This window comes from Halocatena marina (assembly GCF_023276375.1).
In the GTDB taxonomy this organism is placed as follows: Archaea; Halobacteriota; Halobacteria; order Halobacteriales; family Haloarculaceae; genus Halocatena; species Halocatena marina.
Genome location: NZ_JALLPK010000001.1, coordinates 2871954 through 2929624 on the forward strand (window position 1 = coordinate 2871954; position 57671 = coordinate 2929624).

General features: G+C 54.3%; 54 protein-coding genes and 3 pseudogenes (2 of these 57 cut by a window edge). 32 read left to right on the forward strand and 25 right to left on the reverse strand.

The window, feature by feature from the left end; all coding sequences use genetic code 11:
* The 3 genes in view from MW898_RS13430 to MW898_RS13440 are tightly spaced (at most 30 nt apart) and all read left to right on the forward strand, a layout consistent with a single transcriptional unit that may run on beyond the window.
* A protein-coding gene (locus MW898_RS13430) for a DEAD/DEAH box helicase (protein WP_248908164.1) crosses the window boundary here: on the forward strand, positions 1–3032 show its 3' portion. The gene continues 2500 nt to the left of window position 1, outside the view; only the last 3032 of its 5532 coding nucleotides appear in the window; the start codon falls outside the window, past its left edge; it ends in the stop codon at positions 3030–3032.
* A gap of 30 nt (positions 3033–3062) precedes the next feature.
* Positions 3063–8519, forward strand: a complete 5457-nt coding sequence (locus tag MW898_RS13435) for a DEAD/DEAH box helicase (protein ID WP_248908165.1) — start codon at positions 3063–3065, stop codon at positions 8517–8519.
* Positions 8512–10485 (forward strand): phospholipase D-like domain-containing protein, encoded by a 1974-nt coding sequence (locus tag MW898_RS13440; RefSeq protein WP_248908166.1) that lies wholly within the window; start codon positions 8512–8514, stop codon positions 10483–10485. Before MW898_RS13435 ends, MW898_RS13440 begins: the two co-directional genes overlap by 8 nt.
* A gap of 774 nt (positions 10486–11259) precedes the next feature.
* On the opposite strand, the gene MW898_RS13445 is transcribed toward MW898_RS13440, so the two are convergent.
* The 6 genes from MW898_RS13445 to MW898_RS13470 form a co-directional block, all read right to left on the reverse strand.
* Positions 11260–12312 carry a PIN domain-containing protein gene (locus MW898_RS13445; protein ID WP_248908167.1) on the reverse strand — a complete coding sequence of 351 codons (1053 nt, stop codon included), beginning with the start codon at positions 12310–12312 and terminating at the stop codon, positions 11260–11262.
* The gene (locus MW898_RS13450) at positions 12312–12650 is read right to left on the reverse strand and encodes a hypothetical protein (protein ID WP_248908168.1); all 339 of its coding nucleotides are present in this window, start codon (positions 12648–12650) and stop codon (positions 12312–12314) included. Before MW898_RS13450 ends, MW898_RS13445 begins: the two co-directional genes overlap by 1 nt.
* Before the next feature lie 753 nt (positions 12651–13403).
* Positions 13404–14567, reverse strand: a complete 1164-nt coding sequence (locus MW898_RS13455) for a BREX system ATP-binding domain-containing protein (RefSeq protein WP_248908169.1) — start codon at positions 14565–14567, stop codon at positions 13404–13406.
* Positions 14567–15463, reverse strand: coding sequence for a hypothetical protein (locus MW898_RS13460; protein ID WP_248908170.1), 897 nt, complete (start codon positions 15461–15463; stop codon positions 14567–14569). Before MW898_RS13460 ends, MW898_RS13455 begins: the two co-directional genes overlap by 1 nt.
* A complete protein-coding gene (locus MW898_RS13465) occupies positions 15460–16494 on the reverse strand; it encodes a tRNA-guanine transglycosylase (RefSeq protein WP_248908171.1) in 1035 nt (344 codons plus the stop codon). Before MW898_RS13465 ends, MW898_RS13460 begins: the two co-directional genes overlap by 4 nt.
* 122 nt (positions 16495–16616) lie before the next feature.
* Entirely contained in the window at positions 16617–19520 is a 2904-nt protein-coding gene (locus tag MW898_RS13470) for a DUF6884 domain-containing protein (RefSeq protein ID WP_248908172.1), read from the reverse strand.
* Between the two features lie 133 nt (positions 19521–19653).
* Here MW898_RS13470 and MW898_RS13475 point away from each other — a divergent pair, with 133 nt between their 5' ends.
* The 5 genes and pseudogenes from MW898_RS13475 to MW898_RS13495 form a co-directional block, all read left to right on the forward strand.
* Entirely contained in the window at positions 19654–20109 is a 456-nt protein-coding gene (locus tag MW898_RS13475; RefSeq protein WP_248908173.1) for a 6-pyruvoyl trahydropterin synthase family protein, read from the forward strand.
* A 1-nt stretch (position 20110) separates the two neighbouring features.
* Positions 20111–20881: a 7-carboxy-7-deazaguanine synthase QueE gene (locus tag MW898_RS13480; protein ID WP_248908174.1), complete on the forward strand. Its 771-nt coding sequence runs from the start codon at positions 20111–20113 to the stop codon at positions 20879–20881.
* 1 nt (position 20882) lies between these two features.
* Positions 20883–21497 carry a GTP cyclohydrolase I gene (gene folE / locus MW898_RS13485; protein WP_248908175.1) on the forward strand — a complete coding sequence of 205 codons (615 nt, stop codon included), beginning with the start codon at positions 20883–20885 and terminating at the stop codon, positions 21495–21497.
* Positions 21494–22186 (forward strand): 7-cyano-7-deazaguanine synthase QueC, encoded by a 693-nt coding sequence (gene queC / locus MW898_RS13490; protein ID WP_248908176.1) that lies wholly within the window; start codon positions 21494–21496, stop codon positions 22184–22186. The genes folE and queC overlap by 4 nt, the downstream gene beginning before the upstream one ends.
* 82 nt (positions 22187–22268) lie before the next feature.
* A pseudogene (locus tag MW898_RS13495) lies at positions 22269–22382 on the forward strand (IS6 family transposase); the annotation flags it as partial.
* A 63-nt stretch (positions 22383–22445) separates the two neighbouring features.
* On the opposite strand, the pseudogene MW898_RS13500 reads toward MW898_RS13495, so the two are convergent.
* Positions 22446–22628: pseudogene (locus MW898_RS13500) on the reverse strand (VOC family protein); the annotation flags it as partial.
* 479 nt (positions 22629–23107) lie between these two features.
* On the opposite strand from MW898_RS13500, the gene MW898_RS13505 reads away from it, so the two are divergent.
* Entirely contained in the window at positions 23108–23593 is a 486-nt protein-coding gene (locus tag MW898_RS13505) for a putative phosphothreonine lyase domain-containing protein (protein WP_248908177.1), read from the forward strand.
* Between the two features lie 41 nt (positions 23594–23634).
* Entirely contained in the window at positions 23635–24102 is a 468-nt protein-coding gene (locus tag MW898_RS13510) for a GNAT family N-acetyltransferase (RefSeq protein WP_248908178.1), read from the forward strand.
* Between the two features lie 122 nt (positions 24103–24224).
* On the opposite strand, the gene MW898_RS13515 is transcribed toward MW898_RS13510, so the two are convergent.
* Positions 24225–24986 carry a class I SAM-dependent methyltransferase gene (locus tag MW898_RS13515; RefSeq protein WP_248908179.1) on the reverse strand — a complete coding sequence of 254 codons (762 nt, stop codon included), beginning with the start codon at positions 24984–24986 and terminating at the stop codon, positions 24225–24227.
* Between the two features lie 255 nt (positions 24987–25241).
* Between MW898_RS13515 and MW898_RS13520 the strand changes: the two genes are divergently transcribed.
* Both MW898_RS13520 and MW898_RS13525 read left to right on the forward strand, forming a co-directional pair.
* Positions 25242–26084, forward strand: coding sequence for a nucleotidyltransferase domain-containing protein (locus MW898_RS13520; protein ID WP_248908180.1), 843 nt, complete (start codon positions 25242–25244; stop codon positions 26082–26084).
* 181 nt (positions 26085–26265) lie between these two features.
* Positions 26266–27201, forward strand: a complete 936-nt coding sequence (locus MW898_RS13525) for a phosphotransferase enzyme family protein (protein WP_248908181.1) — start codon at positions 26266–26268, stop codon at positions 27199–27201.
* A 125-nt stretch (positions 27202–27326) separates the two neighbouring features.
* Here MW898_RS13525 and MW898_RS13530 read toward each other — a convergent pair whose 3' ends face one another.
* Together MW898_RS13530 and MW898_RS13535 are read right to left on the reverse strand one after the other, a co-directional pair.
* Entirely contained in the window at positions 27327–27818 is a 492-nt protein-coding gene (locus tag MW898_RS13530; RefSeq protein WP_248908182.1) for a type II toxin-antitoxin system VapC family toxin, read from the reverse strand.
* On the reverse strand, positions 27811–28167 hold the full coding sequence (locus MW898_RS13535; RefSeq protein WP_248908183.1) for a helix-turn-helix domain-containing protein: 357 nt from the start codon (positions 28165–28167) through the stop codon (positions 27811–27813). The genes MW898_RS13530 and MW898_RS13535 overlap by 8 nt, the downstream gene beginning before the upstream one ends.
* A 179-nt stretch (positions 28168–28346) precedes the next feature.
* Here MW898_RS13535 and MW898_RS13540 point away from each other — a divergent pair, with 179 nt between their 5' ends.
* Together MW898_RS13540 and MW898_RS13545 are read left to right on the forward strand one after the other, a co-directional pair.
* Entirely contained in the window at positions 28347–28592 is a 246-nt protein-coding gene (locus MW898_RS13540; protein WP_248908184.1) for a hypothetical protein, read from the forward strand.
* Positions 28589–28774, forward strand: coding sequence for a hypothetical protein (locus MW898_RS13545; RefSeq protein ID WP_248908185.1), 186 nt, complete (start codon positions 28589–28591; stop codon positions 28772–28774). Before MW898_RS13540 ends, MW898_RS13545 begins: the two co-directional genes overlap by 4 nt.
* Before the next feature lie 42 nt (positions 28775–28816).
* On the opposite strand, the gene MW898_RS13550 is transcribed toward MW898_RS13545, so the two are convergent.
* Positions 28817–29596 carry a helix-turn-helix transcriptional regulator gene (locus tag MW898_RS13550; protein WP_248908186.1) on the reverse strand — a complete coding sequence of 260 codons (780 nt, stop codon included), beginning with the start codon at positions 29594–29596 and terminating at the stop codon, positions 28817–28819.
* Between the two features lie 408 nt (positions 29597–30004).
* On the opposite strand from MW898_RS13550, the gene MW898_RS13555 reads away from it, so the two are divergent.
* The 3 genes from MW898_RS13555 to MW898_RS13565 are packed head-to-tail and all read left to right on the forward strand — an operon-like array spanning position 30005 to position 30554.
* On the forward strand, positions 30005–30232 hold the full coding sequence (locus MW898_RS13555) for a hypothetical protein (protein ID WP_248908187.1): 228 nt from the start codon (positions 30005–30007) through the stop codon (positions 30230–30232).
* Positions 30229–30387, forward strand: a complete 159-nt coding sequence (locus MW898_RS13560) for a hypothetical protein (RefSeq protein ID WP_248908188.1) — start codon at positions 30229–30231, stop codon at positions 30385–30387. The genes MW898_RS13555 and MW898_RS13560 overlap by 4 nt, the downstream gene beginning before the upstream one ends.
* Positions 30384–30554, forward strand: coding sequence for a hypothetical protein (locus MW898_RS13565; RefSeq protein WP_248908189.1), 171 nt, complete (start codon positions 30384–30386; stop codon positions 30552–30554). Before MW898_RS13560 ends, MW898_RS13565 begins: the two co-directional genes overlap by 4 nt.
* Position 30555: 1 nt before the next feature.
* Here the strand turns inward: MW898_RS13565 and MW898_RS13570 are convergent, their stop codons facing one another.
* Complete coding sequence (locus MW898_RS13570) at positions 30556–31797, reverse strand: tyrosine-type recombinase/integrase (protein WP_248908190.1); 1242 nt, start codon at positions 31795–31797, stop codon at positions 30556–30558.
* A gap of 529 nt (positions 31798–32326) precedes the next feature.
* Here MW898_RS13570 and MW898_RS13575 point away from each other — a divergent pair.
* The 5 genes from MW898_RS13575 to MW898_RS13595 all read left to right on the forward strand — a co-directional run bounded on the left by MW898_RS13575 (position 32327) and on the right by MW898_RS13595 (position 38071).
* Positions 32327–32833, forward strand: coding sequence for a hypothetical protein (locus tag MW898_RS13575; protein WP_248908191.1), 507 nt, complete (start codon positions 32327–32329; stop codon positions 32831–32833).
* 591 nt (positions 32834–33424) lie between these two features.
* Positions 33425–34486: an isocitrate lyase gene (gene aceA, locus MW898_RS13580; RefSeq protein ID WP_248908192.1), complete on the forward strand. Its 1062-nt coding sequence runs from the start codon at positions 33425–33427 to the stop codon at positions 34484–34486.
* 82 nt (positions 34487–34568) lie between these two features.
* Complete coding sequence (locus MW898_RS13585; RefSeq protein WP_248908193.1) at positions 34569–35483, forward strand: HpcH/HpaI aldolase/citrate lyase family protein; 915 nt, start codon at positions 34569–34571, stop codon at positions 35481–35483.
* A gap of 410 nt (positions 35484–35893) precedes the next feature.
* Positions 35894–37582 carry an ammonium transporter gene (locus MW898_RS13590; protein WP_248908194.1) on the forward strand — a complete coding sequence of 563 codons (1689 nt, stop codon included), beginning with the start codon at positions 35894–35896 and terminating at the stop codon, positions 37580–37582.
* 21 nt (positions 37583–37603) lie between these two features.
* Positions 37604–38071, forward strand: a complete 468-nt coding sequence (locus MW898_RS13595; RefSeq protein ID WP_248908195.1) for an Lrp/AsnC family transcriptional regulator — start codon at positions 37604–37606, stop codon at positions 38069–38071.
* On the opposite strand, the pseudogene MW898_RS13600 reads toward MW898_RS13595, so the two are convergent.
* A pseudogene (locus tag MW898_RS13600) lies at positions 38051–38793 on the reverse strand (ferredoxin-like domain-containing protein); the annotation flags it as partial. The gene MW898_RS13595 and the pseudogene MW898_RS13600 sit on opposite strands and share 21 nt — an antisense overlap.
* Before the next feature lie 106 nt (positions 38794–38899).
* Here MW898_RS13600 and MW898_RS13605 point away from each other — a divergent pair.
* Positions 38900–39427, forward strand: coding sequence for a pyruvoyl-dependent arginine decarboxylase (locus MW898_RS13605; protein ID WP_248908196.1), 528 nt, complete (start codon positions 38900–38902; stop codon positions 39425–39427).
* Positions 39428–39468: 41 nt separating this feature from the next.
* Complete coding sequence (locus MW898_RS13610) at positions 39469–39804, forward strand: DUF5811 family protein (protein WP_248908197.1); 336 nt, start codon at positions 39469–39471, stop codon at positions 39802–39804.
* A 99-nt stretch (positions 39805–39903) separates the two neighbouring features.
* Here the strand turns inward: MW898_RS13610 and MW898_RS13615 are convergent, their stop codons facing one another.
* Together MW898_RS13615 and infB are read right to left on the reverse strand one after the other, a co-directional pair.
* A complete protein-coding gene (locus MW898_RS13615; protein WP_248908198.1) occupies positions 39904–40095 on the reverse strand; it encodes a DUF8015 family protein in 192 nt (63 codons plus the stop codon).
* Between the two features lie 70 nt (positions 40096–40165).
* On the reverse strand, positions 40166–41980 hold the full coding sequence (gene infB, locus MW898_RS13620; protein ID WP_248908199.1) for a translation initiation factor IF-2: 1815 nt from the start codon (positions 41978–41980) through the stop codon (positions 40166–40168).
* Positions 41981–42124: 144 nt separating this feature from the next.
* Between infB and MW898_RS13625 the strand changes: the two genes are divergently transcribed.
* Complete coding sequence (locus MW898_RS13625; RefSeq protein WP_248908200.1) at positions 42125–42364, forward strand: PRC-barrel domain-containing protein; 240 nt, start codon at positions 42125–42127, stop codon at positions 42362–42364.
* Positions 42365–42820 carry an NOB1 family endonuclease gene (locus MW898_RS13630; protein WP_248908201.1) on the forward strand — a complete coding sequence of 152 codons (456 nt, stop codon included), beginning with the start codon at positions 42365–42367 and terminating at the stop codon, positions 42818–42820.
* A gap of 185 nt (positions 42821–43005) precedes the next feature.
* On the opposite strand, the gene MW898_RS13635 is transcribed toward MW898_RS13630, so the two are convergent.
* Complete coding sequence (locus MW898_RS13635; protein ID WP_248908202.1) at positions 43006–43764, reverse strand: CPBP family intramembrane glutamic endopeptidase; 759 nt, start codon at positions 43762–43764, stop codon at positions 43006–43008.
* Positions 43765–43972: 208 nt separating this feature from the next.
* Positions 43973–45265: a phosphoglucose isomerase-related protein gene (locus MW898_RS13640; protein ID WP_248908203.1), complete on the reverse strand. Its 1293-nt coding sequence runs from the start codon at positions 45263–45265 to the stop codon at positions 43973–43975.
* A 91-nt stretch (positions 45266–45356) separates the two neighbouring features.
* Here MW898_RS13640 and MW898_RS13645 point away from each other — a divergent pair, with 91 nt between their 5' ends.
* The 4 genes from MW898_RS13645 (at position 45357) to MW898_RS13660 (ending at position 49052) form a co-directional block, all read left to right on the forward strand.
* A complete protein-coding gene (locus MW898_RS13645; RefSeq protein ID WP_248908204.1) occupies positions 45357–45890 on the forward strand; it encodes a DUF8056 family protein in 534 nt (177 codons plus the stop codon).
* Between the two features lie 59 nt (positions 45891–45949).
* Positions 45950–46486 carry a DUF5812 family protein gene (locus MW898_RS13650; RefSeq protein ID WP_248908205.1) on the forward strand — a complete coding sequence of 179 codons (537 nt, stop codon included), beginning with the start codon at positions 45950–45952 and terminating at the stop codon, positions 46484–46486.
* A 71-nt stretch (positions 46487–46557) separates the two neighbouring features.
* Positions 46558–47439: a protein translocase subunit SecF gene (gene secF / locus MW898_RS13655; RefSeq protein WP_248908206.1), complete on the forward strand. Its 882-nt coding sequence runs from the start codon at positions 46558–46560 to the stop codon at positions 47437–47439.
* Positions 47436–49052 carry a preprotein translocase subunit SecD gene (locus tag MW898_RS13660; RefSeq protein ID WP_248908207.1) on the forward strand — a complete coding sequence of 539 codons (1617 nt, stop codon included), beginning with the start codon at positions 47436–47438 and terminating at the stop codon, positions 49050–49052. The genes secF and MW898_RS13660 overlap by 4 nt, the downstream gene beginning before the upstream one ends.
* On the opposite strand, the gene rnhB is transcribed toward MW898_RS13660, so the two are convergent.
* Both rnhB and MW898_RS13670 read right to left on the reverse strand, forming a co-directional pair.
* Positions 49049–49690: a ribonuclease HII gene (gene rnhB, locus MW898_RS13665; RefSeq protein WP_248908208.1), complete on the reverse strand. Its 642-nt coding sequence runs from the start codon at positions 49688–49690 to the stop codon at positions 49049–49051. The two genes, MW898_RS13660 and rnhB, sit on opposite strands and share 4 nt — an antisense overlap.
* Before the next feature lie 63 nt (positions 49691–49753).
* The gene (locus MW898_RS13670) at positions 49754–51043 is read right to left on the reverse strand and encodes a tRNA pseudouridine(54/55) synthase Pus10 (protein ID WP_248908209.1); all 1290 of its coding nucleotides are present in this window, start codon (positions 51041–51043) and stop codon (positions 49754–49756) included.
* Between the two features lie 638 nt (positions 51044–51681).
* Here MW898_RS13670 and MW898_RS13675 point away from each other — a divergent pair.
* A complete protein-coding gene (locus MW898_RS13675) occupies positions 51682–52338 on the forward strand; it encodes a potassium channel family protein (protein WP_248908210.1) in 657 nt (218 codons plus the stop codon).
* A 162-nt stretch (positions 52339–52500) separates the two neighbouring features.
* Here MW898_RS13675 and MW898_RS13680 read toward each other — a convergent pair whose 3' ends face one another.
* A complete protein-coding gene (locus MW898_RS13680; RefSeq protein ID WP_248908211.1) occupies positions 52501–52875 on the reverse strand; it encodes a MaoC/PaaZ C-terminal domain-containing protein in 375 nt (124 codons plus the stop codon).
* Positions 52876–53085: 210 nt separating this feature from the next.
* On the opposite strand from MW898_RS13680, the gene MW898_RS13685 reads away from it, so the two are divergent.
* Complete coding sequence (locus MW898_RS13685) at positions 53086–53544, forward strand: DUF7384 family protein (protein WP_248908212.1); 459 nt, start codon at positions 53086–53088, stop codon at positions 53542–53544.
* Positions 53545–53618: 74 nt separating this feature from the next.
* Here MW898_RS13685 and MW898_RS13690 read toward each other — a convergent pair whose 3' ends face one another.
* The 5 genes from MW898_RS13690 to MW898_RS13710 all read right to left on the reverse strand — a co-directional run.
* Complete coding sequence (locus MW898_RS13690; protein WP_248908213.1) at positions 53619–54269, reverse strand: non-canonical purine NTP pyrophosphatase; 651 nt, start codon at positions 54267–54269, stop codon at positions 53619–53621.
* A gap of 73 nt (positions 54270–54342) precedes the next feature.
* Complete coding sequence (locus MW898_RS13695) at positions 54343–54612, reverse strand: DUF5808 domain-containing protein (RefSeq protein ID WP_248908214.1); 270 nt, start codon at positions 54610–54612, stop codon at positions 54343–54345.
* Positions 54613–54715: 103 nt separating this feature from the next.
* Positions 54716–56284: a bifunctional N(6)-L-threonylcarbamoyladenine synthase/serine/threonine protein kinase gene (locus tag MW898_RS13700; RefSeq protein WP_248908215.1), complete on the reverse strand. Its 1569-nt coding sequence runs from the start codon at positions 56282–56284 to the stop codon at positions 54716–54718.
* Between the two features lie 22 nt (positions 56285–56306).
* A complete protein-coding gene (locus MW898_RS13705) occupies positions 56307–56630 on the reverse strand; it encodes a 30S ribosomal protein S24e (protein ID WP_248908216.1) in 324 nt (107 codons plus the stop codon).
* A gap of 270 nt (positions 56631–56900) precedes the next feature.
* Positions 56901–57671 carry the 3' portion of a M20 family metallo-hydrolase gene (locus MW898_RS13710; protein ID WP_248908217.1) on the reverse strand. Its footprint extends 468 nt past the window's final position, so the window shows 771 of its 1239 coding nt (coding positions 469–1239); its start codon lies beyond the right edge, outside the window; it ends in the stop codon at positions 56901–56903.

Consider the following 57671-nt stretch of genomic DNA (forward strand, 5'->3'; position numbering starts at 1 on the left):
GTCAGCAGGCGGCCAAACTCCTTTCGTTCGCGGATTCCCACCGCAACATGAAGGAACTCAGCCGGGATTTCTCGGAACCGGAGGCCGAGACACTGCTGGACCAGTTGCTGATCCGGGGCACCGCCGCCGGCGACGACGAAGATCCGTGGGTTCCGTTCAACGACGTTCTGGAGTATGCTGACGACACGATCGAGGATCTCAACGAAACGCTTGAACCGCCACAAGTGGCCCGGAGTGTCGAGTTCGACCTCAAGTCCCGATTGAAGAACCAGCCCCGTAAGCGGTGGGATGATGACGATGCTCTCCGAGACCGGCTTACCCGGCGTGCGCTCTCGCACGTTTACAGTCAGCGGATGGGCGAGCGCGACGATCCGCTGTCGGCGGTCGGCCTCCTCGACGTACGGTTCGCGTCCGGCTTGGACGCACTCTCTGCTGACGAGCGGGTAATCGTTCGGGAACTCGTCGATGGGGGCAACGGCTATCGCGTTGAGAACTTCGACGACCCGGGATCCGATCGTTATGCCGAAACAGTGGTCGAGAAACTCGTCGACCGGGATATCCTCGCTTACGGCCACTCCGATGAATACATCTCGTTCGATCCATCGGCGCTCTCGGTCACAGTCGCAGGCAGAGCCGACGGAATCGGGTTTGATCCCGACACCGAACGGTATTACACGACGCTCCAGCACCAGTTCGGACTGGATAGCGCGGCGACGGTACCGTCCGACGCCTCGCTCGTAGAGCGGGCCTCGCCGTCGCACCCCCGTTTCACCCAGCGCGCCCACCGGATCGGATATTCCGGAACTAGGATTCTCATCTCCGAGGAGTACCTAGGGACGACTGACAAGCGAAAGCGGCGGGAACTGGAGTTCCTCTTCCGTGAGGAAAACTACCCGCACCACCTCTCCTCAGGGCCGACGATGGAGCTTGGTGTCGACATCGGGGCGCTGGACGCTCTCTTGCTATATGGGACACCACCAAACATGAACGCTTACCTTCAACGGATCGGGCGGGCTGGCCGCAGCTCGCACTCGTCGATGGTCCACTCGGTAAGTCATCGCAATCCGATCGATTACTACTACTACGACAACCCCGACGAGCTCATCGACACCGACCCGACGCCTGTGCCCCTGAATGAACACAACGAGGAGGTCCTGCGCGTTTCGTTGTCCTGGGCCGTCTTCGACTACGTGGCAGCCCACTTCTCAATCCCTTGGGACGTCAGCCACCACGGCCGGGCCCGGTCGATCGACGGGGGAGATACCTACCACCGACGCAGCACCCGCGATCCGGTCGATCGCGAGGAAGCCAGCAAATTGACTCACGTCATGTCCCTGACGGCGAATACCTTGTCGCTGGGGGACGACGGCTCGAAACTGGCAGTCCTGGCCGAAGTCGTCGACGACTACAGATCTAACATCGGCGACCACCTCGCCGCCCTACTGGACTACCGGTACTGCGAGGACTGCGAGCGCCGGTACGTGGCAAACGCCGAGCGTTCTATTTGCGAGCGTGACGACTGTGGCGGTCGGATCCTGCATGCCGGTGCCCAGTTCGGACACCTTGTCGACGACGTCCTCGATCATTTCGAGGAGCGGTACATCACCCACTTCTCTGAGTACGAGCGGTCGCTAGAGGACGAACTGGCTAGCCTGCGCCGGCGTAATAGACAGCTCCGGAGCGAGCAGCAGCGTGCTGGCCCTAACGAACGTGGTCAGATCATGCGCGATCGGCGTGGTCTCCAGAACAGGATCAACATCCTCGGTGAGTACCTTTCTGATCTCGGGCATTCGAGTTATTTCGACTTCCTCCGGGAATCCAGAGAGTCAAAATACGACTTTTCGATGCGTAGCGTAGCGACGACAGCTGGACTGACGCTGGTCGACGAGGGGTATGACCGCCGGACGGTCGGCGATCAGGATAGTGGCCGGGCGATGCGAATGGCGCTCTCTGAACTCCACCCCGGCGCGGCGTACCTCGATGGTAGGGAAACTTACACTGTCGCTCGTGTCCGTTTCGACGAGAAGTCGGGATCGGACCTGCGAGAGGCGGTGAACGCGACCTCGGACGGCGAGAATCACTTGGCCGAGGAACTGGTCTGTCCCGCGTGTCACTCCACCTACGGTCACGCCGCAGTCGGTTGTGACTGCGAAGCCGACGTGCCACTGAAACGGCGACGACTCGCCGTGCTGGATTCGGTCGACGCCTACCACGACAATCTTCAGTTGACTTCGGAAGGCGACGAGACCCGATACCTGCACGACAACCCGAATCTGGGGGTTCAGAATACCTACACAGAACGTGAGACATCGATACTTGACTTTAGTCCCACCCGAACGTTCGAAGTCCGAACCGATGACCAAGAGCGACTCGGGACGTTGGAATATGGTGATTACTCAGTGCTCCTGCACACGGACGGCTACCGCACGAAGTACAAGTCTGGGGAAGTGGACGCCCGTGAGACACTATTCGAGGTGTGCGGTGAAGAGAACTGCCCCGGTGTCATCTACCGAGACAGCGACGACGAACGTCGGTGTAGCGCTGATTCCGAACACTTTCCGGACGGCCGTGGAGCGGACTCGGAGTTCGTCCGGTTGGGCTACCGCTACGACACGCAAGGGATCCGGATCGACCTGGATGACCGCGAGCTTTCACACACAATGGCACACGGCTTCCGAGTCGCACTCCAGTACCTCGGCGGCGTCACCATCCGCGAACTCGCCGAACACGTCGGTGAGGATCGGATCGATGTCTTTGAGTCACAAGAAGGCGGGTCCGACGTCGCCCGTCTTTTCTTCGAGCGGTCGGACGGAGATTTCCGGGCCTTCGACCGCGGCGTTGAACTTATGCGGAAGCAGTTCGGCTGCGACTGCGAGAACGGGTGTCCCTCGTGCCTTTACCAGTATGGGTGTGACGTCTGGAACGACCAGCGGTCGTTCGATCGGGACGGTCTCTGGGCGATTCTGAAGAGACATGGCCTCTCAATCCAACCGCTCGAGGAACGAACAGTAGAGGAACAGCTTACCGACTAACGACATCCCAAATATCCTACATTACCACCGATGGAATTTGACCCACTCGAACTCGCGGACACGATGCGAGAATCGTACGCAGAACACTACGCCAGCTCGCCCTCCCAGCGAGCCGTAAAGGAACTCATCTCCCGGTACCACGAAGGAGCGGGAGAGTCGCTTTCCGTCGACCTACCGGAGTTCATACGGACGGAGGGCCCCTATCTCCAAGCGCTCGATCTGGCTCGGATGAGCGACACGCCTTGGAAGACGTTCGCTGCCAATCACGGATTCCATGAGGACGTCACCCAGACGTTCACCGAAGCGGGCTTCCGATCACTGTTCGAGTTTCAGGAAGATGCAATCGAGGCGGTGATGGACGATCACCACACTCTCCTGACGGCTGGGACAGGTCGTGGCAAGACCGAAGGTTGGCTCATCCCGATTCTCCAGTTTATCTGTGAAGCAAAGGCCGACCAGCACGAGGCACATCCACCAGACAGCGTCAAATGCGTACTGACCTACCCGACCAAAGCACTTGCTCAAGACCAACTCAAGCGCCTGATCGACTACCTCTTCACGCTCAATCGTGATCGGTCACCCAACAAGAAAATCACGGTCGGTATCTACGATGGTGACACGAAACGCCGCGATCCGGATGAGCTGTCGTACCTCCAGACTACGTTCCAGTACTTCGACTGCCCCTGTGGCGAGTGTGACTCGTCGCTGACCGTCCGCCGGCGCTCGGACGACTCGTTTGTCGTCGAACCGTTGGCCGATCACGAGGATGACCTCGCCTTCGATTTCATCAAGGTCACCCGTGACGCTATCGTTGAGGCACCAGCGGACATCCTCTTGACCAATCCCGACACGATCAACTACCGGTTGTTCAACGTCAACGAACACGAAGAACAGCAGCGTTTCGTCGCCGAACCGAAATATTTTGTCTTCGACGAGATCCACGAGTACTCCGAACTGTTCGGATCATTCACCTCGGCGCTGATGCGACGGTACGTGCGGGAGCGTCAGGAACTCAACGGCTACGATAGCGAGGCCGAGGATGACCTCACGATCATCGGTGCGAGTGCGACTGTCGAAAACAAACTCGCTGTCTTCCAGCGCATCAACCCGTTCGTCGACCCCGATACCGCGGTCGTTGAGGAAGACAAACTCACGCTTGAGGCAGCCTTCCCCGAAACCATTCCGTCGGCGTTCACTGCGGAGGTACTGACCGACGACGACTTGATTGGGGGAAAGATCGATGTCGCACGGCAAGTTCTGGAGGCCGCTGCCGTGGATTCAGGTTCCAAAGAAGAAAGCGTCAGCGACGCCCTCTACGAACATCTTGTAGAAGAAAACGGTGGGCCCCTAGAGTTCGTTAGGGGCATCTACGCAACGTTACACGAGACACCGCTCCGACCGGACGAACTCCAGGAGCAATTGATCGAAACCTCGAATCTTACCGAGTCAGAGGCCGAGACGGTATTGGCGAATTTCATGACTATCGGCGAGGTCTCGGGTATCTTGGAACGCCGCGCCCATCTCTTCAGTTGGCCACTCGACGGCTATTACTCATGTCTCAACTGCGGTACAGTCTACGACACGCCACAGTCGTCTTGCACCGAGTGCGGCCACCACTTTGTCACCAAACTCTCGCTATGCAACCAGTGTGGCGAGGAATCCCTCGAATCTTGGTTCTGCCCGAACTGCGAGCGCCTCGTCCCCCACACCGTCACGTCCGAGGAGGGCCGGTTCGAATACTTCCAACGGAGAGAGTGCCAGTGTGAAACCATGAAGGGCGAGACCCCTGAGATGGTGCGGGTCTACTGGCGGCCATTCTACGAGTGCATTGACTGTGGTGAACGCCAGAAGATCGACCGTCAGCAGGAGTGTCCCTCGTGTGAGACGCCGATGGTTCTCGATGACGCCATGGAGAACCACGTCTGCTCGAATCCAGAGTGTAGCGAGACGGTGCTCGTTGAAGATGCTCGGGATCCGGCCTGCCACTCCTGTGATTCCACCGCCTTAGAACCCCTGGCGGACGAACACATCCAATACTGCACCGAGTGCGGGGAATATTACGAAGATCCGGAAGGCCAGGAGTGTACTGCCGCAGATTGCGACGGCGACCTGCAACCCAAGCGGTTCCTCGGATGGACCTGCAGCGATCCGGATTGTGGCGAGGTGTATTTCGGTCGTCCTCCGTCGAGTTGTGGTTGTGGTAAGCGTCGATTCGTTCGATCTTCACTGTTCGATGTTCGGATGGTAGATGAATGTCAGTCCTGCGAACAGACCTTCCTGCCGAACGGTGAGCACGACTGCGACTGTGAGGAACTCAACCTCGCCCGGCGAGCGAAGGGATACAGCAACTACCGGATGGTTGATGACAACGGCCGCCTGCGCGGGGCGAGCGACTTCCCCGGCGGACTCCCGTGCTACCACGAGGACCGGCGAGAAACCTACTCGAAGAGCGGACGGTATGACTCGATGCTCCGTGGTCCGGCTAACGCGGCCGTGACGACGGCGCGCTACCTGCTTCGCTCGCTGGCCGAGCGGGACGATTCGGCGACGTTCGGCGAATCGAAGATGCTCTCGTTCGCGGACAGTCAATCCGACATGAAGGAACTTGAGCGAAACTTCCGCGAACCTGAGGAGTCGTTCTTCTTCGACCAGTTGTTCGTCGATAGCGTCAGATCGACAGCCGACGGGACAGGGTGGACCTCACTCGCCGAAGTTGTTGACGCCGGTAGGAGCGACGCCGAGGCCTACGAAGCAGACCTGAAAGGTGAGACCGGGAAGGATCCGAAGATCTTCGAGAGACTGACTGGCTACGACCAGTCGGTCACCGAGTACCTGACCGAGGAACTCGTTTCACGGGTTCTCCCCGGAAAGTACAGCACGCGCTATCGCACCACTCAACTCACCAAGGAGGGCTTGATCGATGTCAAATTGAATGCAGACATCGAGAACCTCACGCCAGGAGAATGGAAGCTCCTATCCGAAAGCGTTGGGCAAAACCATCGGTACGAACCGAGCCTAATTGACGAGGTCGACAGTGGCCACGACCACCTAGAGTCTCTTATCGACCAGGGACTGCTGCGCCGCGTCGATGAGGATGGAAGCCGATACGTGCTGGTCGAGGAATCGGCGATCGAGTGTACGGTCGTCGACGACGAAACGCCGGTACACTACGTCCCCGGACGGGAGAAGTTCGTCACCTCGCTGCTGGCGGATCTCGGTGACGTTTCAGACGAAGCTGTGGCGTTCACCGCGACTCCCGAAGAACGTGCCGACTTTTCGCACTCGCACTTCTCGCTGACCGCTCAGCAGGTGGCAACGTCGGATCCGATGCTGTTGCTCGCTCGGGCGTACTACGGACAGACCGACCGGGACGAGCGGCGGAAGCTGGAGTACCAGTTCCGACAGGGTCGTTACCCCCACTTCCTCTCGTCTGGCCCGGCGATGGAACTCGGCGTCGACATCGGCGATCTCAACACGCTTCTACTGTATGGGACGCCACCGAACGCAAACTCTTACCTACAGCGAGTTGGACGAGCCGGACGGGCGTCCGGAAGCTCGCTGGTTCACTCGGTGAGCCAGCGTAACCCCATCGACTACTACTACCACGAACATCCCGAGGAACTCATATCCTCCGACCCGCAGCAAGTCCCGCTCAATGAGGTGAATCGGGAAGTGCTGCATCAATCGCTCACATGGGCGATCCTCGATTGGGCTGCGACGACTCGCTGGGTTCCGTGGCGTCGTGATCCCAGTGGCCTCGATGACTTCGTCGTCTGTCAGGATGATCCAACGCCCCGTACCGAACCGCCACCGAACGACGTACTCAGGTTCACCGAGTTACTTTCGACATCGAACTTCGAACTCCAGTTCGATGACGACGATGCTCCGCTCGAAGCGTTACGCACGCTGGTTGAAGAGAACAAAGATGAGGTCCGGGCGTGGTTACAGGACCTGCTTTCATTCGGCGTCTGTTCGGCTTGTGGGCGGAAACACGCTGACGGCTATGAAGGCACATGTCACCGGGACGGATGCAATGGGACCGTCGAATCGGTGGTGCAACGACACGGCGAGGCGATCGATGGGGCGCTGTGGGGTACTGAAGACCACCAGAGCTTCGAGGAATCTATCGTCGACCTGTATCACGTTCAACAGCGCGACATCGACAAGGACCTCGAAGAAATTGACCAGGAACTCGCTGATATTCGACGAGAAGAGCGGCGAACCCGTGACCGTGAACGGAAACGGGAACTCCGTGAGCGAAAGCAGCAGGTACGTCGCCGTGCCGACCAGTTGGACGACTACCTCTGGCGACTCGAAAAGATGGACTTCGGTCGATATCTGGACCGAGAAAGCCCGTCGGCGTTCGGTCTCCGTTCTGTCGGCGATTCCGTCGATTACCAACTCATTGGTGAGGAATTCGAGAGGATTAGCGATGGATCTCGTGCCAGGCGGATTGCGCTCTCGGAACTCCACCCCGGCGCAGCGTATTTGCACGACAGCGAGACGTACGTCGTCACCCGCATTTCTTGGGAACCCCGTGAAACGGAACGCATCAGCGAGCAGTTCGAAGATACCGCGATCTGTACGACATGCGGAAGTGAGTACGACACAGATACGGCCAACTGCGAGTCGTGCGGTACCCGGCTGAAACGACTCGTAACAGAGGTCCCAGAGCGGGTGACGGCCTACCGGTACGACCTCCCGATGAGTTTGACGCCAAACGCACGGCAACTTCGGCCGTCGAGCGTCTACCAGGCCGACGAGGAAATCCAGAGCACGTATGCCCCAGTCGAGACAGACGCTGGCGATTCGTTTGATCCCGAAGTGTCCTACGACATCATCGACGAAGACGGAGCCGTCCACGGACGGTTCGAATACGGTGACGTGACTCTCGTCGCTTCGACCAAGCAATACTGGGCCACCTACAAGAACGGTGGCTCTGATCCGTTGCCGAACGTCTTCGAAATGTGTGGTGTTAAAGGATGCAACGGTGTCATCGCGAGTGTCGGAAACTCTGCGTACTGCACGAGTAATGTCGAGCACGCGATTGAGGATAGCATCGCGGTACGACCCGCGACGAAGTTCTCAACCAAGGCCGCCCGCGTCCGATTCGATAGCGAGGAACTCGAACACGGCTTCTCACACGGGCTCAGGGTTGCACTCCAGTATATCGGGGGCGTCAGTGTCCGGCAGGTTCCCGAGTCGATTGAGGATGAGGGGACGTTGGTGTACGACTCGGACGAGGGGGGCAGCGGGATCACCGTCCTCCTTACCCAGGACGACGGCGCGAAGTTCGAACGCGCGACGCGAATCATGCGCGAGATGTTTTCGCCCGGCGAGTCGAAGTGCAACTGCGAGAACGGCTGTCCGCACTGCATCTACCAGTACGGTTGTGTCGAACAGAACGACCCCGACTCGTTCGATAAGGAGGAACTGCTCGAACTGCTAAGCCACGATCTGCACCTGGAAGTGAGAAGTGATGACTGATGGAGAACTCACTACCGTAGCCGAACGCCTGCGAACGAGATCCCCTAAGCGTCTCTGGGGACTCTCCCCGGAGAGTGTCTACACCGCACTTGCCGCAAGGTCAGCGAACGATTCTCTCACTGACCGGCTCTCGACACATGTTAGGGCCGAGATGCTTCGGACAAACGGTGAACGCGACCCGGAAGATGTTGCCAGGATCCACGACTGGATTCTGAAGGAGTTCGACCTCGTTAATAACGGCGAACCCACGCTGCTGGGTATGGTCATTCTTGCAGCCGAAGAGCCCCAACAGCTCGTGAGAGCGATTGCTGTGAACTGCCTTCGAATGGCTGAGGTGGTGCTTCGGTCCTGCAATGACATCGAGGAATCGCTCCCGCGACGAGAGTTCGATAGTCTCCTTGCCGACGACTGGGAAGAAACCGTCCTCGGGTCGTTGCTCGGATCACTGGGGTTCGTAACGAGCTATCCCGATAGCGTCGAACCGCACCACGAGCGAATCGAATCAGCACTGAACGCACAGGATGAGATCTCCGAGGACACAGCGATTGCAGAGGCCTACAGGCGGATTCTCCCTCAGCTCGTGGACGTTGAGGAAGAGCAGTGTCTCGAAGACATCGTGGAACAAGTGACGGGGGTCGCTCTGAGCGAGGACACGGAGGCGATGGAGATCGTTGCAGCGCTCGTCGACGCACCGACGGTATTTGTCGATCCCGACGAACTCGATGATGCGATCGATGGACAGCGTAAGAAATACGACCAGGAATTTCAGGTTCTCCGGCCGCTTCTCGCACCAACGAGTGAGTCCACTCTCAGGCGTGTTGATACGTCTAATTCGGTTGATGAGTCGGCAGTTGCAAACGTACAGGCTGACGATGGTAGCAAATTTCTCGTCAACGTCCTCGCCACGATTTCCGCTCACTCTGAGTTCGAAATGTTCGACGTTCAATTCCTCACCGACAGACTCTCGATGACGCCGTACGCAGTTTACCGGACCCTGTCGGCAATACCAGGCGTCAACTGTAAAGTACGTGATGAGGGAGTGATCGAGTTCGACTCGGTTCCATTGACGGTCGACGGAGACGACCTTCGAGAGGAATATACATCTCATCTCCTGACCCGATGTTCGAAAGTGCAACAACGGATCAATGCGCTGTCAGACGTTTCAGTGTCGACGTCTCCTGAACCAGTCGCTCTGAACAGGATCGTGGCTGAGGACTATGCTTCCCTTGACAACGGAGACGTCGCTCCGGCGTACTTCACCTATACGCTCGTAGATCCAGATGTTCTCGGTGAGAAGAAGATGGACGCCTATGTGGACGATTCCCGCGGACTGGGTCGGGAACGGGCTCAACTCCGCCGCTGGCACAAAAATCAACCGCCAGGATTGCGTTCGTATACGGCGATGACCGATCGACTGTTCAGCCTTGGACTGGAACGGGAGCTCGATAGCAAGATACTGCGGATCATGACCCCGTTCGATGACGATACCTTCAACGAGTACGTCTCTCAGATTCGGCGACTCCTCGAACAAGGCTTCGAACTGCGCTTACTCACGCGCCATACGAAGGAGGAATGGGAATGGCGACGCCTCCAGCGCAATCTCCTGAGCGAGATAAAGGATCATCGTAATCGTGTTACTGTTCACACCTACTCACGGTTCAAAGAGTATCAACGAGTCCGTCCCGAGATGGACTTCCAGAACCTCGGTGAATTCGGAATTCATGGGAAACTGCAGACGATCGGGCAGCCAGAAGAAGGGGCCGCGCTTCTCGGTTCGGCGAACTTCATGGAGAACAGTTACGACTGGAATCCAGAGTGTGGCGTTTACACTGAACGAACCCAATTCGTTGACGCCGCCATCGAATTTTTCGACATTGTCTGGAACGTTTCTGAAGCTGACGAGCTCTCAATCGAACGGTTACAGGAGATTCCAGACCGACAGTTAGTACCAACCTATTACAGTTAGCTTAGGAAATGTATTCGATTACCTGAATTGAGGCGTTAAGGCCCCTTCCTCAACGAGCGAGCGAGTAGGGTGGGGTAGTTCACTATTTCCACAGATGGCTCTCTTACAGTTTTCAGAAGGGAGGACTCGATTACCACCGATGGAGGATGGCAACTCCCAAGCCTCCCAGTTCGGACGACGAAATCGATCAGGATTCACCACGCATCCCACTACGTGGCGAGTCCGCCGTCCACTGTCGGCTAGGAGACCGAGGTACAAAGATATTCTCTGTTTATAACAGATCTGACTGTTCTCTATCAATATTTAGGCAAATGAAGAATACAGTACTCTACACCGATCGAATTCCAATAACCTGATCGCTTCTCAAATTGGCTTAACTCGACTGTGCCTATACGAGAAATCTATTGGCGAGTCCCTATTCATATGTTAGAATATAATAATATAATACATAAGTTGAATGACTTTCTTGAGAAGGCGCTTCCTACAGTCATCAAAGAAGAGATCCGTACAAACGAATGGGCTGATAGTCAAAGCACTATAGAATTTCGTGAGCACCTCGCAGACCTCACATTCGAACGGGAAGTCCCGGAAGGTGAGTATGATTTAGTCCTCTATGAAGAAATCAAGAGGCTTTTTTTAAGATTCAATGTCACCGCTATTTTGGGATTGCTCCGAGCGCATTCGTCGAGGCGTCACAGTATGCCGACCGTTATTTCGTCCGGAGCTCCCATTTTTCAATACGTCTGTAATTCCACGAATGAATTTATTCAATTTCTATTTATTCATTTCTTCTTTGAGTTCGACATATTGGCTAATGATAGATAAGGACCGTTCGAGATAGGGTTCGACGTTTGGACTCCGACATTCAAGTTTGAGTCGTTCATTTCGCCAATCTTGGCCCTCCTTCCCAGCCCAAATTCCATAAACAGATACTTTTGGTAGTTTGATGACGCCAAAGAGGATTGCGAGCATATAAATCATGTCCGCAAGTTCATCCCAGGAGGCTGTTGTTTTTCGTGGGAGTGTGTGAGGAAACTCGATATGTTGTGCTAATATTCGACATGACTGAGCTCGTTCAATAAAATTGCGGTCATTACTGAAGAGGATCACATCCTTACGCTCAGATTGTTGGTATTCTTCGTAGCCAGTGACAATTGCCTCATCTCCTTTCTCAGTCACTAACTCATCGGCATATTGGTGATCACGAATTTGACGATAATGTATCATACCAAGACGCCCTTGTCGATTCGCGCCGGAAGGTTGGTTGAACACTCGACTGAACGCAGATCCGAATGCCTTTTCCAGCGGACGGGTATTGCTGTGTTTGTAGTCCCAATCTAATTCATCACGGACGCCCGTAGCAAGAGCGAACCCGTTTACTGTCGGTTTGTAACCCCAATATCCTCGTTGACGGATACTGAGTACGTCAGCAATCCGCCACGGAAGCAAGTTTGTATCAAACCCGGCAAACACAGGTCTGTGTCCAGCATTCAGATCAGGCGTCCCGTGACGATCCAGAAATGTATTCACCTCCTCACGATTTACGAGTCCTAAAACACCCGCAGCAACGAAGCAATTTCGATACGCATGGACGCTTGGAAGATCATCCACGGCGGGAGATCCGTGTTCCCTGTCAACATCACCTCGATAAGTACTGTATTCATCATTTCTAGTTTTAAAATAGATTTCACTTTCAGTCGGATCAGTCAGTGAAAATTCAACCAATGGTCCAAAGTGGTCACTTGGATGTGTGATGAAAATCCTATTTAGACCTTCATTGTGAAGTGCATTCAGGAGTACCGAGAGTTGTCGACGCTTAATCTTCATCAAATCATCTCCTTAAAATCATAGAGAGTAGTGCTGGTTCGTGGAAGTTCGAAGAACAAGTGACCCCGCCGACGCAGGTTGAGATAAAGATAATAAACATGGTCAGCATCGTACCGCAGACCTGCCGCGAACGCAATTGCAGTCATGAATTTCCGTCCGGGAGTCACATCAACAGCGACCGCCGCGTCAGCTGCTTTTGTATCTTCAATTCCTCCCTTCACGTGCGCGTAAATCGCGTCGAAATCATCCTCGGAGTTCAGTGGCGAGATTTGGATATCTGGGTCGCTATGACCATATGATGTTAAGATTTCGGTGACAAGTGTCTCAACAACAGCCATTGTATCAGTTACCTTTGGTGTATTCAACATATAGACTCGGTCTGGAATATATCCTTCTTCACATGCAGCTAGTAACGGGTTGACCACTGATTCAACATTCGTACTTGCAGTGGTGACCCAAGCTCGATCCATGTATACTATCAGTATCAGGTCTGCAATCAAAATTTCGCCTTAAGTGAATTATTCAAATCTTGTTTAATATTATATGTTGTTGAATAGATCCGCTAATCCAAAAGATTGAGGTAAATGATTATGATGATTTATATCTAAATCTTGAACCACATCGAGTGAGATCTGACGTAAGGTTCGAAGATCGTCATAGACCGTTGACTGCGAAAACGTACTCGTCTCGCTGAGTATTAGTGTCAGTTATTCATCTCGTTTGAGAAGCTTCGAATAGTGGTATGCGAGGACTCACAACCGGCAGCGAACCCAATACCGAACTGAAATCACGATCTCTAACATCCAATGCTACTCGCATGTCAATACGACGGTTGAATAAAGGCTTGTTGAGAAAAGCGAGCTCACGTCGCGCAAATCACCGTACGGTCATTGACCACGATGAACGGCTGATCACCACTATGCCATGTTTATAACAGAAATTTAAATGTTACAATATATGAATCAAATCGCAGTAGATCGAGGATGCAGCAACTCGTGACGAACGAGTCATCCCTCACGTGGGTTTCATCGAAAAACACCTCCACCTTTTAGCATAAAAATTTTAGTTGGTGAAGGTCTTCTGGGTATAATCTACAAAATCAATAGTTCTCTGGTGAAATCGGCTGTGATATGGGATTGTTTTTCGTCCACTGCTGAGTCCAGTATCCTGCTACAGATGGAGAGCACTTGTCTAATGTTCCCCTGTGAACGCTGTAGTATGTGATCGAGACTCCCTTCAGTAAACGGTTGCACCGTATCGTCACTAGTATTGCCTGTCCGCTCGCGATCTAGATACTCATTTACCAGCTCATAGAGGTGCTCGCTGGTTAACGGACGAAGCGCTACTTCTCGGCCGATACGCTCGCTAAATGCATGGTACTCGCTCATTACGTCCTGCCAAACCTCTGGTGCGCAGCCGAATAGCATACACAGGCCTGAACTATTTTGGTCCATTAGATGGCGAATGCTGTTGAGCGTACCCTGTTCGTTCTTTGGCGAAAGGCGTGCAATACTCTCAAATTCATCGACAAAAACGAATACTCCGGTGTAGCCGAGAGCGAGCAACGTGTTCTTGAGCGCGGTGAATGCTCGCACACCCATCGTGTCGTCATCAAGTGCGCTATGGATCTCCATCTCTTTGCGCTGTTCGTATCTGATCCCCTCTGCGGTGAGCCACTGCCAGGCGTAGAGATTGGTATCCTCGTACACCATATGGATGATCGCACGCGCGAAATCAGCAAACTTCGTGATATTGCTCAACTGCCGAATCGCTTCTGGTACAATTTCGGAGAGTAGGACATCCCCCTCATCAATGAGCGACCGCATCGCTTCTGGACCTGTCGGATTGACATCAGTGACCTCGCGTGTAATCGATGCGAGGTACTCGTATGCCACGTTTTGAAGGCGGTTGAACCCGATATCATATACGAATTCGTGATAGATATCGAGGAATCCCTCCCCCGGTTGGGCGACGTAACCAACGACCACGTCTTCGCGGTCCCGCAGTAGTGATCGGGTATATTTGAGAGTATGGGACTTTCCATTGCCATATTTCCCAGTGATCACGAGATGTTTGGACTTTCCTGTTGAAAGGACCGATGAGACAGTCGAGCTGATCGATGTGGTAACGTGCTGTTGACCGCAGAAGATTTCCGGGTTCTCAGCTGGTACAGGGCTGTAGGGGAACGGATTTGCTTCGAGGTTGTACTGTGAGTAGTCGCGCTGCTCATCGGTGATAGTGAATCCATCGGACATTAGGTATCCTCCTGATCGAAGGTGATACCGCGGTCGTGAACCGCGAGATAATAGAATTGTTTACTAAACGATTCTACACCGGCCATCACTTGCTGACTCGACTGGAATGTCGAGACCAATTCCCCGTCGTCAGCAAGTTCGATTCGCTTGATTCCGAGCGTGGCATCCTTAGCCGCTGTATCTATCGGAGCCCCTGATAATTCGAGTTTCCCGACATTCTGTTGGCAGAGCGCCACCAATGCATGATCGAACCCACTACGTGGACATCGCGTTCGCTCACATACTTCTTCACGGAGACGGGGGATTGACAGGTACCGCTGCCGTAGACTAACTCCCGCAGTTTGCTCCAAGTCGTCGTATACACTGAGCAGTACGTAGGCGAAGTTGCTCGGAACATCGGCTTGTAGCGATAGATAGTAATTCCCGGTGAAGGCGTTGCGCTGAACGTGACCTAATCGCTCAGCCCAGTCGCCAAGAACTTCGATACTGGTCTGATTATACGAATAGGGTGTGTACTGCGAGTTCTCTTCAAGCCGTTCCAGTATTGACTCTAAGTCGGCTGGTTCTACCTCTGCTAGCACGTCCAGAAAGGCACTGTAGTGGGGGCTTCTAGTCGTAAGGATGGTACTCACGTGAGCCCAGTCTTCATCCCGTATCGCCTCCAAGAAGGATCCACCGATGCTGGTTGTGGAATAGAGCAGATCATCACCCTCCTCATCCTCCTGTAACAAACCGATTCGATTTGCCTCCAGGATAGCCTCACGAGCGCGACGGTATGTCACGTCGAGTGCCTTTTCGATCTCTTCTGTTGATTTCTTTCCACTTTCACAGATATGCGTAAGTTCGACAAGTCGACTAAGAGTAACCGGACGGACGGTGGCACGTTCGTCGCTCATGCAAGTCCTCGAACTTGTTGCTTCGCGATTTTGTATGCTCGTTGAGTCACCTCGTTCCCCTGAAAGCGGAGATCAAGATAGTGCTCGACATCACGACCGGATTCTACGATATAGCGAAACCGACGAAGTTCAGTGGCGAGTGCCCAGAGGTTATGTTGTGTGAGAGCGTTGCGATCTTCTCTGATATCATCTAGTTTCCGCTGACCACATACCGGGCAAGGACAAGGGAGCATATCCATGTCTTCAATATTCTGTAACTCTTCACCACCGAAGCCTGGTATGAGGTAGTTCCTGTTCCCAGCACTTCTGATGAATGCCGATGAGTCGAAGCTATCTACACCGAGATACAGTAACAGCGGTTGATATACGAGCCCACCTAAACCATATACGTGTAAGTGTTTGTCTGTGGCCTGTCGAGCTGCGATAACTAATTTTGTGACTTTTTTATAGTCTGTTCGAATCGGGACTAGACTGCCGAGCGCATACCCATCGAATGTGCCGTGTTTCTCTAGGTACCGAATATTGTTACGGATAGTTTCTGGATCATACCCGTGAACACTCGCTAGAAGATGGGCATCGCAGTCATGATGATCACTCGCCTCCAACGCAAATTGGATATTCTGATTGATCCGTCGTTGGTTTACTGTTGTGCGGTTTTCACGAGTGATCGGTATGTCGACTGTCCCGTAGATATCGGCTTTCAGTTGGTGCTGAGTCTCTAGCGTATCTGCCGGAGTGGTGTCCAGTTCTTCGCTGACGAAATCGAATCCACCACTATCTGCAAACACTATAGTATTTTCTGGTACATCTAGCTCTTCTCGCAGGCTGACGCCGTTCATTAGTCGATTCCACATCGGTTTTCGATTCCGGATCGATCGAGCGTTGATCATCGCTGCTGAAAAATCTGGTATAGTGGTAACATATGATGGTGTATTATCACTCGATCGCTTGCCGATGTTCCGAACTGGAAAGAGAACAGGTGTCTGTAACTCTCCGTGGGGTAAATCAAGTTCTCGTCGTCTGTACAACATAACTCACAATCGGATTGAATGTCCTATCATATATATGATTGAGATATTGGACATTCTATAAATATGTAATTTAAAAGTTCCGGGACATCACTTAAATAACATATTCTATATTATAACTAAATTTAATATTTCTCAAATGCTACTTGTGTCGGCTCTTCTTCGACATGACGGCAAAGCTGTTCTATTTTTTTAGGAGTCAGATCACCGGTATTGTTGAGATATCGTGCAAAATTCTGTAGGTATCTACCTTTCAAACCAATGACAATTGTGCTGTGTTCTTTGGCGTCCTCCGTTCGGGCAGGTACTGACACAATATTGTCGAACTGTTCATCGACAATCTCGCGATTAAACACGACACCTATCCTGTTAGGAGGGATCTTTTGCACCATCTGATCAATGTCGATACTGGTGTAGTAGTCACTTCCCAGTGCGAAAAAGACAAGATCATAATCATATTCAGACAACACCTTCTCGACGTCTTCCTTTATATTCAGGCGCGCAGATCGCTCTCGAATCTCATTGACCCTCATTGAGTTGAATGTAACTTCGTAAGGTGGGAGTGCCTCGTTTTCGGACACAAGACCGAAACCAGCACTAATGAAATATCTAGTTACATTATATCCCTCCGAGGAAAGCCGTCGCACTGCTTGCTTGATATATTTCTGTTGCCGACCCGTGTAGAGATCACGAGCGGCGATTTCAGGCACGTTCTTTTGATTCAGAAGCTCCTTTCTGCTGACTCCGTCTAACTCATTTATGTCGAATACGGGAGCACTCTCCGGTGCTTCCTTCACTCCGGAACATTGGTCAATAACGAGAATATCAAGATCGTCGTCAACATCTATCTGTGGAGGGCACGGAAGGAAATCTGATCCCGCTGAGTAATCCTCACCGAAGTCGTGGAGAACAGTTTCCCGTAGATCTTTGGCACGTTCAAAACAACGTAGTTCACAATCTGTATCTTCGACTGCTGTGCTTACGGTATCTTCAAGAACTCCGTTTGGTGTATGGACATAGAGACGTTGATACCGTCCAACTTGTTTTTTGAGATTCGCTGCCATCTCTTCCGGCCCAAGAGAGATTGTTGAAGGCGTTGCTTTCCACCATTCGAGTACTCCACCGGCATTGAGCATACCAATCTCTGCTACAGGTAAGTCATGGACATGGCGCCAAAAATCAGAATGTTTCTTACTCAGATACTCCTCGACGGAGCTATAGTTGTTCCCAGACGCTGTAGCTGGCGTTACGATCAGCGTTTTCGGGAGCTCTCGAGCAAATTCATCGTAGAAACGACGCGTGTTGTGGAATCCACGACGTCGATTTCGATCATTACCTCGGAATATACAAACTTCGACACCGTTTTCAGTGCAAACGGGGCAGTCACATTTCTCCCACGGTCGACTCTTGAGGGTTTCCTGATATTCCTCTAATAGATCATCATCGCCAATCCATTCTGCGTAGTCACGAACGACGGTCCAGATCTCTTCATAAGAGGTTGATGCAGCCTCTTCACGGAGAATTTCTGTCATCCGAGGGAATGATTCGAACACTCGCTCGGCAGTCTCAAGGAGATCCTCATATTCGCTTACGTCGACTGGATCTTCGGGGTCGTCTTTACGAAGCAGTTTGATGAGTTTGTTCCGTAGGTTATCGCTGAAATTCGCCTGCAGTTCCTGCCCATATTCGAAATGGTCTCTGAAGATCGACTCAATTTCTCGTAGGCGCGAAGCATCGAACTGATCGTTGTGACGATGTTCACGGAGATACTCTAGTGTCGCGGGCAGAACCGGTTCGGTCTGCTGGTGCCAATCCTCAAGAGCATCGACAATCGAACCCTCAGCGGCGTAGGCCCGTAGTGCTACTAATACCTCCCTACCGCGCAATGACTTCTCTATGCCCATGTCAAGGCCATCACGATACGAGGGATACCGAACCCGAATAGCATCGTATCGGTCGTTCTTATCGAGCCGGTAGTTCTTACCGCCAGTCCACGCAGAGCGTAACATACTCGCACTGTCGAAACTGGCCATGCCAGACCGGCCGACGGTCTCAAATCCATCAGTCTTTGCGAAGCCAAAGACGTGTGAGTCGATACGAGTTTCGTACTCTCGCTCAAATGCCTTGACTGTCTTTCCGACACCTTTGACGATCTTCCGAACCTCGTGAATAGGACTGCCAGCAACTCCACCGATACCAAGGTAATCATACCCGATATTGAGAACGTCTTCGGTTGCCTCGATGTACGACTCAGGAGTCCACCCTTGAATGGCGACCATCAATCGGAATGGGTAGTCGCCACTCTCGTACAGATCATACATCTCTTGGGCGTTCTGCAGTGTTAGCTTGTATCGGAACTCCTTGTCGTTCTCACGATAGACTGCCCGCGAATCACGTGCGAACTCTGTAAGTATAGTGTCGAGATCGCCTTGAAAGTCCTCAGCAGCAAATTGTTCGATCTCTTCCACCGTTCCATTTCGGATCGTTGGTTCGTATTTATCGATATAATCTGGCCATTCATCGGGCCATTCGTCAATCATCAGATCTACGGCATCCGAAATATGATCTGGGATGTCACTCTTTTTGAATTCTTCACCGAATGCACGCTCATCGAGATACAACCGCCCCTTGTCCTTACCAGATCCCAATACGAGGTGATCGATGGTAACACCAATTGTAACCTCAAGAGTCTCATAGAACTCGAGCATCTCCGCATTTCCATATGGAGGAAATGGGAGCGATTTGTAGCCCCACGCTCCACAGTCGCTAATCGTTGGGAGCCAATCGGGAATAGAAAGGACCGGATCGTCGTAGACACCGTGTTGAGCGAGTCGATTGGACTTTCTCTTCGATTCCTCTACTTGTTCACGAGAGATGAGAACGCCGTCGATAGGTGTCGTGTCCCGTTCAAAGATATCCCAAATGTAATCCAACTCACGCTCCTGACGGTTGAGACTAGAGAGTTCGTCGTGCTTGAAGTCGTAGTGAGCATCAACTGCATCATCCCATTCAGGAACGTAGAACCTCACAGATCATATTCACCATCTTATGGTTACTTGGTTCCGGCATATGAATGTCCCTTTCTCATTCCACTCGAAATGCTCTTGATGGCGATGGTACTCTATCGATAATACTTAGTGAATACCTGGAGACTCCAATAGTATGTCTTTGAAACGGCGCTCCACAGATTCTCTCCAAAACGCTAGGGAACGGACTCTTGAGGTAGGGGCAGATCGACCAATCCGTATTAGTTCGGGTCATCGAATCCTCCATCACGATGGGAAGTGTAGCCGTCCACACGGTCACAATTACGAGATTTCGGTAAAAGTCACGGGTATACTTACCGACAAGGGCTGGATCGTTGATAAAGGAGATATTACTTCGATCATATCTAGGTGGGACCATCGATTCCTTCTTGAAGAAGGTGACCCTCTCATCAACGCTTTCGAACAAAGTGGTGATGGTGATAGTATCGTGGTCCTCGAACATCCCCCGACTGCAGAAGTGATGAGTGTACTTCTGGAGAAGCGGCTTTTAGATGAGCTACCTGATACTGTCTCCGAGGTCTCGGTTCAGGTACGCGAAACGTCTGAACTCTGCGCTGGAGCAACATACTGAGATGCCAGTTAACACCACTAGTACCGACTCTGAAGAGATTGCTGAAGGAAAGACACTACCAATCAACGAGTTGTTCTATTCGCTGCAGGGAGAAGGCAAGCTCGCTGGCGTACCGAGCATCTTCGTTCGCACCAGCGGTTGTAACCTTCGGTGTTGGTTCTGCGATTCGTATCACACCTCATGGGAGCCGACACACGCACGAATGGTTCTTGACGATATCATCGAGGAAATTCGGACGTACGAGAAAGCCAAACACGTCGTTCTCACCGGTGGAGAGCCACTCATACACGATGAATCGGTCTCACTGCTAGAGCGATTGAACGAATTAGGATATCACACAACGGTCGAAACGAACGGCACGATCTATCATGACGCACCAATCGACCTAGCGAGTATCAGTCCAAAACTATCGTCCAGTACTCCGACCCACGAGAAAGATCCAAAGGGCGAGGGTGAGTGGGCTGAACGGCATGAAAAACAGCGCGTGGATATACACGTGCTGTCAGCATTGGTCGACGCCTACGAGTCACAACTCAAATTTGTTGTAACGGGACCTGCGGATCTACAGGAAATTGAGCGGATTGTCAACCGGGTGCGGGACGCGGCGACGACAACTGTCTCAAATTCTGATGTGCTGTTGATGCCGGAAGGAGCCACTCAGGAGGAACTAGATGAACGACGCAACGAGGTTGCCGAACTCGCGATGCAGTACGGGTATCAATATACTCCTCGACTCCATGTTGACCTCTGGAACGACGCTCCTGGCACGTAATATGACGAGTAATCACTCCCGATTAACGGATAGAAACAATGACGCCGAAGAACGTATCGACTGGGAGAAAGCACAACGTGGTGTCCGACTGCTTCAAGGAGTAGTCGGACAAGATGCCGATAGCACTGGACTAACCGAGACGTGGCAACGCCGAGTGCCCGAAACATTCGCGACGCTAACTGAAGGTGACTGTATCTCATCGAAGCCGACCATGCGGACGTTCGATGCCACATCGGATGACATCGTAGTCAAGACGGGGATTCCAGTGTATTCACTCTGTGAGCATCATTTACTGCCGTTTTTCGGTACGATTCACCTCGCGTATCGGCCGAACGGTCAGGTTGTTGGACTCTCAAAACTCACGCGGTACGTTCGCTGGCAATCACGCCGACTCACGATGCAGGAACAACTGACAACAGATATCGCGTCGGGGTTAGCGGAGGAACTTGATGCTGCAATGGTCCTTGTGGAGTTGAACGCAACTCATCTCTGTGAAGCCATGCGTGGCATCGAGACTAAAAGTATGACCACAACCAGAGCGACTATCGGTGAACCGACAGAAGAAGAACGCGAGCAGTTCCAGACTGCTGTTGTCCGTGGAGAGGGAGAACGATGAACGAAAAGCGCGCAGTTATCCTTGCCTCTGGGGGAATGGACAGTGCAACCGCTGCGGCAGTTGCACAAGATGAAGGCTACGAACTATATATGCTCCACACTTCCTACGGTCAACGGACAGAATCAAAGGAATACGAGTGTGCAAAAGCACAGGCTAAACACTACGACGCTGCCGATTTTTTATACCTCACGACGGATCACCTCTCGAAGATCGGTGCATCCAGCCTGACCGACGAAAAGCTGGATGTGGCTGAAGCCGATCTTGAGAGTGACGAAATACCGAACTCGTATGTTCCCTTCCGGAATGCGAATCTGCTTTCGATGGCCGTTTCGTATGCCGAGGCTAATGACTGTGACGCAGTGTTCATAGGTGCTCATTCTGAGGATTTCTCAGGATATCCGGATTGCAGGCCGCAGTTCTTCGACGCATTCCAGCAGGTTGTGAACGCTGGCACGAAAGACGAAACACAACTCAGTATCGAGGCGCCATTTGTCGAGTGGTCGAAGACAGATATCGTCGAATGCGGACTCGGACTAGATGTCCCATACGAGCTTACTTGGAGTTGTTATCGAAAGGAGGGACCTGCGTGTGGAACTTGTGACGCCTGTGCATTTCGGCTTCAGGCATTCCAGAACCTCAGCGAGCAGGATTCGATTGGGTACGTCGAGTGCCCCGATTACACTGAATAAATGACCGTCTCATCGAAGGGAGCGGTCTGGAATTGAACACATACGCTGTCAGACACTCAGAGCGACCCGACGACGGCGGAGTCGTCGCGGGATCGATCCCGCAGCGGCGTTCCTACATCGACTCGGTGAGAAACACGATGTCTCCGACGCCGAGTTTCTGGTGGATGCTGTGGACTACCTGACTGCCCTCGCGCGGCGAGAGTTGCTCGACAGTCATCTCATGGTTCTTGGTTGATAAATCCAGATGGATCGGGAGGTCTCGTTCCGTTCCTTTCGGTTGTTCTTTAAATAATAGATCTGGTCCCTCTCCTGGTCGGTCGACGATTTCCGAATCAAGCGAGGCAGAGAGGTCCCTTCGTTCACCACCAAGGGCTGCCGACCAGAACTCAGCCAGTCGAGCTGCATCAGTACAAGCAAAGGTAATATATTCTACCCTTCCCATGCACGCTGGTTATTCACAACGTTGAAAAGAGCTACTGGTGTCGGAAAGTGCCGCCATATCTGTCAATAGGATATCGTCCTCACAAGTTGAATGTGACTAAGAGAGGTAACTAAACAACGAGACGATTAACGGTGCTATCAAACAGAAGTTCAGTGCGGTCATGCATCTAGTGGAAGCAGTTCCGTGAGTTCGTACTCAAAGTGTGCGCCCACGACACCGGACGAACTCTCGCTGTCTTGAACGAGGAGTCGCGAAATTCTGTGCTTCTAAGAACGACCGGTTGCTGGATATAGAGCGTGTAGTCAGCAATTTCCAAAAACATTCCGTTGTTGATATTCTTGTCAGACGTTCACGGTTTCACTTTCACTCCATCTGGCGAGTATTGACTCCTACCCTCCTCGTACGTGAGCACGGTACTTCCCATGCAGTCGCCGCTCGAAATCAATACCTCAGAGCAGTATTAGCTCCGTAATCGAGATGTGAGTGATTCTCCGAACATCGGGGGCGACCACTACTTTTCGGACTACAACGTGACACGCCCCGAGGACGTCACGGTTGCTGACGTCCCATCAGCGGACAATGAGGCGATACGGACTATCGACCTCGAAGCGCTTGACCAGCAGGAAACCATCGGCAAGTGGCAGGTCACTGGGTCAGCAGAACGGATCGAAGAGTTGTGGCCCACACTCGTTGCAGATGCAGAGGCAGGTCTCATCTGGGCAGTGAAAGCCATGACTGCGTTCGGGTATGAGGAACTCTCGATGTACGATGACTATCTCCTCACGGTCTACACACCCAACTATTTCGAGCGCCACGATGTCAACCGAGTCAGAACTCATCTCCGAAACGAACGCGACGTTACTCACGAACTGTACTACAAGCCTGATATCTATACCGCGAAGGGAATCGTGGCTGAGACAGCCGAACAGTTTGGCCTCTCAGTTCCAGCGAGATACGTGGACTAGCGGTTCACTGGAGCTACTCTCCCACAAACACATCGACACGTATGCCAACGGGTGAAATTCGGGAGGCTGTCGCAGCCGATGCTAGCGACCTCGTGACGGTCTATCAGAGCGCGTATCGCGAGAATCGTGACCGTGGGTTCTCTGCGAAGATGGAGTCCGTCAACGAACGTACTGTCGCAGAGTGGATCGACGAATACCGGGTGTACGTCGCCACTGTCGACGGTGACGTTATTGGAGGTGTTCGTCTCGAAGAGACCGCGTCAGAGCGAGTGAAGCTCAGTCGTCTGGGCGTCCACGATCAGTGGAAAGGCAAAGGCGTCGGGAGTCGATTAATAGAGTATGCCGAGAACGCGATGCGAGCGTCGGGATATGCTACTATCTGGCTGACGACACCGCAAGACCATCCGTATCTTCCCGAGGTGTATCGTCGGCGCGGATACGAGAAGACAGGGCTGTATCCGCTGGAATATCGCAGGTATGACGAAATCATCATGGAAAAACAACTCTGAGATGGCTACCGTACTACTATCAGTCGGTCACCGATACCCATCGTTTCATATTAGATGTGGTCCGGAAGGGAGCAACAGAGCCAACGAAATCACCAACCAAACAGAAGGCTGACTAGCTCTGGTTATCTTGGTTTTAAATATCGAACACAGATAAACAGTGGCGGGCCGTCACGGAGTACGGTCGCAAACTTGGGAGTGGCCTCGCTGAAAGCGTCAGTCACTACCGGTTCGACAACTTGCTCGACGACAAACCCGTTATTGAGCGCTGGATCGAACATCCCCGCAAGCGGTCGTCGATAGAACGGGACGACACATTCGCTGTCTTCGTCGCCCCAGTCCCGGTCCACCTGTTCGATTTCTGGATAGGAGGCCTCCTCGGCAAGGATCTGCTCCCGGACAGGATATTCCGCTTCTATGTAGTCCCGTACAGGATGACTGGTCGACACCACGACCTGCCCACCGGGCATGAGAATGCGATTGAAGCCAGCGAATACGGCCTCCCACGCTTCGATGTGTTCGAGTGCGAGCTGACAGAGCACGAGATCAAACGCGTCGTCCTCGAGACACGGAAGCCCATCAGTGAGATCGGCTTGATTCACCTCCACCCGATCATCATCGGCGAATCGCTCCTGTGCGTGGCTGAGCATTTCGGGGCTGGCATCAACACCGACTGCGGTCGCTCCACACTCGACAATCCGCTCGGTGTAGAAACCGTTCCCACAGGCTGCATCAAGCACGTGGATGCCGTCAAGGGATGGAAGCAACGATTGAACAGCCGGCCACTCGTACTGTTCTCGGACAGCACTGGTGGTGATATCATCGTAGCTCGTCGCGAGTTGATCGTACACGGCTTGGGAAATTGGGGACTCCTCGTCTGATGACACAGTGGTCTTCGGTACTAATGGACTATTGATATACTTTCTCTCGGTGGCTTTGGTCGTGATTCAATATAGTGTTGATATGTCTATCGAACGAAGCCGATGATTCTGAGGGAACACAATCTCAGAGACTGTTTCAAACCTCGATGGTAATGCACTGGTGGTAGGTATGCACTGTGGGGGTCGCAGCTCGATTGTTCTCCAACGATTCATTCCGTCGAACCTCTATGTTACCCGGTTGTCTCTAGTCAGGTGGCCAGCATGAGTGATCCAGCGCCCACACTCCGCCGACATCTCGACCGCTATCTTGATACGATCGACCCAGCGACACTCCCAGATATCGTTGGGGTCTGTCTCACGGGCAGCCTCGCCACTGAGTTCGCCGACGAATACTCAGATATTGATCTCATGGTCGTCGTAGACAACGACGGCACCGACGCCAATCTCGCCGATATTGGGAAAGAGCTGATCCCCGACGAAGCGACAGCCGTCCAGTGGCGGGAATCGGTGAGGCGGTACTCCTTCGACTGGAAGGCCCACCATTTCGATGTGGACGTCGTCCGTTACGAGGACCTCCGAGGATCGGACTGGGATCTCGAAACGCGATGGGAGTACGACAACGCCGAGGTGCTGGTTGATCCGACGGGACGGGTGACCGCCCGGCTCTGTCACGAAGTGCCGTTCAGCGATGGGGAGCTGGCCAAGTTGATAGAGCAGTATGCCGACACCATGCTCTTTGATGCACAGTGGAAGGTCCAAAAGGCCTGCCTCAGAGGATCGTTCCACGCGGCTCACCGAGCTGCAACCCAGGCAACCGACGCAGCGCTTACACTCTTGTACCTTCGAGAACACGAGTTCGTCCCGTATGACAAGTGGGTGATCACGGGACTCGAGACGTTGGCCCAGACCGACAAGGAGACACGGACTCTCGTCTGGGACGCAACGTGCATCCGGGAACGGACCCCTGATGATGTTCATCGGCGGGTTCAGGCACTTCAGTCACTGTGGAAGCGAATTGCAATCTCTCTTCGTGAAATGGACTGCATCGATGTCGAATCCCTCTCCTGGGAAGCCCCGCCTGTGGACCTCTGTTTCGTCGATTGAAAGGCGGGGCACGGCAATGGGAGGTGCGAGTGTCCACAAGCTCGGAAGATGGTTTGATGCGTGCTTTTCTGTCAGCGTAGAGCTTGCTGACGCAGCTTCAGAAGCCCTGACGTAGGCGCTCACGACAAAACTGTGTTGACTCAAATAGCATTTATGTGCTTCATAGCCAAGCCTTGTATATATGGACAGAACGATTGAGCACATTGCCCAACAAGAACTAGGAGGACCCTCGGTAGAGATCGGACGCCCCCCTGAGGGACTCCACGAGACATACACGCTCACCTACGACGACACAGGATACATTGTTCAGTTTCTTGGTGACCGCGACGAGCACGACGACTCGCTCGCACGTGGACTGAGTTGTTATCGGCTTCTGGCCGACAGCGGCGTGCCAGTTCCGACGCCAGTAACCGAGACGGTTCACGAACTCGATGGTCGTCGATACACCGTTGTCGAACGACTTACAGGGACGACCGGCAAGCTGGATATTTCACCACAGAGAGTCCACAACGCGGGGCAAAGACTCGCACAGATTCACAACAGTCTCGACTTCGACCAGCCCGGAACCCTCAGCTTCGACGGACTCGATTCGGTTGTCGAACCGTTCTGCGAAGGAGACTGGTGCGACCGAATCGAACGGCAGATGCGCGCGAAGATAACCATCCTCCTAGATGCTGGGCTCACTCCCGCGAGGGATGCCATTGCACAGAGACTCGACGGTATACTTTCGGTGATTCCTGCGACGTTCACGCCGGTACTCTGTCATGGCGATTTTTCACCGGACAATGTCCTCTTCCGTGGCGAAAATGTTGTTGGCGTGCTTGATTTCGACCGGTCGTATGTCGGCCACGCTTTATGGGATCTCACAGTCAGTGCAACGGCATTTTGGATGCATGACCCTGGTGGGAAGTGGACGGTTCGAGATGATTTCTATGACGGATACTGTTCAAGGCGCTCAATTACTGACCGGTTCGAGCGCATAGAACCGCTCTATCGAGTTGCAACCCTCGCACGAGGTGTTGCAGGTCTGATCAACAGTCGGGGACTTTCGGAGTACGAACGGGAGTTCTATACCGATGCCATCATCGAGGCAGCTGACCGCGCCGAGCCTGTATGACTGCTCTTTTACCCTCATAGACACTCTTGACGGAGAGACGCTCTGCTTCCATGAGCTGCGTCACTCGACAGTACTTTGAAAGAGATCGCTCTCATGAGAGAGATATTGTCACCGGCACTTCCTAGTTAGGGCTCGAGCAGGCTGGTATCGACGGGGACGCGCGTCAAGCCAAGCGTCGAGAAGTCACTATCAAACGCGAAGACGTATTCCGTGTCATACTCCCCAGCGAGCACCGCGGTGAGGTGATTGACGAGCGTGATCGTCTGATCGTCATACTGGTCGAACGCAGTGCGTGCCTCCGTAAATGTCGAGGCATCGACTCGAATCACGTTGATACTGTCGGCGGTGAGGATCTCTCCGAGTGCTTGTGAGGCGGTCTGATGGTCGACCTTGTAGAGTAATAGTGTCGTCAGCTCCGCGAGGACGAATCGGGTCGTGTACAGCGGTTCGTACGCGAGCTCGCCGGACTGAATGGCCTGAAACACCGTGCGCGTGCGCTCGTGGTGTTTGTCGCGGTCATTGTAATAAGCGAAGAAGGCGCCTGTGTCGATGAACAGCGGATCGGCGTGAGTTTCGACGGCAGCGTCGGAGGTGGCCCGTGCGTCTGTCCTACTCATTCGAAAGTGCGTCAGCGAGATATTCGTCGGCCTTTGCGGCGTCTGTCGGTGTCTCCGAACTGCCAGGGGTAGCGCTCCAGAACGCATCGTCGGGATTAATGCCAGCAGTCGTACGATCGTCGTCAAGCCACCACACGACCGACCGCCCACCGACTTTCTTACGTTCGACCCGTCCGTCCTCGTGCAAAGCCGTCAGGTGTTCCCACGCGGCCTTCCGTGTCACGCCAAGCTCCTCGCCCACCTCGGTGGCGGTCGCTGGCTCCGGTGCGACCGTTCGAACGGCATCAAGGACCTGTTCGTCGGTCACCGAGCCGGTGAACTGACCCTTGTCGTTTCGATCACGCTCCATATTTTCCGTTGGTACGCCCCCGTCTTAACCCTGTTCCCTTGAAGTACATGGAGAAGACTTATTACCAAGTACTACGTAGTACGTGGTAGAGACAGACGGCGTCCTCGGGCGTGATTCAGTAAGGAATCGCGCCGGGTGGTTGCAACACCCGACGCTGGCTGTTTCAGTGGTGAAACAGCATGACAGCAAATGCGACCCAGCGACGTAACACTGACGAACAGAGCGACGACCATGATTCTCCAAACCGAGCAGACTGCATCGTGTGCTCGGAGTATAAACTCCAGAGCGACTACTCGCTGTATGTCCGGCGATGGGATGGCAAATACGTCGCAAAGGCGGACATCTGTGAGGACTGTGTCACCGACGAAAGCGCCGCATGGCGGTACAACCAAGTGGCGGACCAAAACAGAGAGAGTGACCGATGAGCGCAGACAACCCGGGATCAGCGACGAAGTTTAACCTGTTCGAAGGCTCTGGTGGCAGACTCTTCCTGTACATCCACACCGGTACGACGGCAATCACGCTCGAACTCGATCGTGAAGACAGTGATCGCGATCGCCTCTTGAAGCGACTGGGCGAACCACCAACTCCCATCAGAGGAGACTAATCGAGCGGTCGGAGCACAAGCATTATATTTTACATTCGATAATTACGGGTTAAGGACTCTATCCGCCTGCTCGCGATAGCTATCGAAGAGATCGATAGCCCACGCGACCGCTTGACTGGAGTCATTGTAGAGCGTTCCCATTAGTTCACCTCCATTTCGATACACTCCGATCCAGACCTCAGCCTCGTCGACGATAATCAAGCCATACGCTGGGACCGTCTCAGCGGGCCAAATCGAGCAGTTATGCGCGGAAATCGCTTCACGCAACTCAGTTGAATAGAAATTGTTCAGACCCTGGATCATCTCCATCTCTAGAATGAGTTCGACTTCAGTTTCATAATTGAATATATGCCGAGTGAATAGCTGGACATATCGATCCCTCACTTCTGGCGAGATCCCGCGAATGCGATCAGCACTCTCCATCGAGTCCTCGACTGGATCGAATGCGACGTCCCGCATCGAACTCGGGTACGTCTTTGCCTCAACCCCCCGCATCATCTCACATCCAATCGCAGCGTCTCCCGGAAGATTGGCGAGCACCTCTGAAGCATCTATAACCTCCGATATCCGGCGATTATGCTGACACTGCAACCATGCGACCTGCCGACCATATTGTGTCAATCGGTAGGCGTTTTTCTCCTGAACGACGAGTCCTTGCTCGTCGAATGTCTCGAGCACTCGTCTAATTGTTCGTTGAGATGGATCGAGAAGGAGAGCTAGTTCATGGACGGTTAATTCATCTGAAAGTAGTTGGGTAATCACATCGCCGTATTTGTGTAGTAATCGGAGTACCTCGTCCGCGTCTGCCTCCGTAGTAGGCATAAATTATTTTTCTATATAGAGAATATATGTTTTGTAGCAGTAAGTGTAAATTGATTATATTTTTATGTTCACTTTAAATCCAATAGACTTATTACATTCTATTGGCACGGATGACGACTTCGACAAATTTGTCGAAATCAGCGGCTAGAACCGCTCTTCCCCCCCAATAAACCTATTATCGTTCAGATATAGCTATAGACATGCAACGTATGAATGAACGAGATCTAACCCTACTACAACATAAATGGCCTTGGATGCATGGTTGGAGCATTATACGTGACCTCTCTGATTCGACAGAGATTCGTTTTACGATAACTACAGATTATAGTTAACGAAAAAGTGCCGCGCAGGCGCGTCATGTTGGAGCAGGGCACGTCCGCACGGCTGACCTCGGAAATAGAGGCCACTATGACCTATACCACTCAGACAGATAGCAGCACCGACTACAACCGAGCGACCACCCTGTGTGTCGGCTGTGGCGAGGAATGCCGCGAGGCACTCATCGTCCGATTCTCACGTCCTCTAGATGGCGCGCAGATCGCTAGGGGCAGTGTCTGCGAGGACTGTGCTCCTCGGATGCTTCGACGGGCACAAGATGGGACGGAAGCCGTTCCTGCAGAGGTGCGATGGCCATGACTCTGACCACCCTCATAAGGTTTTTCTCAACCGGAATAGACCGACGTGACGATCCAAATCACGGACAAAACAGTTACGAGGGCGGACACATCCTGTCGGTGCAGGAGCAGGGCGGTGAGGAGTTCGGTCATGTTTGGCTGGAGGACGACCGATGAGTCTGTTGATTCACATCGAGACCGATCTCCGCTCATCACTTCTCAAGCATCGCGAGGCCTTCGAAACGCTGGCCGAACACGACGATGGTGAGATTGCGGAACTGCTCGGAGAATTTCCGCTCGAATTGATCGACGAACTACCAGATAGGGAGGATGACGATGAGTAAGTCAGGAACTAAGCTGCTCGACGAGCTGTGTGCGGAAGTCTGCGCGGTCGTCGGCGAGATCCCCAACCTCGAGAATCGCTTGGATCTTATCGGGATCGTCGGTTCGCGCCAAGGCATCGCGGAGGAATTTATTGAGGTCTCTGGACCGTTTCGCAGCCTCGGGATCGAGGGCTTGGCCACACCACACACACAGTGGTTCGTGTTTGGGCGTCGGCTTCTCGCAGCGGGGGCAATCATGGGGCGCAATATCCTCCTCTTCGGTCTCCTCGACTTCTATTCCGTGGAGTTTGCGGTATTGTCGGTTCGCAGATTCACGCCCGAATCTAGAGATGTAGCGTGCGGTGTGATCGCTGCCACGCGCGCGCCCTTGACGGTCTTCGATAAGCGTCTGGCTGGCACCCTGTCGGGCCAGCCAGCAGGCGTTCGACTTCCTGAATGCGGTCGGCGTGACTGGTTTGGTAATTCCGGCGCGTTTCGCAGGCTCCTTGAACATCTTGAGATAGCTTCGATAGCTCATCTCAGAGCCATCGGAAAGTTTGCACCACAACGGTGCAGTGTGGTCAGTGCGGCGTGGGTGTTCGACCAACCACCGCTTTACGAACGGAACAGAAGGGATGAGGTCGATCGATCGCTGTCCGGTCTTACCATCGACACTAACGATAAGGCCGGTGTCAGTATCGGAGACGTCCCCAATCTTCAGACCTTCGAGCTCACCACCACGCAAGCCAGCATCGAACTGGAGAGCGATAGCGGCTCGATCGCGGGGATTGTGACACTCCTCAAGCATCGCCTGGACTTCATCATCCCACGCCAACATCTTCGACGGATCGGGCATGGGATCATAGCTCGATGGCAGGGTCGTAGAGATCCAGCTCAGCGAGTCCGGGATCTCATCATCGTCCGCCAGTCGTTTGCCGAAGATGCGGATGGCAACGCGGTAACTGTGGTTCGTTTCTGGCGTCTCATCGAGGTCGTACTCGCTGTGGATCCAACGGACGATCTCTTCTGCAGCGTCTCGGTCATCAAGGGCCTCAGCGATCGAGACAGGACAGAGCTCAGACATTCGAACACAATGACGGAGCAGTTTCACATGACGGTGCCAGGAGTACGTTTCTCGCAGCAAACTGAGTCGGTCGGAGAATTCAAGCAGCGCCTCACGGTCGGAATCGGATCCGCCGCGTTCATCCGTTTCGAGTTGCTCCCGAATTACTTCGACTTCCCGCTTGGGTTCCCTCGAAGACATACCTTTAAGTCATATAGCGTTGGGATTATGAACATGTGGTGCACATCCCGGCCTAGGCTTAGCTTATTAACGTCGATCACTGTTGTTCTTTGAAAGATGAGCCCTGCGTAGGTTCTTAATGTCCAAACCATCGAGGAGTACGTTCTATTTCTACCAAATCAGCTGGAAAAGACGGTCGATGAAACCACCAGCAAGACGTTCGCCACCGCACTCGTGCCAACTTATTTAGAAATGCAGCAATTACAGCGACCATGTTAGATATTGCCGATGTTCTGCGAGACCACACAGAGAATCGCATTCGAAGGGATGATATCGAGTGTCCAGCCGATAGATGCGAGGGCAGGGCATTCGATGTTCGCGTGTGGACGACTGCGAACGGGACACCCGAAGGAGCCGCGATTTGCAGAGAATGTGATAGCCGGATCAATATCACCCTGTCCAAATCTGAGCTGAACAAAATACAAGAGCCACTCAACAGCTTCGAGAAAGAAGTAAAGAATCTACAAAAAGAGCTTGACAACCTCTGATTATGGCGATTCTCGACAGCGTCCTACATTTCCTGCGTGGACATCCACTTCTTTCAGGCGTGACAGTGATGGCTGTTCTCGTGTTCGTTGTTGTCTTCGTTAGATACGTTCTGTTGTACGGATACAAGCGATCACGCGAAGAGACAACTAGTGCTGACGGTCCAGATTGGCAGAGAAAAATCGTCATCGTCGCAAAGGAGGTCCAATGGGTTTGGGAGAGTAAGTACGTCGAACCAGAATCCCGTGGAGAAGCCTATTCGATAGACGAGGTGAAGGGAGAAATGGGATTGTTGGCGGACAAGCTCGATAGAAATGCGTCAAACGTGACTGCGAACGAGGTGCCACCCGAATTTGTAACGATGATATACGAAACCGCACAGAAATGCCGAAGCGTCGAAAGCTGTCTCACAGGAGTTGGACAGAATCCGCAGTTCGTAGAAGAAGGAACGAAGGCAGTGGAAGCCGCAGAGAAGTTGGAAAAAGCAGCGCGCCACCATCTGCAATCGTAATCGAAGACGAAAGACGACGATTAGTTCTCAAACCCGTATTCGAACGTCTGTAAAACGAGGTATCCGCGACAGTCCGCACTTCGAGAGCAAGATTGTGACAAATTCTGATTGAGTAGATCCGATTCACCCACTCTGAAGAATATTAAAAATGATATAACGAGGATTGAGTGCCTTACGTTTCAATTTCTGTGAACCTACTCACTTCTAAAGAAGAACTACCCGACAGACCCAGAAACAGAGATCCCAATGATCAATCGTATGCTCTAGCTACTCGCTGGTTTTGGTGAAGCCAAACCAAATCCATACTCACTGAGTACACCCAGAAACCGACTAATACGCCGCGTAGCCGTTCGATTGCTGAATGCTCTAATCCTCCGACATCAACCGCCTGAGCCCTTGCTAGATACTCACTTTCCCTTTAACCCATTGACTGCATTTAGTGCCTGAAAAGCCATTAAAGAGTATTATCATTATAAATCATAACAGTTTTTACTACGGCTGCGGCATCGTCTAATGCGCATTAGCAGCGGCGGACACCGCTGTCTAAGGACCCGCTCGATCCGACGGGATACATCGGATCACAGCACAACCATGACCGAATCTACCGGCGACGATCAGGTCGAAAAGCTCGTGAACAACAGGGAAGCAAGCATTCGAGAGATTGACAACACCGCAGGTCGTGAGTTCCGCGAGTTACTCGATTCGCAGAATTTCGTGTTCGCACCAGGACTGTATCACGCACTCGATGCCCGTTTGGCAGAGATGGCCGGGCTCGACGCAGCGTACATGAGCGGCTACTCGACCGTGCTCGGACAGTTCGGATTTCCGGATCTCGAAATGGTCACGATGACCGAGATGGTCGAGAACGCAAAGCGGATCGTGGAAGCGACGAACCTTCCCGTTATCGCGGACTGTGACACTGGCTACGGTGGTATTCACAACGTCCGTCGGGCCGTTCGCGAGTACGAGAAGGCGGGCGTCGCTGCAGTTCACATCGAAGACCAGACCACGCCAAAGCGCTGTGGTCACATCGCCGGAAAGCAGATTGTCTCCCGAGAGAAAGCTGAAGCCCGTTTCTCCGCTGCAGTGGACGCAAAGCAGTCCGACGATACGGTCATTATCGCCCGCACGGACGCCTACGGCTCGGCCAACGGCGACTGGGACGAACACCTCGCTCGTGGCCGACTCTACTCCGACGCTGGCGTTGATCTCGTGTGGCCAGAAATGCCCGACCCCTCGCGCGAGGACGCCGTCAACTACGCCGAAACGATCCATGAGACGCACCCGGATCAGAAGCTCGCGTTCAATTACTCATCGAGCTTCGCGTGGTCCCAAGAGGAAGACCCGCTCACCTTCGAAGAGCTGGGTGATCTTGGATACAAGTACATCTTTATCACTCTCTTTGGACTTCATTCGGGCGCACATTCTGTCTACGAGGACTTTTCGAAGCTCGCAGAGAGCGACGAAGAAGCTCAGTTCGACCTCGAAGGTCGCTATCTCGACCACGAAACCGAGAGTCACCACGAACTCTCGTTCGTCAGCCGATATCAAGACATCGAGGCCGAGTTCGATCCCGAAGCGAAGGCCAGAATGGAGGCCTCAGAGGGCTTCAGCGAAGAGAAATCAGATCCAATCTCGTCGGATGACGACTAACCGATCTGTCCAAATATACCACGCTACAAGATAGCGAGCACCACAATCTACATAATCACATACATCATTAACAAATACGAAAATGAGTGAGGAAATCAAGCTCCGACGGTCACAGCTTGCAGTCCCGGGGAGTAACCCGGACTTCATCGCGAAAGCACCGACATCTGGCGCTGACGAGGCGTTCCTCGACCTTGAGGACAGCGTTGCACCGAATAAAAAAGTCGAATCGCGCGACAACGTGATCGAGGGACTCATCGAGCACGATTGGAGCAACACCTTACCGTGCTACCGGATGAACGGCGTCGATACGAAGTGGTGGTACGGAGACATCATCGAAGTCATCGGCGAGGCAGGCGAGTACGTCGACACCATCATGGTGCCGATGGCGAACAACCCGGGAGTCGTCGAATCTGTCGACAACCTCCTTACTGCTGTCGAGGAGAACAACGATCTTCCTGTTGGTGAGATTGGCCTTCAGTGCCAGATCGAACACGCTGAAGGAATGACCAAAATATCGGAAGTCGCAACCGCCTCCGATCGGATCGAATCGCTCGTGTTCGGCCCTGGTGATTACACTGCTAGCGTTGATGCCGCCGGTCTGACCATCGGTTCCGGAGAAGGGTACCCTGGTCACTACTGGCATTATCAACTCTCTCGCATTGCCCACGTCGCAAAATCACACGGGATGCAGGTCATCGACGGACCATTCTCCGATATCGACGACGGGGAAGGATTCCGTGATTCCTGTCGAAATGCCGCACGGCTTGGCTGTGATGGTAAGTGGGCCATCCACCCGAGCCAGATCGAACCGGCAAACGAGGTCTTCGCACCGAGCCGAGAGGAGGCCGACCGAGCAAAGCGCATCGTCGAAGAGTACGAAGCGGCCACCGAAGGTGGTGCCGGTGCGGTTAAAATTGATGGCGAGATGGTCGATGAGGCGACCCGCAAAATGGCCGCCAACATCATGCGACAAGCTGACGAAGCTGGGATGTACTGACGGGTCGACGAACGTACTCGCTCTTCTTTATTTTGTGAAACCACCATTGGCTTCAATTATCTAACCCGACTATACTGGAAGTGTGAGGAAATCAATTGGAAGATAGACCAATCCCTGCTGCGCGTGAGTATTGGTGAACCATGTGGCAAGTATGACGCTTTACAAGTGTCCAAAACCGACTTCCCAATCGTTTACTTCTTGGACAAAATACAACCTTATATTGTCTACATTCTACTGTAAATACTACAATCCATAACTTACACCCATTAAAATTGGATATTTTCAACTCAACGTTTATATATGTCCATTCCATCCTATTCCGACGTGAAGTACTATCCGAATGAACGGCTGTTTGGGGAAAAGGTGGACAAACATCAATATATATCAGAGTATGGTTTTCAGGTGGTTAGATGAGTGAGTCTGTGCTATTACAGATGGATCCAACAGCAATTACGGAGGCAATCAACTACGTCTGGGTGCTCGTCGTAACCTTCCTCATCTTCTTCATGCACGCCGGCTTTGCGATGTTAGAAGCAGGGCAGGTGCGCTCGAAGAACGTTGCTAACCAGTTGACGAAGAACATGCTCACGTGGAGTGTGGGAGTCATTGTGTTCTTCCTCGTCGGCTCGGGGGTTGAGGCGTTCACTGCAGCCCTCACGGCAGGTGGTGAGTACGGAAACTTCTTCGCCATCCTCTCTCCAGATCAATCGCTGGTGTGGGTCGACTGGCTGTTCGGAGCGGTGTTCGCGATGACTGCTGCGACCATCGTTAGTGGGGCAGTCGCAGGGCGCATGAAGCTTCGTGCGTACGTTACCTACACCATCCTACTGGCAGCAGTGATCTATCCCGTCGTGACGGGACTGACGTGGGCCGGTGGCTGGCTCGACACGATCGGTTTTACTGATTTCGCTGGCGGGATGATTGTCCACGGGATGGGAGGCATCGCGGGGCTCACCGCCGCGTGGATCGTCGGACCCCGACTCAACCGGTTCAACAGCGATGGAACCGCGAACGTCATTCCGGGTCACTCGATTACCTTTGCGGTATTGGGAACCCTGATTCTCTGCTTTGGGTGGTACGGCTTCAACGTCGGCACTGCAGCCACACCGCTCGCAGAAGGGGCAACGGGACTTGCCGCCTTCCAAAGCGTCGGACGAGTGGCGCTAACGACGACGCTCGGGATGGCTGCGGGTGCCATCGGAGCAGGCGTCGTTTCGCTCGTGAAAACGAAGAAAGTCGATACGCTGTACGTTGCAAACGGAATGCTCGCTGGACTCGTTGGCATCACGAGTAATACGGATCTCATCACGTGGTACGGTGCGCTCTTCATCGGCCTCATCGCAGGAGCACAGCTACCGATTGTGTTCGAAATGATCGAAAAGCGGCTACAGATCGATGACGTGTGTGCGGTGTTCTCGGTCCACGGCAGTGCGGGCGTCATTGGTGCGCTCTTGCTCGGCGTTCCGCTGTTCACCATCCCAGATGCGGGTGTGAGCTTCGTCGATCAACTGATCGGAGTCGTCGTCATCGCTGGATGGACGATCTTCGCTACGGCAGTCATCTTCGGTGCGCTGAAGGCCATCGGACAGATCCGTGTTTCCGAAGGACACGAATTCGACGGACTCGACATCAGTGAACACGGCGTCGAGACCTATCCGGAGTTCGGATTAGACGATACGACAGCAACCGACGGTGGAGGTATCCCACCCTCGGACGACGATACACTCCGTGCCGATGGTGGACTCACAAACAACGGCGAGATCAAAATGGTCATGGCCTACGTCCGGCCGGACAAACTCGCTGCGGTCAAACGGGCGCTGGCCGAAACCGGAGCCCCGTCGCTGACTGTGACGAACGTCTCCGGACGTGGTTCACAACCCGCGAAAAAAGGTCAATGGAGAGGTGAGGAGTACACTGTCGATCTCCACCAAAAGGTGAAAATAGAATGTATCGTTGCAGACATCTCTGCCGAAGCGGTTGCTGAGGCGATCTGTGAGGCGGCCCGAACGGAGGACCCTGGCGACGGAAAGGTGTTCATTCTCCCTGTCGAAGAGGCATATCAGGTACGCACCGGAAAAACCGGCCGCGACGCAGTCTAATCGAAACGGTTTATCCTTTTTATGACAAATAAATGTGATGATCTCGACAGACGTATCATAGATGCGTTGTTACGCGACGGTCGAGCAACGATCCTTGCTGTCGCAGAGCAGACTGCTATTCCAGCGACGACCGTCCAAAAGCGGCTGAGTCAACTGCACGAGAACGGTGTCATCAGCGGCTACGAATCTCGAATCGACTACTCACAGTTCGGCTACGAACTGACCGCGATCTTCAAGCTCGACCTGAACGGCGATGCGACCGAGCGGTTCGTGAATGAGCTCCGAGAAGAACCGCACATCATCAGTATCTATGAGGTCACTGGTAAGTTTGACCTCCTTGCAATCGGGAAATACACCGACACTGTATCGATGAATGAGCAGATCAAATCGATACTGACGGACACTACAATTCGGACAGGAGATACCAGCATCGTCCTCGATACAGTGCTGGAGGGTAAGCCGGTCGATTTGATCGGCGAGATCCGCTAGCGTGATCGCATCCTCAGCGCTCAATCGACCAACAGCGACGTTCAAACCAACGTAGTAGCGCCCGTCCTGTTGCTCGTGAACCCCGATATGGTCGTGTTTTCCGGCGGTGGGAGGTTTTCCCGCGTTGTACGTGTAATCAGTACGGAGATTCGTCCCTGCAGGCTCCACCGGGAAATCGACGTGTCCTTCGAGTTCCTCTCTGATGACATCAGTTCCCCAATCGTCGACGAAGAAGCGAGCCCGGTTCTTATTCCGATTCTGCCTATTCCCTTCGTCGTGGTACAGTTCGATGAATGCACGGACAATTTCAGTAGCGTGAGTGGGTTCGACGAAGATGTCGAGTGAGCGGGCTCGCCGTGGTTCACGGCCGCCGAGTCCGCCGCCGACGCGGATATTGAATCCTTTGATTTCCGTGTTATCTCGCCGTTTCCGTGCTGGCTCCAACGCCACATCGTTGATCGAATCCTGCGCGCATTCCTCTCGACAGCCCGTTACACTAATGTTGAACTTCCGGGGCATGTTACAAAGGCGTCGTTACGAATGCTCACTTGAATCTCATCGAGTTGCGCATGCATCTCGATGTACTCGTGGCGGTCTTTTCCGGCGACAGGACAATCAGGGATATTCCGCATTGTATCACCACCGGCCGACCGGGAGGTCACACCGACTGATTCAAGCACAGCCCAAATCTCAGGAACGTCCGCGAGTTCGATCCAGTGGACGATCGATGAATTTACAATGGTAATTAATCTGTAAAAGGGTCATTCGATCGACCTCAGTTCGAACGAATGCAAACCCATTAGCGCATCCGTCGACTGTTTTCGGATAATGGGGATGATCCGTATTGTGTGGGGAGCCGCTCACGCACCGACAGCGATGGCGTCCTACGACGCAGCACTCGCAGAAGCGAACGTCCACAACTACAACCTCGTGCACGTCTCATCAGTAATACCATCCAACGCGACTGTCGAGGCGGTGGGAACGGCACCGAATCTCGGACCTGTCGGAGAACAATTGACGGTCGTCGAAAGCCGGGAAACCGTCTCGGAGGGTCTGGCCGTTGCCGGGCTCGGATGGGCAAGCGAACCATCCGGACGGGGGATTTTCTACGAAGCGGGTGGAACCGATCCCGATGATGTTGAGACTCGAATCGAACGCGGACTCACTGCGGGGCGCACGCTGAGAGACTGGCAGTTCACCGACGAAGGTCGCAAGATCGTGACAGCCAACAACGACGAGAGCAAGAGCAGCGACCGGAGCGAAACCGGGGCAAAAACAGTGTCCGAGCAATCAACATCGGGGTACACGACGGCGGTTGTCCTCGCAGTTTACGGCGATAGCACGCCGTTGATCTAATCACGCATCATTTATATACATGCTACTCCTTGGACGCTCGAATGCACGGTAACACACCATATGCGGGTCGACCGGCGGATACTCCTGAACTCTCCGCTGAGCAAATCAGATCACTCCGGAGCGACATCGCAAATGTGACCAAACAAACACGCGCGCTTCTTCCCGATGAATTCGTCGTCGGATCGGAGCTGCGTGAGGGAAACGACGGGACACTGGCAACTGTCGCCGTTCAGCCGCCTGTCGGACGAGTCATCTCGACTGGCGTCCCGACCGATGCGACGGATAAGGATCACAGCAGATTGGCCCGCGAACTTGCCGCCGGAGCAGCACTACAGGTGAAACGTGCCGTCAACGATATCGAGCCGACCGCAGGATAGCAATTCCACCTCCGCTTACTCGTATTTGAATACAGTTCGTCGGCGTTATCGTGCGCAAGCGCCGATCTGGGCACACTGAAGTTTCCTATTGGGAAGTATTTACTCGCCAACGTCAGTTGGCGGATTGATAAAGAGTGCATAGCCGAGGAGACCGCCCGCTGGCACGCACCCACCCGCAAGTCCGAGTGTTGCCGAGACGGACGAAACGAAACTGACGACCATCCCGAGTACGACAGATAACGCTATCGCAGCAAGCACCACGTCGTGAGAGGACAACGGGACATCGATCATGGCAGTCCAAAGTAACGTCCCCCACCTAATTAATAGTTATTACCGATCGGTCGGTTCAGGATCGACGTGATTATTTGCCCCAGAACGGGTCGACCTTCCGTCGTTTGTCGAGATATCGGCTGAGTGTTTCTCGTTCGTCTGCAGGAATATCTTCGCGGAGTTCCTGTTCGAGGATCTTGGCGTGCTTCTCTGGAAGTTCGGTCCAGAGTTCGTCTCCCTCGTCAATCTGTCGGCCAACGGTGGGTCCATCGATGGAAACGCTAACACGTTCGCCCGCGCGAGCTTTATCGAGATCCTCACCCTGTGATTGGATCCCTTTGAGAACGCCGACGCGTTCAGGATTATTCCCTTCGAACGCTGCGATTGGCGAGTTTCGATAGAGAGTGCCCGATAGAATCTCGATGCCGACGACGGCGGGATTCGACTGCCGGAAGACGTGGTCTTCGAGGATGCGAAACGAACACGGATGCATGATGTTTTCGAGGACGGTGTCTTGCTGGGCGCGTTCGATTTCGGTGACGAACTCCTCGTACTCCTCAACGAGCTGGTAGATAACCTCGTTTCTGAAGATTTCGATGTTCTGTTCTTCCGCTCGTTCGTTTGCATCCGAGTGGATTTCGACGTTGAACGCGAGAATGACTTCGTGCTGTGCTTCTTCGGCAGTGGACGCGACAGCCACATCACGTGGCGCGACATCACCGACCTCTGCACGAACGATCGGGACTTCAGCTTCCTGCAAGGCGTTTGCGATCGCTTCGAGACTTCCGAGCGTGTCTGCTTTGACGACGACACCTTGCTCGTCGGTTTCGACCGTGATATCCGCGAGTTCTGCTTCGACAGCCGCGGTGACCTCCGCTACATCTTGATCACGGACAACGCGGACTGGAGCACCCGCGATAGCGTTGTCGAGTTCTGGTGCGGCGATCTTCACACCCGCCGCAGCGACGACCTCCTCGACCTGTTCGAACTGCTTTTCGGTCCGGATTTCCGCCAGCGCACGCGGTTGGAGGAGCGCACGAACCTCTGTAACGATCGGGTTGTTCTTCGCCCCAATCACGATCGTGTCGTCAGTTCGGATCGTCCCATCGTAGAGGACAACATCGAGGGTCGTACCGAATCCTCGTTCCTCGGTCACCTCAAGGACCGTTCCCGCCCCCGGTCCGGCCGTGTTTATTTCCATCGCCTCCTTCATGTATCGCTGTGAGAGGCCCATGAGGACGGTGAGGAGATCGGGAACCCCCTCTCCAGTGAGCGCGCTGAGCGGGACAACGCCAGCGTTGCGCTGGAAGTTCCGGACCTGCCAGTACATATCCGACGAAATGTCGTTGTCGCTCAGCTCACCGATGAGCGAATAGAGTTGTTCGTCAACCCGCGAGCGCGTACGATCATTCTGAGCGTCGAGGCTGGTCTGAATCGGGCCGGATTCTCGTGACTTCCAGCCCGGAACCGTATCGATCTTATTGGCTGCGACGACGAACGGCGTCTGTGTGCGTTTCAGTATATCGAGTGCTTCGATCGTTTGTGGCTGAAAGCCGTCATTCACGTCGATGACGAGAATAGCGATGTCAGCGAGCGCGCCGCCACGCGATCGAAGCGTCGAAAACGAATGATGCCCTGGAGTATCGATGAATAGAAGACCGGGAAGGTCGAAATCATCGGGATCGACCAACCGTCCGGCGATATCAGAGATCACATCGAGCGGAACGGCTGTTGCGCCGATGTGCTGGGTGATTGCCCCAGATTCACCCTGTGTGACTGCCGATCCTCGGATCGTATCGAGCAGGCTTGTTTTCCCGTGGTCGACGTGACCGAGAACGGCGACGATGGGGGTCCGCAATCCATCAGAACCAGAATGCGTGTCCGTATTAGTATCCGTATCAGACATGGGTCTCACCCGGAGAGAACTCCTTGTTCGAGTCTGTCCGTCGGTAAGGTTAAGTCTTAAGAAGCGGTGAGTCCGCGGGACATCGTTCACCTCGTCTCGGATGGCCCCACGTATTTATATGCTACCCTCCGATAGAACGGATATATGCCCAGAATTCTCGCAGAGAACCTCTCTGGAAAGGCCATCACTGGCTCGGACGGCACACAGATAGGAATGCTGTACAACATCACGATGAACGTCAAGAACGGTAAGCTCAAACACCTCGTTGTCGACCCGACAACGAAGGGGAATAACGAGAATTTCCCAACCAACGACCTCGGGCACTATCTCATCCCAGTCGACCGTGTGACGGCGGTCAAAGACCACGTCATTATCCGCCGATAGATGCACGTTCTCGACGCCTCGGCGTTTATCCGGGAGTATAACACAGACGGACAGACTGCCACAGTTCCACGGGTTCGAGAGGAACTCACAGCCGAAAGCGGATACCGATTTGACGCGCTCGAAGGAAGCGGAATGCACGTTCACGTCCCCGACGCGAATGCGATTGAGCACGTCGAACGTGCTGCACGCAATAGCGGCGACCTAAACGAACTCTCCGAGACTGACGTGCGCCTTCTCGCTGCCGCATTCGAACTCGATGCGACGCTGGTCACTGACGATTATGCGATGCAGAACGTCGCAGAACGCCTCTCCGTCTCGGTCGAAGCGATCGAACACGACGGGATCACCGAAGAACGCGACTGGCAATTCCAGTGCGTGGGCTGTGGACGCATCTACGACGACGATCCTGACCGCTGTCCAATCTGCGGAAGTGACTGTTCGAGAAAAAACCCATAGGTAATTGAACCATAAGAATTCTTGTCATACTCTCCGAGACGGTTGACCGTCCACAGCACGGCTAACTCGGAGATAACAGTTCGTCGGAACCGTTCGTGAGTGTTACGGCTACCAGAAACAGCCAACGTCTCACGTGAGCGTTGCAATAAAAGCGAACAAAAGCGTGCAAAAGAGAGTGAGTGCCTTCAGGGGGCGGCGATTCCCATCACTTGCGAGTAGGCGATGAGGAATTGGATAGCGTTGAACAGTCCGTGAACAATCGCTGGAATGACGAGATTGCCAGAGAGCTCATAGAGACTTCCGAGAATCAGGGCAAGGACGAAGATAACGGTCAGGGTCACGAGCATCTCTGTTGGCGACCCGATCAGTCCAAACACGTGAATCGAGGCGAAGACAGCACTCGCAATGATGATCGCCGGGACAGGACCAATCACGCGTTTGATCGTTCCTTGAACGATCCCCCGGTACAGCAGTTCTTCTGCCGGTCCAACGAGAAGGATCGATACTGGGACCAACAGCAACAACAATGCGGGATTTTGGAGACCACTTTCGATGAGTTCACTCTGAGCAGGATCGACACCGAGTTGCGTAATGACGAATGTGACGCCTCCCCATCCGATAAGAACAGCGATAATGCCACCAATGAGATAGCTGATTCCGCTCAGATTAGGAATACGGGCTCGAATGAGATCAGAGCCATCCTTAGAGTACATGAGGTAGACGAGTCCGACACCACCGAATCCGAGGCCCTGTAGCGAAAACGCACTTATCAACGCGAGTCGCTCTGGATAGTCAGTAACGGGAATTCCCACCAACTGAAGTGCCATAATGACGAGAAATGCAATGACGTTGCCCGCTACATAGGCACCGAGTGCGAGCGCGATCATCCCGCCAATCACCCGAAGCTGATCATCAGTTTCGTGCTTGACAGTCGCTTCCTCCATCGTTACTCGACCACCCACAGTTTGTCGCTGTCGAGTCGATTCATTAGTAACTGTACGGCTGCACGCCGAATAGATCTTGCGAGTGTGTCGTCCGATCTGTTGTGACAGGACAGGTGTTCGATACTTGTTGGAATTCTGTCACCAACAGCACGAATCCAAGTACAGAGACACTCCATCGTACGATGTTTGAGGTACAAGTACGTTTGTCTTATTCTATCACGAGCCGCTCTTTGCCAGAGACAGCCTTGGCTTCAGCGGTATCACTGCCGCCGAGAAGTCCATGTGCAGCGCGTTTTCCCCACTCAACAGCGGGTTGCGTGAACGTTTCGACACCCATCAGTTCGCCCGCGAGGATGCAGGCGGCTTCCATCCCGTGGAGTAGTTCACCGAGATTCGCTTCGTCGAGACGGTCGATTTCGACGCGGACGTTCGGCTGACCCGCTGCCGCGAGGCTCGCTTCTGTCGCTTCAAACTCTGCATCGAGTAGCGCTCCCGCTCTGGTGTCACCGAGATATTCGAGAGACTCGAATTCAGTGGTGGGAATGGTGAGTTCAGGTCGCTCTCGCGGGCGAACAAGCGTGATAATCTTGTCGTGTCGGCCAGCGCGGTAAAGTTGCAGCTGTGAGTGCTGATCGGTCGCACCGAGCGACCGTGCGGGTGTTTGGCCCATCCCCTCTTTCCCGAGGCTCTCTGCCCACAGCTGCGCGAACCACTCGGCGAAATATTCGAGGCGCTCTGCGTACGGCATGAACGCGTTCACGTGCGCACCGCGCTTTTCGAGTGCGTACGCCACGGCCCCGTAGGCGTATGCAGGACTGTCAAACAGGCTCGGTTGTAGTTTCTGGAGTCCGGTTCGGCCACCGTCGAGTATTGCCTCGATATCGAGACCGAGGATCGCTGCCGGGACGAGTCCGGTGGGCGAAAGGACAGAGAACCGCCCAGGGACACCAGAGGGAACCGACAGAGTGGGTAATGCGTGTTCGTCGGCGAGCGCACGGAGCGGTCCCTCATCGCCGGTCGTGACGATCGTCCGGTCGGTCCAGTCGACTCCGCTGTCGGCCATCGCATCGCGGACGAGGAGGAAGTTCGCAAGCGTCTCAGCCGTCGTTCCCGAGCGCGAGACGACGTGAACCGCTGTCTCCGAGAGAGGGAGGGAATCGAGCGTCGCACGGAGGTGTTCTGGATCGACGTTATCGAGAACTGGCGCGTGTTCATTCACGCCAAGTGCCGAAGCAAGAGTTGCCGCCCCAAGCGCGCTTCCACCGATACCGACGGTGAGCACGTACTCGCTGTCTGCAAGCGGAGCGACGGTCTCACGGATCGCGTGTGCATCCGTCGTTTCGGGGAGAGAGAGCGCAGCGTAGCCAAACTCCTCTGCAGCGATCCCACGCTCAATCCGTTCGTGCGCACGGCCGACGCGATCGTCGAGTCGATCGAGTGAATCACGAGAGACTCCGGGCTGTGCGACCCGATCGAGGGCGTTTCCGATATCGACGTCCATGCCCAGATCGTCGGTGGCCTGTACTATAAGTCGGCCGACACGGTGTCGCTGTATCGCGTCGCTTAATCGGGACGAACGCGTATCCACGACGATGAGCGTGAGCACGAGCGAGGAGGACAGCTACTCGGGGGCCATAACAGCATTTCCGTACGCTTTCAGAACGAGTAATTCTCGCGCATTCAAACTGTATGCTGTTATTGGTGGGCTGATAGCGCTTGGTGGATCACTCATTTTCTTGCTCGGGATCATCTCACTGCTGGGACGGCTTTCCGGGACACCAGCGGGGGTCCTCACCTTTCAGCCCGCACTGTATCTCCTCGTGTGGCTGTTCACTGTTGCTCCTATCGCTGCTCCTGTTTTGCTCGTTGCGCGCCGACACCGACTCGGAAACGGGGACAGCCGCTACGATCGGTCAATCGCACTCGCTGGATTCGTTTTTATGATAGCACTCTATCTCGCAGCGATCATCTCGACGCCAACGAGCCAAGAGGCGACCGTCCAGTCCGGACTCCTCGCCACAGTCATCCAGTTTCTCTACGGACTGCCACGAATCGTGGGAATCGCTCCACCGCTGCTGGCCGCGTTGATCATAGTGATCGTCCACCGCCTGCGAGCTGGCGACTAACCCGCTGGGCAGCATGCACAGAGCGGTGCAATGAAACCCACTCGTCACGAATCGGTGCTATGGAAACGGAGGGCACATTCTGTATCACACACGCCGAAGAGGATTCTGCAGTGCTCAAGAACGTTGAGAGCGGCCAAGTACACACCCTTTCTGAGAATCCTGGTGTGGAAACGGGTGACGTCCTGACTGGAACGATCACAACTGAACCACCCCTCGACGTGACATGGACGCTCATTTCCGTAGACGAGCGTCGCTCGATCACGCTCGAACAGAGTGATGAATTACCCACAACGCGAGAACGCACCCTTGCTTCACAACAGGAAGTCGGTGACATTACTCGAGAAGAACGAGCCGGAGACGGAGAGATACACGTCATCACGGTTCCTCACGAAGATGAGGACACGAGTGACGAAAGCAGCACAAACGAGGCGAGCGAGCAGAACGAAAACGAAGAAATGAATAAAATCGATCAGATCATTCAGGATGTGTTAGATGATGATGCAACGCTCGTCCGCGCAGCACGGTTGGGAGCAACGCGTGTAGAGGTTCGCTCCGATGCAGACACTGGTGTCGTGAGCGTCCGGTATCTCCCGTGAGAAGCCCAAAAATCACGGGGGTTTGAAATAGTATAAAAAAACTTATCCGCTGTGGTCACACACCGCCAGTCATGGCCCAGTTTGAGGTACCGGATGTGGATTTAGATTACTCCCGGTACACCAACCGTCAGCTTGCCGCTCTCCCGATTGCTGTGCTGGCGATCGCTCTTCTCATTATTGCAGGATGGTACGTCACCACCGGAGCACCCGTAACGCCAGGAATCGATTTCACAGGGGGCACGGAACTACAGATTACGACGACCGATTCGTCCGACGAGGTTCGACAGACGTTCTCGGACTTACCGTATGAGGTTGATACGATCGCACGCAGTGGCGGCTCCACGTATCTCGTCACGTTTCAAGCAACAGAGAGTAGTCAAGTACAGGAGATCACCAGTACTGCCCGTGAGGCAGGCTACACTGTTGAATCAGCGCAGTCACGCTCACCAGCGTTCAGTGCGAGGGCACAACAACAGGCCTTTGTCGGTGTGCTCGTCGCATTCGGTGGAATGAGCTTGCTCGCGTTCGTGCTCTTTCGAACGTTCATTCCATCGATTGCCATCGTTCTCAGTGCATTCTCCGACATCGTCATCCCGATTGCTTTGATGAACATTTTTGGAATCAAGCTCTCGCTCGGGACCGTCGCTGCTCTTCTGATGCTCATCGGATACAGTGTCGACTCTGATATACTGCTCAACAACAGCGTCCTCCGGCGGCGCGGTGATTTCTACGAATCGACCTACCGCGCGAGACGAACTGGTGTGACGATGACGCTCACCTCACTCGCCGCGATGATCGTCATGACGATCGTCTCCTCACCGTTTGTGTTCGACATTCCCCTCATGCCGTACATCGGCATCGTGCTCGTCTTCGGACTGGCTGCGGATCTGATGAACACCTATCTGCTCAACGTGAGCCTTCTGCGCTACTACAAATACGAGGCGATCGCATGAGTATCCGCGAGAACTGGCGCATCCTATTACTTGTTCTTTTCGTCGTCCTGAGCGGTGTCGCGCTGTTCGCACCCGAAGGTGGCGGGTCAAGCGGCGCGAACAACACGACAACAGACGTGAACTCCACAGCAGGGGCGACGCAGGGGCCGACGAACTTGCAGTTCGGTCTCGAACTCTCCGGTGGTACACGCATCCGAGCACCACTCATCGGACTGACCGCTGAAAACGCTCAGTTCGACATCAACAACAGCAACATCGAACAGAACATCGCAACGAATCTTTCAGTATCGCGCCAAGACGTGACCGTTCAGGTCCAGTCACAGGATGGTGGCACTGTCGAGATATTCAATCCAAACGTAACGAAAGAAGAGTTCGCAACGGCACTACAAGCGTCGGGAGTAGACGTTCAACAATCCGATATTCGTGACGGCGTCACTCAGAAGACGCGTGAAAATGCCGTACGGGTGCTCGATCGGAAGATCAAGGGTGCAGGACTATCAGGTGGCGATGCCGCTATCGTCACCTCTGCGACCGGAGGAGAGTCGTTCATCGTCGTCGAGGTGCCGAACAAGCAACCCCAAGAAGTCGTCGAACTCATCGACGAGCGCGGGACTGTACAGGTCGTTGCACACTTCCCAGAGAATAGAAACGACACGAGAGAGTATCGAGACATTCCTCTGTTCTCACAGGAGGGCATCGCAAATAGTGGACCAGTAGAGCAACGGGGCGGAGAAACGTGGGTTCCACTGACGCTCACCGACGCTGCTGCAAGGAACTTCTCGCACGCGATGCGGACCTACGGCTTCACAGAACGAAGGGGGATCCAACAGTGCTTTTATTATGAAAAGCCGAACAATTCGGGGCACTGTCTCTACACCGTCTCCAACGGACGAGTCGTCAATGGGACGATCACTGAAGGGCGGATCGTTTCCGCAGCAGGAATGGGAAGAGATCTCGCTCCAATCATAAACAACCGAGAATTCGTACAGAACCCGGACTTCAGAATCACTACGTCGAACGCCTCCGAAGCACAGAATCTCCTGTTGAACCTGCAGGCCGGTGCACTCCCAGCAGAGCTCGACATCAGCAGTGGGACGTCCACCTTCATTCAGCCGAGCTTAGCGCAGAAGTTCAAGACGTACTCACTCGTGACAGGGATCATCGCTATGTTCGCGGTTGGTGGGATGGTAGGATTCCGGTATCGTGAGCCACAGGTCGTCTTGCCGATGGTTCTGACCGCCGCTGCGGAGGTGTTCATCCTTCTCGGATTTTCAGCGGCCATCGGTCTCGCGCTCGATCTCTCACACATCGCCGGATTCATCGCTGTCATCGGAACAGGGGTGGACGATCTCGTCATCATCGCCGATGAAATCCTCCAACAGGGCGATGTCTCGACCGGACGCGTGTTCCGCTCGCGGTTCCGGAAGGCGTTTTGGGTTATCGGCGCGGCAGCAGCGACGACAATCGTCGCTATGTTGCCGCTCTCCGTGCTCTCACTCGGAGATCTCCAAGGATTCGCCTTCGTCACCATCGTCGGTGTCCTCATTGGCGTGCTCGTCACTCGCCCGGCCTACGGTGACATCCTCCGCAACCTGATCATGGATCGAAGTTAAAACGAATCGAGCGCTGATTGTTCGGCACGAGCGAGCACATCACGGCTGGTTTTCCACGAGGCACGCGCACAAGTCGGGAGGTGTCCGTGTTCACGAACGTAGTCAGCGAGGAACGCGCGAGTCGTCGGATCACTCGGATAGCCACTCCCTACATCGCCGTACTTCTCACAGAGAGCGTCAACAGCCGCATCGCGCTCGACTTTCGCAATGACGCTCGCCGCGCCGACGAGCGGGTACATCTCGTCGGCACCATGTTCTGCGCGTATCTCGATCGATGCGTCGACCCGCTGTTTGACCCGACGAGCAAAGCGGTCGGCGTCCGTATCAGCGCCGTCGACAACGCCCGAGAGGCCCTCTGAGACAATTTGCGCGAGTGCTTCTGCGTGGGCATCGACAGTGAGCGTGTTCATGTCCGTCGCCGGGTCGTCGATTCGATCGGGAGACACACGGGCAACGCTAACGTCTACGTCCGGATCGCTGTGCAGTTGCTGTGCGAGCGTCTCCCGGCGATCGGGAGAGAGCTTCTTCGAATCGTCGATTGTATCCGGGATACGGGCAGGAGGAGCGACGACGCACGCCGCAATCATTGGGCCGAGAACCGGACCCTTCCCCGCCTCATCCACACCGAACTGTTGCACGTCCCCGTTACTGATGTGGGCCAGCAAAATCGTTCCGTTCTCCCGCTCTAAAACGACAGCAGCCTACAGATCGGCGAAGAACTCCGGGCGTTCGAACGGCTCGTCTTCACCCTCGACGCTGAGGACATCGAGCGCAGTAACGCTACTCCCAACCCCGAGCAGACCGGAAAGACTCGGTTCTGTTCGCCCCTTATCGCTGCTGATGAGTTCTTTCACGTACAGTCCGCCCTCTCCGTGGAGTTCGATGGTCCCGTGGTGTTCGTCGTTCAGCTCACCGCTGATGGAGTAGACGGTACGGGTGCGTTCGATGTCGGCCCTGCGATGGTCGACACGCTGTGGCGTCCGCTGTTCGATCGTCGCTCCTTCGATTGACTCGATCGCCTCTTGTAGTGAGTCCGCACTGACAGGCGACCCGAACTCAACGTCCATGCGGTAGGTTTTCGAGGCCTCATGTCGCTTTACGCGCTCAACCATCTCGTGGGTAGCGTGTCGAAGTCCCGCTACTTCGACCGAGCCGTCTGCGTGCTCGTTGATCTCTCGCTCAAGTGGTTCAAGATCAACTGACCGTCGATGTGGATTTTCAACTTCGATTACGAATGGACGACCGTCGCCGAGCATCCGCGCATCGACATCCTCACGACCTGCACCGTGGAAAACAGCGTCACTCCCGTCCATTGCGTCGCGGAGTATCGGCGCTGTCTGCTGTTCGACGCTCGTTCCGTACCGATAACCGGTTCCGTCACATCCCTCGCAGGGAGCGCCTCGACGCATACCGATTCCGCCACAGTCCGAGCAGGGCCATCGGGTCTGGGGGATATCTCGCTCCAATTTCTGATATCGACCGTAGACGAACGCTGAGTTCACTTGTATTTCAATCTCGTCCGTCGCAAGGTCAATGAGAATGAGAACGTCAGGACGACCGAGATCGACATCGGTTCCGGTCTCCTCGCCGATACGCTTTCCAACCTCACGGTTGAGTTCCCGTTTTAACGGCTCACCCGCATCTTTTGGAAGATCGACATCCGTTCGCAACAAGTGATCGTTCTCTTCCAGCAGTGGTGGAACGCGCGTCCCGACCTGATACGTGCCGAATTCCCACTCTTCGAGTGATGCGAGTGCATTCTCGGCGAACGTATCGACCCGCGCAGACTCACCCTCACAGACCCAACAGACAGCATCATCCGAAACAGAGTCGTAGGGACGATCGTCTGCGAGCGCCAGCGTGGTGCGAAGTGATCGACCACGCGCTGCATTGGTGAGACCAAAGCTCCGGTCGGCCACGAGGCGTCCGAGACAGGAGTCACAGAGTGGACCGGTGTCAAGCGCCACTCGAGTGAGTTCAAGAAGATCCATTAATGGAAACACTCGCGCTGACACCTTTTCGCTTCCGAGTCAGCGTTCTTAGTCAAGACCATCAAAGACAGCATCGAAAGGTTCCAGAAGAGCCCGAGACAGCGAGTTGCTGCTACAATTTACAGAGAGACATACGTCGGAGCAACGCCGTACGCATCAATCCGTTGGCAAAGCCGCGAGTCGCTACGAAGAGACGCTAGACGATAGCACCATGTTCCTCCCGAGCATGGTCTCTAAGTTCCTCGGCCGTATCGAACGTCTCACCGCAACTGCATCGGTGTTTCGTCTCCACCGATTTATTAGACCCGTTAATGGCCATAGCTCTACCTCGGGCCACACCATTTTGTACGTTATGTTTTTTCATACCACCTCACCCTGAATAAGTGCCACTCACACGATTTGGCGAATCGCTCTCAAACCGATTCACACCCATCAAGCGCTACTAATCATGAAATAAAAGACGGACGCACCTACTATTGGTTGTAGAGCTATGAATAGACCGCCGCTCGGTGGATGAATAATCCCACGTGATATAGACAGATAATATATACTTCCTACAGTTGATGTTTCTTTTCGACCCGATTCGAACTGCTCACGAGAGACGAACGTTTTTATCTCCTGTTGTTCTTTTCCCCAATATGATGTCCGTAATTGTCGGGTACGGACGGGTTGGCATTAGAACGGCAGACATTCTCCGATCGGAGGGTCATTCAGTTGTGATCATCGATAACGATCCGGAAAAGGTCGAACGCGCTAACGAGGCAGGATTCGAGGCGCATGAAGGAAGCGGTGACGACGAAGAGATACTCGTCGAAGCTGGCGTCAAAACCGCTGATGCGGTCGGTGGCCTAACTGGGGATCTGAACGTGAACCTCAGCGCATGTGTCATTGCAGACAAGTACGACTGTCGAACAGTGTTACGGATCGACGACGACTATCACGCAGATATCTATGAGAAGTATGCAGCTGAGGTAGACGAAGTTATTTATCCCGAACGTCTCGGAGCAGCGGGTGCGAAGACTGCCATTCTCGGTGGAGATTTCGACGTACTTGGGGATTTAACAGAGAGTCTCTCTGCAGGCAGCGTTACCGTCCAAGAGAATGCAGACGTAATCGGAAACAGAGTTGTTGGAATCGATCTTCCGAACGAAGCGCTCATCTACGCACACGGACGGCAAGGCGAGCCGATGACCATCCCACTCCCACAGACGACGATCGAATCGGGTGATGAAATCGCATTCATGGCGGATCCAAGTACTGTCACCGAAGTCCGCACACTGCTCGGCGGTCGATAGGAAAAGGCCGGGCGCACGGTGGGGAGGATGGGGACGAGACCGCAGCGCGCGCCCATTGTTTAATTGACGTACTGCTGCTTAAAGCCACGTCAGACATCCGTCATACCCCAGTATTGGTTATAGCGTGTGTTCACAACCGCTCTCATTGCTGGTTGACTCCAATCATTTCCAGACGAGCCCGTCGACAGTGGCGCTCATCACCAGTTCGTTCGTCGTGTGACAGACGATCGAAGCCTTCAGATCGTATCTATCCTCGCGTTCATCGACGTGTTCGTTCGTCCACTCACACGTGACCGTCTCGCCTGTGTACACCGGGCTGTGGAAGTCGAATTCCATCGCACGGGCCAGACAGCCGAGATCGCCTCCGATTTTCGTCGGAAGGGTTGCCGTGAGCAGCCCCTGAACGACGAGCCGGTTCTGCTCGTCTGGCTCGGTGTGTATCGCCTGCTGATCTCCCGACAGTTCACCGAACTGCCTGACGGTCTCTTCGGTGAACGTCCGTTCGTACGTGTAGACATCTCCCTCCTCAGGTGCCATCGGTATCAGCGTTTTGAACAGAGGGACGTATATTTCGTGGGCATCGATTCGGACCGACAGCACGAGTGAGCACGATCGTTTTACTGGACCAGTGGATGTTTGCTCACAGAGAGTGCAGATAGAGCATGGACTGGACAACGTTGTTCGAGCGGGCGACAGAGTATGAGGTAACCATCGAAGAAATCGAAACCGCGCTCTCTGAGCGACGCAATGACTGAAATAACGCGCATTGTCGCAGACGCCGACGTGCTCGCCGCCGATCTCCTTGTCGGTGGGAGCGCTCGTGATGCGCTCACTCTCGTTCGGTCACACTCGTGGATCGAGCTCATCGCAAGTGACCCGCTGCTCGTGGACGCTAAAGCGATCATCGCTGCACTGACCACCGATGAGCTCGCGGACGATTGGCGTGAAACAATCGAACGAGAGCGGGTCGCAGTCGAGCATCCACCGGATGACCATCCCGCGCTCGCGTCTGCCTACCGAGGTGAAGCCGCACACATTCTCTCATTCGACGAACGGCTCCAGAGTGCGAAAGCAGGCGTAGCACTCAAACAACACGTAGATACAAGCGTCAAGCATCCCGACGCGTTCGTTCGCCTGTTCGATCCAGAACAGCTCCACGAAATCGTGTTCGATGAACCATATCCGGGCCCAGATCGTGTGCCGTGAGATCGGTACGGGCGACTTGTTTCGAACAGCTCTGCATAGATGACCGAACGGATCATTCGTAAACAGAATGAAGGCTACCGTTTGGCGAACCAGTCGCCGAATTTAGCGAGTGCTCGGCCTCGATGAGAGATCGCATTCTTCTCTTCTGCAGTCATCTCCGCGAACGTCGTTCCATTGTGTTCGAAGATGGGATCGTAGCCAAAGCCTCCCTCGCCGCGTGGTTCGACGATACGACCGAGGACAGTTCCCTCAAACAGTTTAACAGGAACAGTGCCGGAGTCGACGGTGTCGTCCGTTGTTGCCGTTGCACGCTCGTCTGCCGCGAGGTCCTGCCCTCGTCGGCCACGATCAACCGGTTCCGGTGTCGCTCCAAACGATTCACCGTCGCAGTAGGCGATGACACATCGGAAAGATGCCGACGCCCGATCCGAATCCGTTTGCTGGGCGCGGGCGATCTGACCAACCTGTTCGACGCCCAGTGTCTCTTCGACGAACGCCGAGTACGGGCCAGGAAACCCATCGAGCGCGTCGATGAATAGACCCGCGTCATCGACGATCACTGGTTCACCGACGTGCTCGAACGCGGCGCGTGCGCCGTAGGCTGCGATCGGTGCGAGCGTCTCCGACTGGATTTCCTGATAGTCGTAATCCAACGGCGTTACTTGATCGAGGTATTCGCGTGCCTCTCGAACCTTGCCAGCGTTCGTCGTCACGTAATGGAGCATGGTATCCATGCGGCGGTGACGAGAAAAGAACCGTCGATTCAGATGTTACGTCTGTTGTCGTTGGAGAATCGCGTCAGTCGACGATGACCTCAACCGGTTCGTCCTCGTCGAGCATTTCCGACTCCTCGCTGTGGCGTTGGTGATAGAAGAGAACGCCAGCGATAGCGAGAACGATCCACGACCGCCAGTTGGCGAGATTCAGCGTGTAGCCGATTCCGAAGGGCTTCTCGACGAGCATTCCTTCGTCGGGCCGCCAGTACGAGGACAGCATCCGTCCAACGCTTGGACGCTCGAAATTGTACGGGATACCGAACAATTCACCGGATTGCGGTTTATCGACCATGCAACGTGGTATGTCGGGCACAGTTAAACCGTTTACCACAGTCGAGTTACAGCAGAAGAAATTCAGATCAGTAGAGTATAGCTAAAATTAGTTTAGCGAGCGCTTACGATTGATATCGACCGCGTCCTTCAATCTCGCGCAGTTGACTGATGGCCGTCTCGTCACCGATCTCGCGGTATGCATCCTCAAACGCAGTAGCGAGTGGTTCGGGATCTTCTGCGGTCCCATCGAGACTCTGGTGAAACACGTGGAGGTCCATCGCGTAGTCTTCGACTGTATCGCTGTAGTACGCGAGGCCGAAGTCGATGAGCCACGTCTGTCCCTCGACGCGGACGTTTCGGGTCGTTGGATCGCCGTGAACGATTCCGACGTCGTGAAGCGTTGCGAGCGAGCGAGCAACATCTCGAACGTGTGCTTCGGTGAGGTCATCTCGGAGATCAGCATTCCCGACGTGCTCGAAGACGAGTCGATGCTCAGGAACATCCACGTCACGGAGAACTGGCGTCGGCACGCCAGCGCGCCGACTGTCGCTCGTTACCCGCGCTTCAGAACGGATCCGTTCTCGACGTAGACGCTCGTCGAGTGCAGGATGGCGGTAGCGCTTTGGAACGCGCGTTTTCACCATCGTCTCTCCGACGTGTTCGACTGTCGCCTCTGCGCCGCGCTGGGGTTCATCGCTAATCGAATGGGTCGGAGGGGACTGTGTGGACCGCCACGTCACTCCGACTTCATCAGGGCGGAACTTCGGACGGACCCGCGAGTCTTCGATGGCGATGGTATCATCGACAGCGGCCATTTTCGCACCGAGAACAGCGATCATAGCGGCGTTATCCCGCAGGAACCGTGCCTCAGGCGCGTAAAACGATGCTCCGCGATCCTCACACATCGTTTCGAGCATCTCCTGCAGACGGTGATTCTGGCCGACGCCCCCACCGAGAACGAGTTCGTTAGACCCCGTGAGCGAGAGCGCACGCTCTGAGACTTCCGCGAGCATGGCAAAGATCGTTTCCTGAAGCGAGAAGCAGATGTCTTCGAGTGCTTCACCGTCGTCGTAGGCTTCTTTTGCCGCGCTCATGATGCCAGAGAATGAGAAATCCATCCCCTTGACCACGTACGGGAGGTCGATGTACTCGCCATCCGTGGCAGCTGCTTCGACTTTCGGACCACCGGGATGAGACCACCCGACGTGGCGGGTAAACTTATCGATCGCGTTGCCGACGCCGGTGTCCATCGTCTCACCGAGCATCCGGTAGCGGCCGTTGTGGAATCCGAGCAAATGGGCATTTGCTCCGCTCGCGTTCAGACAGACCGGTGATTCAAAGCCCGAATGATGTCTGCCGATTTCGAGATGTGCGAGCATGTGATTGACGCCGACAAGCGGAACGTCTAGTGTTCCCGCGAGCGCCCGTGCCGCTGTCCCGACGATTCGCAAGCACGGCCCAAGCCCCGGACCACGGGAGAACGCGACGGCGTCGATCTGGTCGGTGGCGTCACGCGCATCACCAACGACTTCGGGAATGGCCTCGCGCATGTGCTCTGCGGCCTCACGGGGGTGAATGCCACCGCTTTCGGGCTGGTATGCGTCGGTGAAAATCGTCGTTCGATTGGTCTCTGTATCGTAGATGGCTGCGCTCGCAGCCCACGCGGTGCCCTCGATACCGAGAACGCGCATCCCTCTACTCCTGTCCGTCGATTCAGGCCTCTTCGGCCTCACTCTCAGTGTCTGCGTTCTCCGTCTCGACGCCGATCTTGTTCCGTTCGAGCATGTACGACTGCTCGACATCGCGGGCGCGCTGGGCGCTCTGGTACACTTTTGCGTACCCGATGGTCTTTCGCATCCCGTACTTTGTATCGAGTTTGTGGATGACGACCTCGTCCGCGTCCTTGTTCAACTTGGCTGCGAGACTGTCGCGGACGGAGAGCCGCGATGGTGTCGCTTCCTCGTGAGTCACTCGAAATCGTACATCAGAGCGGTGTAACATCGGGTTACCCTCTTCGGCGATGATCTCGATGTCCATGGTACCGTTACTTGCCCCCGAAACGACTAAAAGGATTTCGAAGCCGTGAGGTCTCAGTGGCCCGAAGAGAGGATACTTTTTTTAAGACAGTTTACACCCAACCGAGTCTGGCTGAGAGAGGATCGTGTTTCAGCCGAGGTGTCTCAGGAGTGGCCTTTTTTGGACAGTTCGTCGTGTCCTTTCCGATGACGAAATTGTTAGGTTTGGCCAATGGATCGCTCGGCACACTCGTGCATCTCGTCTATGACTCTCATTCTTTATTCTTGTCCCTCACGTGGCACCTGCCAACTCGGCGAGTGCACCTGCGAGGACGGTTGTTGCGCTCGCACAATCGTCCCAGTCGGTCCATTCCTGTGGACTGTGCGAGATGCCTGCACAGGAGGGAGCAAAGAGCATCCCGCTGTCGGTGACGCGTGCGATGTGCATCGTATCGTGGGCTGCCCCCGAGTGCAGCGTCATCGTTTCGATGGTTGCCCGCTCGCCTGCGTCGTGGAGCACTCGCTGGCACCGTTCGCTCATTGCTACCGGTTCGAGATCGAAATGGCGCTTGCAGGTCGTGTTGACGCCGCGTGTTTCGGTGAGTTGTTCGAGCGTTTGTCGCATCTGCTCGACGATCGCGTTCATCGATTCGTACTCCGTGCTTCGGATATCGACACCCATCGAAACGCGTTCGGGGATGACGTTCGTCGCGTTCGGTTCGACGGTGAGCCGACCGACGGTTCCAACCGCTGGCGCGCGTTCGGAGGCAGCCCGCGCCGCGTTTTCGACGGCCGTCACGAACTCGCCTGCCGCCGCAAGCGCATCGGTACGTTCGTCCATTGGCGTCGATCCGGCGTGATTTGCCTCTCCTTCGATGTGGACATCACAGTGTGTAATCCCCGTGATGTCGGTGACAACTCCCGCCGGAGGATTGGCTCGTTCGAGCGCGATGTGCTGTTCGATGTGGAGTTCGAGCCACGCGTCCCACGTGCTGGCGTCGAGGCGTCCCGTTCCACAAAAACCGATCTCTTCGAGGGCCGTTTCGAGCGTCTGACCGGTGTC

Coding starts and splice junctions, on each gene's coding strand:
- MW898_RS13435 (WP_248908165.1), top strand. CDS start 3,063: ATGGAATTTGACCCACTCGAACTCGCGGACACGATGCGAGAATCGTAC.
- MW898_RS13440 (WP_248908166.1), top strand. CDS start 8,512: ATGACTGATGGAGAACTCACTACCGTAGCCGAACGCCTGCGAACGAGA.
- MW898_RS13445 (WP_248908167.1), bottom strand. CDS start 12,312: ATGAAGATTAAGCGTCGACAACTCTCGGTACTCCTGAATGCACTTCAC.
- MW898_RS13450 (WP_248908168.1), bottom strand. CDS start 12,650: ATGGCTGTTGTTGAGACACTTGTCACCGAAATCTTAACATCATATGGT.
- MW898_RS13455 (WP_248908169.1), bottom strand. CDS start 14,567: ATGTCCGATGGATTCACTATCACCGATGAGCAGCGCGACTACTCACAG.
- MW898_RS13460 (WP_248908170.1), bottom strand. CDS start 15,463: ATGAGCGACGAACGTGCCACCGTCCGTCCGGTTACTCTTAGTCGACTT.
- MW898_RS13465 (WP_248908171.1), bottom strand. CDS start 16,494: ATGTTGTACAGACGACGAGAACTTGATTTACCCCACGGAGAGTTACAG.
- MW898_RS13475 (WP_248908173.1), top strand. CDS start 19,654: ATGTCTTTGAAACGGCGCTCCACAGATTCTCTCCAAAACGCTAGGGAA.
- MW898_RS13480 (WP_248908174.1), top strand. CDS start 20,111: ATGCCAGTTAACACCACTAGTACCGACTCTGAAGAGATTGCTGAAGGA.
- folE (WP_248908175.1), top strand. CDS start 20,883: ATGACGAGTAATCACTCCCGATTAACGGATAGAAACAATGACGCCGAA.
- queC (WP_248908176.1), top strand. CDS start 21,494: ATGAACGAAAAGCGCGCAGTTATCCTTGCCTCTGGGGGAATGGACAGT.
- MW898_RS13510 (WP_248908178.1), top strand. CDS start 23,635: ATGCCAACGGGTGAAATTCGGGAGGCTGTCGCAGCCGATGCTAGCGAC.
- MW898_RS13520 (WP_248908180.1), top strand. CDS start 25,242: ATGAGTGATCCAGCGCCCACACTCCGCCGACATCTCGACCGCTATCTT.
- MW898_RS13525 (WP_248908181.1), top strand. CDS start 26,266: ATGGACAGAACGATTGAGCACATTGCCCAACAAGAACTAGGAGGACCC.
- MW898_RS13530 (WP_248908182.1), bottom strand. CDS start 27,818: ATGAGTAGGACAGACGCACGGGCCACCTCCGACGCTGCCGTCGAAACT.
- MW898_RS13535 (WP_248908183.1), bottom strand. CDS start 28,167: ATGGAGCGTGATCGAAACGACAAGGGTCAGTTCACCGGCTCGGTGACC.
- MW898_RS13540 (WP_248908184.1), top strand. CDS start 28,347: ATGACAGCAAATGCGACCCAGCGACGTAACACTGACGAACAGAGCGAC.
- MW898_RS13545 (WP_248908185.1), top strand. CDS start 28,589: ATGAGCGCAGACAACCCGGGATCAGCGACGAAGTTTAACCTGTTCGAA.
- MW898_RS13550 (WP_248908186.1), bottom strand. CDS start 29,596: ATGCCTACTACGGAGGCAGACGCGGACGAGGTACTCCGATTACTACAC.
- MW898_RS13555 (WP_248908187.1), top strand. CDS start 30,005: ATGACCTATACCACTCAGACAGATAGCAGCACCGACTACAACCGAGCG.
- MW898_RS13560 (WP_248908188.1), top strand. CDS start 30,229: ATGACTCTGACCACCCTCATAAGGTTTTTCTCAACCGGAATAGACCGA.
- MW898_RS13565 (WP_248908189.1), top strand. CDS start 30,384: ATGAGTCTGTTGATTCACATCGAGACCGATCTCCGCTCATCACTTCTC.
- MW898_RS13570 (WP_248908190.1), bottom strand. CDS start 31,797: ATGTCTTCGAGGGAACCCAAGCGGGAAGTCGAAGTAATTCGGGAGCAA.
- MW898_RS13575 (WP_248908191.1), top strand. CDS start 32,327: ATGGCGATTCTCGACAGCGTCCTACATTTCCTGCGTGGACATCCACTT.
- aceA (WP_248908192.1), top strand. CDS start 33,425: ATGACCGAATCTACCGGCGACGATCAGGTCGAAAAGCTCGTGAACAAC.
- MW898_RS13585 (WP_248908193.1), top strand. CDS start 34,569: ATGAGTGAGGAAATCAAGCTCCGACGGTCACAGCTTGCAGTCCCGGGG.
- MW898_RS13590 (WP_248908194.1), top strand. CDS start 35,894: ATGAGTGAGTCTGTGCTATTACAGATGGATCCAACAGCAATTACGGAG.
- MW898_RS13595 (WP_248908195.1), top strand. CDS start 37,604: ATGACAAATAAATGTGATGATCTCGACAGACGTATCATAGATGCGTTG.
- MW898_RS13605 (WP_248908196.1), top strand. CDS start 38,900: ATGGGGATGATCCGTATTGTGTGGGGAGCCGCTCACGCACCGACAGCG.
- MW898_RS13610 (WP_248908197.1), top strand. CDS start 39,469: ATGCACGGTAACACACCATATGCGGGTCGACCGGCGGATACTCCTGAA.
- MW898_RS13615 (WP_248908198.1), bottom strand. CDS start 40,095: ATGATCGATGTCCCGTTGTCCTCTCACGACGTGGTGCTTGCTGCGATA.
- infB (WP_248908199.1), bottom strand. CDS start 41,980: ATGTCTGATACGGATACTAATACGGACACGCATTCTGGTTCTGATGGA.
- MW898_RS13625 (WP_248908200.1), top strand. CDS start 42,125: ATGCCCAGAATTCTCGCAGAGAACCTCTCTGGAAAGGCCATCACTGGC.
- MW898_RS13630 (WP_248908201.1), top strand. CDS start 42,365: ATGCACGTTCTCGACGCCTCGGCGTTTATCCGGGAGTATAACACAGAC.
- MW898_RS13635 (WP_248908202.1), bottom strand. CDS start 43,764: ATGGAGGAAGCGACTGTCAAGCACGAAACTGATGATCAGCTTCGGGTG.
- MW898_RS13640 (WP_248908203.1), bottom strand. CDS start 45,265: ATGGACGTCGATATCGGAAACGCCCTCGATCGGGTCGCACAGCCCGGA.
- MW898_RS13645 (WP_248908204.1), top strand. CDS start 45,357: ATGAGCGTGAGCACGAGCGAGGAGGACAGCTACTCGGGGGCCATAACA.
- MW898_RS13650 (WP_248908205.1), top strand. CDS start 45,950: ATGGAAACGGAGGGCACATTCTGTATCACACACGCCGAAGAGGATTCT.
- secF (WP_248908206.1), top strand. CDS start 46,558: ATGGCCCAGTTTGAGGTACCGGATGTGGATTTAGATTACTCCCGGTAC.
- MW898_RS13660 (WP_248908207.1), top strand. CDS start 47,436: ATGAGTATCCGCGAGAACTGGCGCATCCTATTACTTGTTCTTTTCGTC.
- MW898_RS13670 (WP_248908209.1), bottom strand. CDS start 51,043: ATGGATCTTCTTGAACTCACTCGAGTGGCGCTTGACACCGGTCCACTC.
- MW898_RS13675 (WP_248908210.1), top strand. CDS start 51,682: ATGATGTCCGTAATTGTCGGGTACGGACGGGTTGGCATTAGAACGGCA.
- MW898_RS13680 (WP_248908211.1), bottom strand. CDS start 52,875: ATGGCACCTGAGGAGGGAGATGTCTACACGTACGAACGGACGTTCACC.
- MW898_RS13685 (WP_248908212.1), top strand. CDS start 53,086: ATGACTGAAATAACGCGCATTGTCGCAGACGCCGACGTGCTCGCCGCC.
- MW898_RS13690 (WP_248908213.1), bottom strand. CDS start 54,269: ATGCTCCATTACGTGACGACGAACGCTGGCAAGGTTCGAGAGGCACGC.
- MW898_RS13695 (WP_248908214.1), bottom strand. CDS start 54,612: ATGGTCGATAAACCGCAATCCGGTGAATTGTTCGGTATCCCGTACAAT.
- MW898_RS13700 (WP_248908215.1), bottom strand. CDS start 56,284: ATGCGCGTTCTCGGTATCGAGGGCACCGCGTGGGCTGCGAGCGCAGCC.
- MW898_RS13705 (WP_248908216.1), bottom strand. CDS start 56,630: ATGGACATCGAGATCATCGCCGAAGAGGGTAACCCGATGTTACACCGC.